The sequence below is a fragment of the Pseudooceanicola atlanticus genome, assembly GCF_000768315.1.
Classification (GTDB): domain Bacteria; phylum Pseudomonadota; class Alphaproteobacteria; order Rhodobacterales; family Rhodobacteraceae; genus Pseudooceanicola; species Pseudooceanicola atlanticus.
Genome location: NZ_AQQX01000010.1, coordinates 1 through 54,908 on the forward strand (window position 1 = coordinate 1; position 54,908 = coordinate 54,908).

58 protein-coding genes, 1 tRNA gene and 1 pseudogene (1 of these 60 running past the window's edge) are annotated in these 54,908 nt (G+C 63.5%); 20 read left to right on the forward strand and 40 right to left on the reverse strand.

The features are described from left to right. Positions 1-440 precede the first annotated feature (440 nt). Positions 441-1,073 carry a hypothetical protein gene (locus ATO9_RS17290; protein ID WP_043752283.1) on the reverse strand — a complete coding sequence of 211 codons (633 nt, stop codon included), beginning with the start codon at positions 1,071-1,073 and terminating at the stop codon, positions 441-443. Positions 1,074-1,584: 511 nt separating this feature from the next. On the opposite strand from ATO9_RS17290, the gene ATO9_RS17295 reads away from it, so the two are divergent. Beyond that, positions 1,585-5,541 (forward strand): PIN domain-containing protein, encoded by a 3,957-nt coding sequence (locus ATO9_RS17295; RefSeq protein WP_043752287.1) that lies wholly within the window; start codon positions 1,585-1,587, stop codon positions 5,539-5,541. 438 nt (positions 5,542-5,979) lie between these two features. Here ATO9_RS17295 and ATO9_RS17300 read toward each other — a convergent pair whose 3' ends face one another. The 8 genes and pseudogenes from ATO9_RS17300 to ATO9_RS17335 all read right to left on the reverse strand — a co-directional run bounded on the left by ATO9_RS17300 (position 5,980) and on the right by ATO9_RS17335 (position 12,770). Next, on the reverse strand, positions 5,980-6,627 hold the full coding sequence (locus ATO9_RS17300; RefSeq protein ID WP_043752290.1) for an imm11 family protein: 648 nt from the start codon (positions 6,625-6,627) through the stop codon (positions 5,980-5,982). Between the two features lie 431 nt (positions 6,628-7,058). Further along, positions 7,059-7,692: pseudogene (locus ATO9_RS17305) on the reverse strand (tyrosine-type recombinase/integrase). A gap of 477 nt (positions 7,693-8,169) precedes the next feature. Continuing rightward, positions 8,170-8,589: a hypothetical protein gene (locus tag ATO9_RS17310; RefSeq protein ID WP_052418434.1), complete on the reverse strand. Its 420-nt coding sequence runs from the start codon at positions 8,587-8,589 to the stop codon at positions 8,170-8,172. Between the two features lie 936 nt (positions 8,590-9,525). Further along, entirely contained in the window at positions 9,526-10,179 is a 654-nt protein-coding gene (locus tag ATO9_RS17315) for a hypothetical protein (RefSeq protein ID WP_043752293.1), read from the reverse strand. Beyond that, entirely contained in the window at positions 10,176-10,766 is a 591-nt protein-coding gene (locus ATO9_RS17320) for a hypothetical protein (protein ID WP_052418435.1), read from the reverse strand. Before ATO9_RS17320 ends, ATO9_RS17315 begins: the two co-directional genes overlap by 4 nt. Before the next feature lie 167 nt (positions 10,767-10,933). After that, entirely contained in the window at positions 10,934-11,566 is a 633-nt protein-coding gene (locus tag ATO9_RS17325; RefSeq protein WP_238318798.1) for a hypothetical protein, read from the reverse strand. 361 nt (positions 11,567-11,927) lie between these two features. Continuing rightward, positions 11,928-12,410 (reverse strand): hypothetical protein, encoded by a 483-nt coding sequence (locus tag ATO9_RS23625; protein ID WP_052418436.1) that lies wholly within the window; start codon positions 12,408-12,410, stop codon positions 11,928-11,930. Between the two features lie 108 nt (positions 12,411-12,518). Next, on the reverse strand, positions 12,519-12,770 hold the full coding sequence (locus ATO9_RS17335) for a hypothetical protein (RefSeq protein ID WP_156127901.1): 252 nt from the start codon (positions 12,768-12,770) through the stop codon (positions 12,519-12,521). A gap of 86 nt (positions 12,771-12,856) precedes the next feature. Here ATO9_RS17335 and ATO9_RS17340 point away from each other — a divergent pair, with 86 nt between their 5' ends. The 5 genes from ATO9_RS17340 to ATO9_RS17360 all read left to right on the forward strand — a co-directional run bounded on the left by ATO9_RS17340 (position 12,857) and on the right by ATO9_RS17360 (position 15,516). Then, positions 12,857-13,117 (forward strand): helix-turn-helix domain-containing protein, encoded by a 261-nt coding sequence (locus tag ATO9_RS17340; protein WP_052418437.1) that lies wholly within the window; start codon positions 12,857-12,859, stop codon positions 13,115-13,117. A gap of 256 nt (positions 13,118-13,373) precedes the next feature. Beyond that, positions 13,374-13,652, forward strand: coding sequence for a hypothetical protein (locus ATO9_RS17345; RefSeq protein ID WP_156127902.1), 279 nt, complete (start codon positions 13,374-13,376; stop codon positions 13,650-13,652). Continuing rightward, positions 13,649-13,885 carry a hypothetical protein gene (locus ATO9_RS17350; protein ID WP_043752305.1) on the forward strand — a complete coding sequence of 79 codons (237 nt, stop codon included), beginning with the start codon at positions 13,649-13,651 and terminating at the stop codon, positions 13,883-13,885. The genes ATO9_RS17345 and ATO9_RS17350 overlap by 4 nt, the downstream gene beginning before the upstream one ends. A gap of 33 nt (positions 13,886-13,918) precedes the next feature. Continuing rightward, entirely contained in the window at positions 13,919-14,257 is a 339-nt protein-coding gene (locus ATO9_RS17355) for a GapR family DNA-binding domain-containing protein (protein WP_081979643.1), read from the forward strand. Positions 14,258-14,448: 191 nt separating this feature from the next. Beyond that, complete coding sequence (locus ATO9_RS17360) at positions 14,449-15,516, forward strand: tyrosine-type recombinase/integrase (protein WP_162183082.1); 1,068 nt, start codon at positions 14,449-14,451, stop codon at positions 15,514-15,516. 22 nt (positions 15,517-15,538) lie between these two features. Here ATO9_RS17360 and ATO9_RS17365 read toward each other — a convergent pair. From ATO9_RS17365 to ATO9_RS17380, 4 genes are all read right to left on the reverse strand, one after another. Beyond that, positions 15,539-15,615 (reverse strand) — tRNA-Arg (locus ATO9_RS17365). Between the two features lie 184 nt (positions 15,616-15,799). After that, on the reverse strand, positions 15,800-17,209 hold the full coding sequence (locus ATO9_RS17370) for a sensor histidine kinase (RefSeq protein WP_043752310.1): 1,410 nt from the start codon (positions 17,207-17,209) through the stop codon (positions 15,800-15,802). Positions 17,210-17,230: 21 nt separating this feature from the next. Then, positions 17,231-18,742 carry a dihydrolipoyl dehydrogenase family protein gene (locus ATO9_RS17375; RefSeq protein WP_043752313.1) on the reverse strand — a complete coding sequence of 504 codons (1,512 nt, stop codon included), beginning with the start codon at positions 18,740-18,742 and terminating at the stop codon, positions 17,231-17,233. Beyond that, positions 18,739-19,467: a TVP38/TMEM64 family protein gene (locus tag ATO9_RS17380; RefSeq protein ID WP_081979644.1), complete on the reverse strand. Its 729-nt coding sequence runs from the start codon at positions 19,465-19,467 to the stop codon at positions 18,739-18,741. Before ATO9_RS17380 ends, ATO9_RS17375 begins: the two co-directional genes overlap by 4 nt. Before the next feature lie 424 nt (positions 19,468-19,891). Between ATO9_RS17380 and rpmH the strand changes: the two genes are divergently transcribed. From rpmH to yidD, 3 genes are all read left to right on the forward strand, one after another. After that, positions 19,892-20,026, forward strand: a complete 135-nt coding sequence (gene rpmH, locus ATO9_RS17385; RefSeq protein WP_043752316.1) for a 50S ribosomal protein L34 — start codon at positions 19,892-19,894, stop codon at positions 20,024-20,026. A gap of 115 nt (positions 20,027-20,141) precedes the next feature. Beyond that, positions 20,142-20,537 (forward strand): ribonuclease P protein component, encoded by a 396-nt coding sequence (gene rnpA, locus ATO9_RS17390; protein ID WP_081979645.1) that lies wholly within the window; start codon positions 20,142-20,144, stop codon positions 20,535-20,537. Continuing rightward, positions 20,534-20,755 carry a membrane protein insertion efficiency factor YidD gene (gene yidD, locus ATO9_RS17395; RefSeq protein ID WP_081979646.1) on the forward strand — a complete coding sequence of 74 codons (222 nt, stop codon included), beginning with the start codon at positions 20,534-20,536 and terminating at the stop codon, positions 20,753-20,755. Before rnpA ends, yidD begins: the two co-directional genes overlap by 4 nt. Before the next feature lie 6 nt (positions 20,756-20,761). On the opposite strand, the gene ATO9_RS17400 is transcribed toward yidD, so the two are convergent. Then, positions 20,762-22,018 carry an NAD(P)/FAD-dependent oxidoreductase gene (locus ATO9_RS17400; RefSeq protein ID WP_043752318.1) on the reverse strand — a complete coding sequence of 419 codons (1,257 nt, stop codon included), beginning with the start codon at positions 22,016-22,018 and terminating at the stop codon, positions 20,762-20,764. Positions 22,019-22,207: 189 nt separating this feature from the next. Between ATO9_RS17400 and ttcA the strand changes: the two genes are divergently transcribed. The 5 genes from ttcA (at position 22,208) to yihA (ending at position 28,098) form a co-directional block, all read left to right on the forward strand. After that, positions 22,208-23,113, forward strand: a complete 906-nt coding sequence (ttcA, locus tag ATO9_RS17405) for a tRNA 2-thiocytidine(32) synthetase TtcA (RefSeq protein WP_043752593.1) — start codon at positions 22,208-22,210, stop codon at positions 23,111-23,113. Between the two features lie 57 nt (positions 23,114-23,170). Beyond that, positions 23,171-24,718 carry a putative bifunctional diguanylate cyclase/phosphodiesterase gene (locus ATO9_RS17410; RefSeq protein WP_043752320.1) on the forward strand — a complete coding sequence of 516 codons (1,548 nt, stop codon included), beginning with the start codon at positions 23,171-23,173 and terminating at the stop codon, positions 24,716-24,718. Positions 24,719-24,845: 127 nt separating this feature from the next. Beyond that, positions 24,846-26,711, forward strand: a complete 1,866-nt coding sequence (gene yidC, locus ATO9_RS17415; protein ID WP_043752325.1) for a membrane protein insertase YidC — start codon at positions 24,846-24,848, stop codon at positions 26,709-26,711. Next, positions 26,708-27,448, forward strand: a complete 741-nt coding sequence (locus ATO9_RS17420; RefSeq protein WP_043752328.1) for an MOSC domain-containing protein — start codon at positions 26,708-26,710, stop codon at positions 27,446-27,448. Before yidC ends, ATO9_RS17420 begins: the two co-directional genes overlap by 4 nt. Further along, positions 27,445-28,098, forward strand: a complete 654-nt coding sequence (gene yihA / locus ATO9_RS17425; protein ID WP_043752332.1) for a ribosome biogenesis GTP-binding protein YihA/YsxC — start codon at positions 27,445-27,447, stop codon at positions 28,096-28,098. Before ATO9_RS17420 ends, yihA begins: the two co-directional genes overlap by 4 nt. Before the next feature lie 13 nt (positions 28,099-28,111). On the opposite strand, the gene ATO9_RS17430 is transcribed toward yihA, so the two are convergent. Then, the gene (locus tag ATO9_RS17430; RefSeq protein WP_043752335.1) at positions 28,112-28,690 is read right to left on the reverse strand and encodes an outer membrane beta-barrel protein; all 579 of its coding nucleotides are present in this window, start codon (positions 28,688-28,690) and stop codon (positions 28,112-28,114) included. Between the two features lie 175 nt (positions 28,691-28,865). On the opposite strand from ATO9_RS17430, the gene argB reads away from it, so the two are divergent. The 3 genes from argB to ATO9_RS17445 are packed head-to-tail and all read left to right on the forward strand — an operon-like array spanning position 28,866 to position 30,895. Continuing rightward, a complete protein-coding gene (gene argB, locus ATO9_RS17435; protein ID WP_043752338.1) occupies positions 28,866-29,732 on the forward strand; it encodes an acetylglutamate kinase in 867 nt (288 codons plus the stop codon). Positions 29,733-29,735: 3 nt separating this feature from the next. Beyond that, on the forward strand, positions 29,736-30,383 hold the full coding sequence (locus ATO9_RS17440; RefSeq protein ID WP_043752340.1) for a hypothetical protein: 648 nt from the start codon (positions 29,736-29,738) through the stop codon (positions 30,381-30,383). A gap of 17 nt (positions 30,384-30,400) precedes the next feature. Beyond that, a complete protein-coding gene (locus ATO9_RS17445) occupies positions 30,401-30,895 on the forward strand; it encodes a SixA phosphatase family protein (protein ID WP_043752342.1) in 495 nt (164 codons plus the stop codon). A 164-nt stretch (positions 30,896-31,059) separates the two neighbouring features. Here ATO9_RS17445 and ATO9_RS17450 read toward each other — a convergent pair whose 3' ends face one another. The 21 genes from ATO9_RS17450 to rplO form a co-directional block, all read right to left on the reverse strand. Further along, on the reverse strand, positions 31,060-31,854 hold the full coding sequence (locus tag ATO9_RS17450) for an amino acid ABC transporter ATP-binding protein (RefSeq protein ID WP_043752345.1): 795 nt from the start codon (positions 31,852-31,854) through the stop codon (positions 31,060-31,062). A gap of 14 nt (positions 31,855-31,868) precedes the next feature. Further along, positions 31,869-33,173, reverse strand: coding sequence for an amino acid ABC transporter permease (locus tag ATO9_RS17455; protein WP_043752347.1), 1,305 nt, complete (start codon positions 33,171-33,173; stop codon positions 31,869-31,871). 1 nt (position 33,174) lies between these two features. Continuing rightward, complete coding sequence (locus ATO9_RS17460; protein ID WP_043752350.1) at positions 33,175-34,389, reverse strand: amino acid ABC transporter permease; 1,215 nt, start codon at positions 34,387-34,389, stop codon at positions 33,175-33,177. Positions 34,390-34,519: 130 nt separating this feature from the next. Beyond that, the gene (locus ATO9_RS17465) at positions 34,520-35,539 is read right to left on the reverse strand and encodes an amino acid ABC transporter substrate-binding protein (protein ID WP_043752597.1); all 1,020 of its coding nucleotides are present in this window, start codon (positions 35,537-35,539) and stop codon (positions 34,520-34,522) included. 292 nt (positions 35,540-35,831) lie between these two features. Further along, positions 35,832-36,548, reverse strand: coding sequence for an ATP12 family chaperone protein (locus tag ATO9_RS17470; RefSeq protein WP_043752352.1), 717 nt, complete (start codon positions 36,546-36,548; stop codon positions 35,832-35,834). A gap of 12 nt (positions 36,549-36,560) precedes the next feature. Continuing rightward, complete coding sequence (locus ATO9_RS17475) at positions 36,561-37,229, reverse strand: HAD-IA family hydrolase (protein WP_043752355.1); 669 nt, start codon at positions 37,227-37,229, stop codon at positions 36,561-36,563. 1 nt (position 37,230) lies between these two features. Next, entirely contained in the window at positions 37,231-38,274 is a 1,044-nt protein-coding gene (locus tag ATO9_RS17480) for an RluA family pseudouridine synthase (protein WP_043752359.1), read from the reverse strand. Beyond that, positions 38,271-38,648, reverse strand: coding sequence for a fluoride efflux transporter CrcB (gene crcB / locus ATO9_RS17485; RefSeq protein WP_043752362.1), 378 nt, complete (start codon positions 38,646-38,648; stop codon positions 38,271-38,273). Before crcB ends, ATO9_RS17480 begins: the two co-directional genes overlap by 4 nt. 87 nt (positions 38,649-38,735) lie before the next feature. Further along, positions 38,736-40,043, reverse strand: coding sequence for a replication-associated recombination protein A (locus ATO9_RS17490; protein WP_043752365.1), 1,308 nt, complete (start codon positions 40,041-40,043; stop codon positions 38,736-38,738). A gap of 4 nt (positions 40,044-40,047) precedes the next feature. Beyond that, complete coding sequence (locus tag ATO9_RS17495; RefSeq protein ID WP_043752599.1) at positions 40,048-41,460, reverse strand: trypsin-like peptidase domain-containing protein; 1,413 nt, start codon at positions 41,458-41,460, stop codon at positions 40,048-40,050. A 147-nt stretch (positions 41,461-41,607) separates the two neighbouring features. Then, positions 41,608-42,030 (reverse strand): 50S ribosomal protein L17, encoded by a 423-nt coding sequence (rplQ, locus tag ATO9_RS17500; RefSeq protein ID WP_043752368.1) that lies wholly within the window; start codon positions 42,028-42,030, stop codon positions 41,608-41,610. Between the two features lie 217 nt (positions 42,031-42,247). Beyond that, entirely contained in the window at positions 42,248-43,264 is a 1,017-nt protein-coding gene (locus ATO9_RS17505) for a DNA-directed RNA polymerase subunit alpha (protein ID WP_043752371.1), read from the reverse strand. A gap of 112 nt (positions 43,265-43,376) precedes the next feature. Beyond that, the gene (rpsK, locus tag ATO9_RS17510) at positions 43,377-43,766 is read right to left on the reverse strand and encodes a 30S ribosomal protein S11 (RefSeq protein WP_043752374.1); all 390 of its coding nucleotides are present in this window, start codon (positions 43,764-43,766) and stop codon (positions 43,377-43,379) included. 15 nt (positions 43,767-43,781) lie between these two features. Continuing rightward, a complete protein-coding gene (gene rpsM, locus ATO9_RS17515) occupies positions 43,782-44,150 on the reverse strand; it encodes a 30S ribosomal protein S13 (protein ID WP_043752377.1) in 369 nt (122 codons plus the stop codon). Positions 44,151-44,543: 393 nt separating this feature from the next. Next, positions 44,544-44,951 (reverse strand): hypothetical protein, encoded by a 408-nt coding sequence (locus ATO9_RS17520; RefSeq protein ID WP_043752380.1) that lies wholly within the window; start codon positions 44,949-44,951, stop codon positions 44,544-44,546. 174 nt (positions 44,952-45,125) lie between these two features. Next, complete coding sequence (locus ATO9_RS17525) at positions 45,126-45,503, reverse strand: rhodanese-like domain-containing protein (RefSeq protein WP_043752381.1); 378 nt, start codon at positions 45,501-45,503, stop codon at positions 45,126-45,128. Between the two features lie 12 nt (positions 45,504-45,515). Further along, positions 45,516-46,412: an MBL fold metallo-hydrolase gene (locus ATO9_RS17530; protein WP_043752386.1), complete on the reverse strand. Its 897-nt coding sequence runs from the start codon at positions 46,410-46,412 to the stop codon at positions 45,516-45,518. 109 nt (positions 46,413-46,521) lie between these two features. Further along, a complete protein-coding gene (locus tag ATO9_RS17535) occupies positions 46,522-46,902 on the reverse strand; it encodes a hypothetical protein (RefSeq protein ID WP_043752389.1) in 381 nt (126 codons plus the stop codon). Positions 46,903-46,933: 31 nt separating this feature from the next. Then, on the reverse strand, positions 46,934-47,578 hold the full coding sequence (locus ATO9_RS17540; RefSeq protein WP_043752391.1) for an adenylate kinase: 645 nt from the start codon (positions 47,576-47,578) through the stop codon (positions 46,934-46,936). Beyond that, entirely contained in the window at positions 47,575-48,945 is a 1,371-nt protein-coding gene (gene secY / locus ATO9_RS17545) for a preprotein translocase subunit SecY (RefSeq protein ID WP_043752394.1), read from the reverse strand. Before secY ends, ATO9_RS17540 begins: the two co-directional genes overlap by 4 nt. Positions 48,946-49,065: 120 nt before the next feature. Next, positions 49,066-49,536, reverse strand: coding sequence for a 50S ribosomal protein L15 (rplO, locus tag ATO9_RS17550; protein ID WP_043752397.1), 471 nt, complete (start codon positions 49,534-49,536; stop codon positions 49,066-49,068). Positions 49,537-50,070: 534 nt separating this feature from the next. On the opposite strand from rplO, the gene ATO9_RS17555 reads away from it, so the two are divergent. After that, positions 50,071-51,423: a DEAD/DEAH box helicase gene (locus ATO9_RS17555; RefSeq protein WP_043752400.1), complete on the forward strand. Its 1,353-nt coding sequence runs from the start codon at positions 50,071-50,073 to the stop codon at positions 51,421-51,423. 70 nt (positions 51,424-51,493) lie between these two features. Further along, positions 51,494-52,231 carry a vWA domain-containing protein gene (locus tag ATO9_RS17560; protein ID WP_081979647.1) on the forward strand — a complete coding sequence of 246 codons (738 nt, stop codon included), beginning with the start codon at positions 51,494-51,496 and terminating at the stop codon, positions 52,229-52,231. A 3-nt stretch (positions 52,232-52,234) separates the two neighbouring features. Here ATO9_RS17560 and ATO9_RS17565 read toward each other — a convergent pair whose 3' ends face one another. Continuing rightward, positions 52,235-52,972, reverse strand: a complete 738-nt coding sequence (locus ATO9_RS17565; protein WP_052418438.1) for a gamma-glutamylcyclotransferase — start codon at positions 52,970-52,972, stop codon at positions 52,235-52,237. Between the two features lie 203 nt (positions 52,973-53,175). On the opposite strand from ATO9_RS17565, the gene ATO9_RS17570 reads away from it, so the two are divergent. Then, positions 53,176-53,856, forward strand: a complete 681-nt coding sequence (locus ATO9_RS17570) for an intradiol ring-cleavage dioxygenase (RefSeq protein WP_043752404.1) — start codon at positions 53,176-53,178, stop codon at positions 53,854-53,856. Positions 53,857-53,955: 99 nt separating this feature from the next. On the opposite strand, the gene rpmD is transcribed toward ATO9_RS17570, so the two are convergent. The 3 genes from rpmD to rplR all read right to left on the reverse strand — a co-directional run. Next, a complete protein-coding gene (rpmD, locus tag ATO9_RS17575; RefSeq protein WP_043752407.1) occupies positions 53,956-54,141 on the reverse strand; it encodes a 50S ribosomal protein L30 in 186 nt (61 codons plus the stop codon). Positions 54,142-54,144: 3 nt separating this feature from the next. Continuing rightward, on the reverse strand, positions 54,145-54,717 hold the full coding sequence (rpsE, locus tag ATO9_RS17580) for a 30S ribosomal protein S5 (protein ID WP_043752411.1): 573 nt from the start codon (positions 54,715-54,717) through the stop codon (positions 54,145-54,147). Between the two features lie 182 nt (positions 54,718-54,899). Then, on the reverse strand, positions 54,900-54,908 hold the 3' end of the coding sequence (gene rplR / locus ATO9_RS17585) for a 50S ribosomal protein L18 (protein WP_043752413.1). The gene runs 351 nt beyond the window's last position; the window shows 9 of its 360 coding nt (coding positions 352-360); its start codon lies beyond the right edge, outside the window; its stop codon occupies positions 54,900-54,902.

Sequence of the window (54,908 nt, forward strand, 5' to 3'; positions counted from 1 at the left end):
TTGGCGCAGACTCTACATTAAGGTGAGGGATTTCGCGGGGGGCAGGTCAGCCGAACTTGCCAAACTCTCGTGACACAGCTGACCGAATGTCCGAATGTTTTTCATTTTCCCACAAGTATCTAAGAGGAAGCTCCTGTGGAGACGACAGGCAGTCAAGCGGACATTCTTGGATCGCGCAGGGCCCGTCACTATGGGCTGTGTCGGGCCGTTCGCTGCGCCTAGTGTAGATGGCGGCTATGGGCCGTCCCAGCCAGCCAAACCACCCGCCTGAGCATGCAGCACACCGCGCCGTCGTATGACCGGTTTGAGCCCTTCAGTGATGGATGTTGCAGTATAGGCGAATGGCTACTGAGGTAATCAGATTGGCGGCCTAACCTGAGCAGTTTCCGCGGGCTCGAAACCAACTCGCGAGAGCAGGTAGGAATTCGGGACTTGTTTAATTAGTGTCTACGCTTGCGTTGGTCATTGATGAAGGCACGATACAACTCCCACGCGGCTTCACCCTCGCCGATCGCGACTTGCTCCAAAATCTGCAACAGGAGCGTGGTTCCTGGCGTGACATTTTGAGGCTCTACTTCTTCGTCGTCTGCCCAATTTTCGTCCACCGCCATCTCGACGTTGATGACCCACCAGCGATCGATCTTAGTTACCAAGTATACAATCTTGGGAAATAGCCTCTCGAATTCTGGCATCTCACCAGTCGAAATCACGCTTCTCAGTTCATGTGCGAAGAAGTTCCGTGCACAAGTTAGCTCTTCGATAATCTTGAGATCATCCGTGTCGATGACTTCCATTTTATCCAGCCAACTAATGGAGCCACGAAGAACATCTTCCTTACCTTTTGGATCCAAGGCCAAGACTTCGCGGCGATACTGATCGCTGAAATGCCAGTCCTTCTTTTCACTCCACTTTTCGGAGAAAAATTCTATGATGGGCTCCTTAATTGAGGCTACAAGCATTTCGTGCGCGACCAAATAGAGTCCGGCCGTCGCAAAGCGCCTGCGCACGACATCGGGATTGAGGAAGTCTTCCCACTGGCTGTTCATCCGGAATGAATAGCGCCGGGAGGCCATCGAAGTCTATATTGTATTGGCGATGGCCGGCCCCAAATGCTCAGCGAGAGGCCAGCTCTACACGGGAAGGCTGTGTATGAGCCCCTCCGGGGGCGTCCCTGTGCGAAGCAGACGGACCTTCCCCCTTTCGAGGATTGGCTCAGTCCGCACTGCCGACCTTCGCCTGCCAGATCGTGCTGCACAATGACGCCAATGGCCGGTCTTGGGAAGCTGCGCCGCAGCGAAGCTGAACCTGGCGAACGGCAGCTCTGGGCCGGGAGCAGACTTGGTCGCAAAGGGCGGAGAGCCGACATTCTTCGCACCTGCAGCATGGTGCAACGAAAGCTCAAAAGCGAACCTGCATACCGGATCGGTCCCGCGCACGGCCCTGGGAAGCTCGCAGGCTTGAGAGTGGATACTCGCAGTGCAACGCCACAACGTCGACAAGCTCATACATTGGAGAGATGTGGTTCCGATGTCGAAGGGCCTAAGCTAGGATTTGGATACAGAAAATCAAATAGCCGCGAGCACCATGGTCAACGTCACGAATGTAAATCTACTCGCGCCTGCCGACTGGCAGGCCTTCGAGCGGCTGGCTAGGGATCTGTTCGAAAGCGAATGGCAGACAGATGACGTTCGCATGAATGGTCGTTCGGGCCAGGAGCAACATGGCGTCGATGTTTACGGCACGGACCGGGTTCACAAGAAATGGGTCGGCGTCCAGTGCAAAGGCCGCTCCGGAGGCTATGGGAAGGCGCTTAAAGAAAAGGATCTTCGCGAGGAGGTCGAGAAGGCCAAGTTATTTCACCCTCCTCTCGACAGGTTCATCCTCGCCACCACAGCCCCCAATGACGCGCGAATACAGGAAGTCGCGCGAGAGCTGAATGAGAAGAACCGAAAGGAGCTTCTCTTCGAAGTCGATGTCATGAGCTGGGACGAGATCAAGGCTGTTCTCAATCGCCATCCTCGCGTTGCGGCCATTCATTGCTCAGGCGTATCGACGATCGCAGACCTCCAGATATCAGACGCGATGAATGCCCTGCGCAGTGACGTCTCTAGGGAACTGACGGGGATCTCTTCCGCCGTGCTCGATCTCCAGAGGTCAGCCTCGGCAGCGATAGAAAGAGAACCATCTGATGACGCACTCGGTCAGCGCATCACCGACGCCGCCGATCTTCTGAATGATAGCCCCGCCCAGTCGGCCATCTCTCGGCTCGAGAAGCTCTTGGAGACCGAAGGCCGCGAAGCGAGCGCCCGAAACCGCTTCCGCCTCAAGGCCAATCTTGGATCTGCCCATTTTGCAAAGGGTGACAAGGAAGCCACAGTAGATTGGTATCGTCAGGCTCACGACGAGTACCCCGATACATCCGAAGCGCTTTCCATACTGGCGGCTGCTGAGTCCATCGCAGGTAATCGTGAGAAGGCGGCTGAACTAGCCTCCCGCGCAATGGCAATGCAAGAGCCACAACAGCGGGCCGCTGGAGTATTCTTGGAGACGGCTTCGGCGGAAACACCATGGCAGGAGCTCCAGGCCCAGCTTCCGAAGCAGTTCCAGCGGGTCCCGGAGTTCCTACTGGCACTCGCGGAGCACGCCCAGAAAGCAGGCCAGCTCACGGATTGCCGGCGGCTGACCAAGGATGCGATCAATCGAGACCCCGACAATTGGCGCGTGCGCGCTTACGCAGGATACCTCAGGTTCCAGGAAGTCGCCGAACGGGAAGACATCCGCAGCCTCAGGCTCATGCGGAAAAGCGACATCGAGATCGTCGAAGATGCGAGAGTACACTTTCTCGTTGCCTGGGGGCTTCTGCAGGCAAGCGGATGGGCGCGAGAGGCTGAAACCTGCATCATGAACGCCCTCTCGGCCTCCCTGATGCTTGGGGATGAGGAGAAGGCTGAAGAGCTCATCGAAGAAGCTTTCCGGAGACTTGGAGATACGCCGCAACTGCTGCGTTTCCGCGCCGCCCATAAGATGCACAAGGGAGAGGATGCTGCGGTTGCCGATGCGCTTTCGAGGATTCCCGAAAGCGATCGGGATCCGAATGACGAGCTTATGCTACTCCAGGCGCGCATCAATGACGGGGATCCAGAGGCAGCTCTTGCACGTGCCGATTTCCTATATCGAACAGCGGAAGAGGCCAACTTGCGTGTCGCATTTGGCAACTGTCGTATCCTGGCTGCTGCGCAGATCAATCCTGATCTCTTCAAGGAAGTGGCCCATGACATCCTGAAAGAGCACCCGGACTCCACACTGCTATTGGCCTGCTTCGTGTTCAACCATCCTTCTGATATCGACGATCCCGCAGTCATCGATCGCCTTGCCGAGTTGTCAGAGCGAGAGGCCAACAGCTTCGCGCGTGACCGTGCGGCCCATGCCCTTGCTATGGTGGGCCGGAACTCCGAAGCCGCAGACATCTATCTCGATCTCTGCAGTCCTGACACGGATACGCCTCAACTCAGGATGGCACTCCAGACACTGGTGAACTGCCGCAGGATTCGAGAAGCCCGAGAACTGTATGTGAAGCTCGACGCCAGGATCAGAGATACTGCCAGCATGCGAAGGATCGGCGCTGTCATCTTTCAGAGCGCGGGCAACTTGAAGGGCGCCAGAAAGGAACTCGAGCACGTGTTCGGCACAGGGGATGAAACCCTGGAAGACCGCGCTCGCTGGATCGACATCTGCGAGCGTCTGCCGGACATCTCTTCGATCATCCGGTATCTCGACACCGTGCCGGTGGACATTTCCGGCGATCCCCGAATGCGTATGCACGTTGCGCATAAGCTCGATCACTACACGGACGACTTCCAGAGGGCGCTCGAGAACGGATACCGCGCATTGCGCGACGGATATGAAGACCCACAGATACATCTCGGCTTCATGGTCGGGTTGATCCTGACAGGCCGTTCAGGGCGACATGTCGATTTTGACCGCGAGGTCGTTGAGGAAGATACGGTCGTAGTGGTCTCGCGAGATCACGCTGATCCGCTCACGAAGATCATCGAGACGGCTCCCGCCCCGCGGGCTGACCGCGACGAAATTTCCACTGAAGACCCTTTGGCTCTTCGCCTGATGGGAAAGGCTGTGGGTGACAGTTTCCCAATGGATTCCGCTGTCGGGAAGCTGAACGCCACCGTCACAAAGGTCCTGTCCAAGTATGCCCATGCGTATCATCGGTCTCAGAAGGACTTCGAGCGCCTGTTTCCTGAGAGCAAGATATTCGGAGCGCTTCGGATCGATGAAAATGATCTGGAAGGCAGTTTTCGTCCCATCCTCGAAAGCGCCAGGGAGCGTGCGGGGCAGGTCAAGCGCATTGAGGAGGCCTACGAATCAGGTAAAGCCCCCATAGCTCTGTTGGCCGCCGCAGGTGGGGGCACGGTCTTCGATTTTTGGGATTTTCTGCGGCACCACGGCAGCATCAAAATCAAGATGGCCCTTGGTAATGCCGTAGAACGGAAGGCTGCAACGCAATCGGTTATGGCCGCGCCCGGAGTGATCGTCGATCCAATCACCCTATACGGCGCCCAGACCCTAGGCTTCGCCGACACCCTCCTTCAGGCCTGCCCGGACCTGCATATCACCCAGAGCAGCATCGATCTGCTTCACGAAGCCTACCAGGACCGGGTGTATGCCATCGGGGGAAAAGGACGCCGAGGTAGCCTCGTGGCGGACGAGCACGGCACGCGTACAGTCGAGATGTCCCGAGAGATGTCCGACCTTCTCATATCGAACCTCGGACGAACCCTTGAACTTGCACGAGGCCTGAAAATCGCCATGCCGGAAGAAGGCACCGCCCTTCAACCGGACTTCGAAACGGTGTTCGAAGATGTGGGCCCGTGCTTCATAGATACGCTGGTAGTCGCCAAGGAGAGAGGGTGGACCTTGCTTGCGGATGACACCGCACTCCGGTTGTTTGCGAGCCTAGACGGTATTTCATCGGCTTGGAGCCAGGTCGCTCTACAGATCGCTCGCAACAAGCGCAGGATTTCGCAGGAAGCATATTCTGATTCCCTCGGCGCAATGCTGGAGGGGAATTACCGATACGTCAGCATCGACGGAGATACGACGGAGTTCGAGTGGGAGCGCAAGGAAACGTCGCTGTGGTTGAAGCGATTTCTCGATCACATCGCCCTGCCGACGAACGACCCCTGGAGCATTGCTCAACTAATCGGGTCCAGCCTCCTGGAACTCTGGGACGATGCAGACGATGGAGCGCATTGCGTCGCCTATGCCGCCTTCATGCTCGAAGAGCTCTCATCTCGGTTGGGTGAAGATGGGGCGATCAGGATGTTGGGTGACGCATTAGCCGCCGCAGTTTCGAGGGCGCAGAGAAACGCCCGCATAATCAAACTCCCCCAGGTCCTGGCGATGACTACCAGCCTCGCTTCTCCGGCTTATCTGGCCATGGACATAAATCGCGACCATGAAGAAGCCGTCATGAACACAATAGGTGAATGCTTGAAATCAGCGCGGAAGCTATCCAAGCTGTAATAGCTTGATCTCGAGATTTATGGAGGCGACAAACGTTATCGCTTTCGTTGCCTTCAGACGACATAAACGTCTGCTTTCCGCTGCCGCGTTGCAGAAACCGTAGCGGCGCCGGATGTCTGCTTCGGGCCGTCAGTATCGGAAATGGCCTCACGCCGACCCTTCCGGGCGCCCCAGTACCGCAAGTCCGCTCCGAGCCCGTATTGACCGATGCTGCATCATGCGCGAGTGTCAGCGATGCGCTGATAGCAATCCTTTCAAAATCTCCGGTAGCGCCTTTTTCGCCGGGCAAACGTCGCTTTTGTGTCGTTGAACAGCCAAATTTTATGCTGCGATCGTAATTTGCAAAGCACATATTTCTTGGTGGCAGGTGCGTGGGGATTGGATGAACTCACTCATTGTTTTGGACTTCCACCTTCGGCGCCAAGCCAGAATTGGCTCTTACTCTTCGGCGGTTTCTAAAAACATGAAGTTTCCCGGGCTGGCCGCGTCCATTTCCGCCTTAAATTCTTCATCACAGAACCACTCTGACGTGTTCGCATCTCGCCAGACATGCAGATCCGTCTTGAACCCCCTGACGTTCTTAACCCATTTGTTGCTCTGAGAAGCCGACATGTATTTCTGCGCGCCTGCCAATTTCGGATTTTTCACTTCGATCACCTCCGACCGGGCGAGGTCTATGGTTTCGGCTGACGCAAATACATTCGCAAGATAGTACGGCTCTGCAATTTCGGCTTCGTCGGCAAGGGACCAAAAGTTCGGAATCGGGACCAACTCCAAGTCATCACCGACACGCATGCGATAGATATCTGCCAGCTTTTCTCCCACAGCTTGCAGACCGGTGAAATGATGCGGACCATTGGAATTGAAAAAGTCTGGCAACCAATCATTCCCGAGTCCCGTCAAAGCCCAATGCGTCGCCATCTTTGCCTTCAGGTCGTCTGGCAAAGGCCCAAGCGGGAAGCCATCGGAGTCAGTTGGATACCAGCGCACAGCCCCTTTCTTAGAACGGCGCTTCTTCTTGTTTTCCGACCAGTCGAACGCGCCTGCCACTGCATCGGGATGCACACTAAAGCGATAAACTTCCATCAGTCACCTGTTTAAAGTGTCTAGATGTAGAAGCATTTGCATGTCTTCGCCCAGCCCGACACCCCAAAACGTAGGGGAGCCCATTGAGTTGTGAAGAACGGCGGCATCTGGTGAGGCAATTGGAGCGAACCGGAAGACTGCCAGCAATTCTCTACACGATGGACGTTGGTAGTCAGTGCAACCAATTCCTGCTTCCAACCGCACCTTCGTGAATGCTGCGATGCCGCGATAGTAAAGATCATGTTCGTTTTGGGCTCGGAACAGTCGCTGCTTATTCGGGTCCAAACGTAAGCTTTTACCGCACAACAGACCTTGGCCTTTGACCCTACCTTGCGGCCGCAGCGAATGGCGGCTCTGGCGGGCCGCGCCGTAGCATTCCGCTTGTTAGGTGAATGGCAGGAATGGGCCGTCCGCAAAGACGGCCCAAATCTTCAGATTTCTACGGCCTCCGCGATCGCCAAGGCGTCTTCTATTTCGACCCCTAGGTATCTTACCGTACTGTCCATTTTGGTGTGTCCGAGCAGGAGTTGTACGGCCCGTAGGTCTCCCGTCTTACGATAAATCTGTGCGACCTTGGTGCGGCGCATCGAGTGGGTGCCATGAGAACTTGGTTCTAGGCCAATAGACGTGACCCCAATCGCGAACAAGGCGCGCGTATTGCCGTGTCGAAATGTGCAACCGCTCATGAAACCGCCCTGGCCAAAGGTATTCAGATCCGATCATCAAGGGCTCGCCCATCTATCGCAGGAGCGACTTCCGCGTGCCATCGGTAACCTCAAAGCGGACAGGTTTCTGTGTCTTACTCTGAGTGATCGAGGCCCGCTCTTTGATCTGTCCTGCAGCGAAAACATCAGCCACCTTCAGTTTGACCAGATCGCATCCCCGCAGTTTGCTGTCGATAGCGAGATTGAACAAAGCCGGGTCGCGGTGCTTCTCTGCGATTTCAAGACGGACGCGGATCGCCCAGAGGTGTTTTGGCAGCAGCGGGCGTTTCTGTCCGACAATGCGGCCCTTGTTCCAAGCAGGACGGCGTGCGCGAATGGCTGGTAAGTTTGGTGTTGGCATGGCATTTCCTCCGATCCGCCATACCTCACCCAAGCGCCAACACGACGTTGGCTTGACCACTATATCATACGATGACGCGCCGCTTCCGAAGTCAATTCCGAGCTCAAATTGACCGCGGCGACGGAGTTGTCTTTCGCAAGTGCTTCAATCTACTCTCAGTCGAGGTCGGTCCAAAATGGTCATGGGGCGTTTCGCCGGTTGCCATGATCTGCCTCGTATTGGACCATGGCGCTTCTTGCCCATAACCATTATTTGCGCCAAGTGCAGCGCACAACCAGTCCCAGCCCGTTGTCGACAGCTTGTCGAGTTAGGCATCTTCAAATACCTCAACGGCTGCTACTATCCGCGACGGCGGCACTCAGCCTTGGGCTGGAAAAGCCCGGTCGCCTTGAAAAGAAATGGGGCCTGAACGAGCACCTGTTGCGACAATTTCACTTGGACAGGTCCACGTCGTACCCGCCAGTGATGTCTTCGGCGTCAATGCGCCGCACGGACTAGCTCATGCCGCTGCTCGGCCGCTTTGTTGCGCTGATAATCCGCCTGGCTTTCCTTGATGATCTGCTCGGCCGTGAGGACCGGGCCCGTCGAGGCCTCGTCTTCATCGTCATTCCGAAACATCAGCGACATCTGCGCAGCGGCCCGATCCCCCGCCTCCCGACGATCGGCCAGTTCCGCGTCGCGGTGCATCTTCCAGGCGCAGCATTCCGAGGGCAGGAATTCGTAGGCCTGCCCGTTCGATCCCTTGGACAGAACCGGCATGCCCTGCTCCAGGTACTTCATGATGATATTCTCCGAAACGCCGTGCGCTTTCGCGATCGTGCCCCGGTTCATGACCACGTCTTCGACACCCTCCGGCAGAGGACAACGACGCAGCGCTTCCTCCGGATCGAAGCTCATGTATCTTTTCCTTCCATAACAATAACAACAACCCTTTCAGGTACCCCCAACCCATACCACCCAGCCGCACCCAACGGGGCGCGAATTACCCCCGTGCGGGGCGGAGGGGGGAAGGACCCAAACCCTATCGGGCGGTCTCGATCGCCAGGCGCAGCCGCCGGACGAAGTGATCGTGGAAAACGCCACGGGCCCGACGCATCGGCAGGTCGTGGAAGTGCCAGCACGCGGTGTAGCTCGCGCTCGGCTCGAACGAGATCAGCATCTTGAGGCCAGAGCCCTTCCGGCCCTTCCGCTCCTAGCCCCCCCCGGGGGGAGTGCGATGTTGCACGGCCGCGCTTCGAAGTGACGAAGATGTCCGGTTTGGCCTTCAGCCGGGCCAAGGCATCCTTGGGCAGGTTGCCGTAGGCGTTGCGTCTGGCCTTGACCGGCACGACCAGCGCGGCACCCATCGGACGGCGCACACCACCGCTCACCTGAAGGCGAAGATAGAGCGCGCGCTCGTGTACCGGGTCGGCCGATCAAAGGCGCGTCCAATGTCCAACTCCTCCAACCGCTTCACGGAGTCTGCAGTGTCGTCGATTGCCATGGTGGTCACAAAGGGAACCGGCTTGCGGCCCTCTCCGGACTAGCACCCCTCCAACTTGCCCGAGGACACCAGCTGACTGATCCGACTCTTCGTGACGCCAAGCCGTTCCGCCGATGCCGTCGCGGTCCGTCCCGCCATCTGTCGTTTAGCCTCTCGCCACTTGTTTAGCCGATTTAGTTTAGGCTTCGCGGATTGTTTAGCGCCGTGCAACACATGCGCTCAGCCGCACCGTATACGCTGAAGCGTCAGAAGGACCCGCGATCGCCAGGAAATGGAAACGCCCGGCAGCGGGTAAACCGCTCCGGGCGCAATGGGGTCGAGTGCACTAAGTCACCGCACCGAGCATCTCGTTAGACAATTTCTCTCCACGGCTGGAGAGGCGGCAGCTCGGCCGTCACCTCGTGCGAGGTCAGCCCGCCGTAAATCCGGAACGTATCGCGCAGGTCGCGCAGCGCCATGACCCAGAGCATGTAGCTCTTGCGCAATGTGGCGACCTGAGTGCTGTGGCCGTAGTAGACCACCGGACAGACCCGCAGCTCTACCCGACGGACGCGGCCGCGACTGAGGTATTTGACTTCGCCACAGGGTTCGGTTTCGGCGAACTCCCCATGCTTGCAGCGCCGCCAGGCCCGCGGCCGACAGGATAACCGCGTGTCATTGCCCCAGTCATGAGACTGGCCCAGCCGGGCAAGCTCGGCGATCCGCAGGGCCATGGCCCGGCCGCCGACACCCTCGGGCAGCACCGACAGCGCATCGGCCACCGCATCCGCATCGGGGTGCGGGTCAGACCGTCCGCCGCCATCGACCCGGCAGCCGAGCTCGGCACGTTTGAGAATGATGTATTCCATGCCGACATTCGGCGACGGGTCGCGAGCCGTGTTCACCTGGTCGAAGTCCACCGAGGCGAATTCCCGCTGGAAGGCCCAGCCGATCAGCGCCTCGATCGACACGGCCCGCTTGACCGGCGCCCCACGGCGCAGGCCCGTATCTGCAATCGCATTCATGCGGCATCCTCCTGCCCGGCGACGGTCACCAGGTCCAAGGCGGACTGTTCGTCCAGTTCGTAGGCCTCGAGCATGGCGCGCTCATCCGGCTGCAGCGGCACGTTGCGGTAGACACGCTCCCGGGCCAGCTCGACATCCGAGGCCAGCCGACGCGCATGGGACGTGATCATTGCTGTCTCATGCTCGTTCATCGGTGGACGGTGCTTCGCCTTCCAGAACCGATATTCGGCGACCAGGCGGTTCGCCTCCAGGGCCCGTTGCCCGGCAGCGCTGGCAAACCAGCTCGCAAGCCCAGGGAAGTCCTCGATCGGGCGCGGCTGCGCCGCCTGGGCCAGCGCGATGATCGTCGCCCGCGCCGGCCAGAAACACCGCGCACTCCCTTCGCCCTTGTCCCGAAGGGTCAGGTAGAGCCGATCGAGGTTGCGATCCTTCAGGTAGGACACATCGTCGATGATCCGCTCGATCCGCTTGCGCTCTTCCTCGATCGGCGTGCCCTTCTTGAACCGGAACCCCAGCCCCTGCATCGGCGCGATGAACAACCGGCGCACGCGCGCCCGGTTGCTTTCTTCAGTCTGATCTTCGGTCATGGCCTGCCCTTTCTCAGCATCTGCTCTGCACGCGGGCCCGGCCGATCCGTGCGGCCTGGCCCTTTCCCTGTCATTTCCCTGTCCCTGTCCCTGTCGTGCGGGACAGAAATTTTCTGTCCGGTTTTGTCCCGTTCTGTCCCAGGGACAAAACCGGACAGTTTATGAGATCAAGTTCGTGGTGGTTTGCCGTGCAGCCGGTGCCCCAGCGTGCGGGCGGTCCAGGCCTGGATCGCGCGCTCGACCCAGCTGGCCGTGCGGTTGCCGGTGCAACGCTCGACCAACCATTCGTCGATCCACTCGACCGCGGCGTCGTTCTGGCCCAGCTCTTTGTGATAGCCCATCATTACCGCCCGCAATCGCTGCAGCCGCTTCTTGCGATTGGCCGCCTCGTTGCGGGCACGGTTGTCTTCCTTCCGCGAGAGCGCCTCCAGCGCCATCTCCAGAACCACCGGATGATACAGGCGCACCTCATCGAGGCAGCGCACCGGTCTCCAGCCATGCAGCGGACCAAAATCAAGCGCGCAGAGGCGCTTGAAGTCGGTTTCCGTCAGGTTGAGCTGCTTGGCCAGGATCTCGGTATCGGTCGGCAGGGTGCCAAGCGGGGTTTCATCCTGCGACACGCAGATCAGGTCAAAATGCAGCGCCCTGCATTCCGGTAAGGCCTTCACACGCATCGGGCTGTGCAGCCAGCGCCGATGCGGCCAGGCGATCCAGGAATGGCTGTCCACCCGATCCTCCGGACCCAGAGGATACTCCTCCAGCTCGTCGATCGGCACCAGGCCAAGCGCGGTGACACTCATGGCCGCCACGCCTCAGCTGTTCGCCGAAAAGGGGGCGCGAGATCTCCCCGCGCCCCAAGTCCAACAGGGAGGTTGCCCGGATAATCCGCCGGGCGCGGATAAACGGCGGATCGCGAGGAGCTGAATGGGATGTCTCGCGATCCGCCTACGCCCCGGCGTTTAGCCGATTGGGAGGGCGATACTGCGATGCTTTCCGGGCGCTCTTTACAAAGCAACCCACAGTCGAAAAAACGGCGCGAGACCAGCAGCCCGAGGGACACTGGCGCCTGATCCCGCGCCGAAGTTTGGCCGCGCGATCTTCCCACACGCGGCCCGGCGGTGCGGAGCAGACCCGCATTCCGTGAGTGATGATTTGAATCGGTCATGCCCGGTCCACCCGTTTGAAGGGCGTCGCGCGCAGGGCGGATGGCGCATCCAGCGCGACCAACGCCGCCTGGGCCGCGGCGACGATATCCAGCAATTCAGCCCGCGCCTCGTGCCGGCATCCGCCCTCGGACACGGCCAGCAGGGCCGAGGTCCCCTCGCCCGCCTCTTTCACCAGCCGCCCGGCATGCGCCAGCAGCGAAACGGTTTCGCGCGGCGCCGCCTCAGCCACTTCCGGCGCAATCGCCTTGCTGATCCGGTCCGTGCCCGACAGAGCCTGCAGGGCGATCGCGTCATTCAGGGTCCACTGGCGGGTGCCGTTCATTTTGCGCGACAGATCGGCAGGGTCGAACTGATCCCCTGCCCCGCCGGGCCCGGCAAAGAAATCCGCGATCTCCTTGGCCGCGCTCTGTTGCGTCGGGAAATGCGAGGCCACCAGCCCGCGCATCATCGCATGAACCGTCCGGCGCGCGTCAGGCATCGGCAACCTCATTGTTTTGCGGCGACCGCGGTAAGCCGTTCAAGTCGAGCGATGAAACAAAGCGCGACGAGAGACGAGATGTACGGAGCTCTGCATGAAGTTCACCCATCATGCCGCGCTTCGATCTGCGTTTTGCTTACTGGCATCTGCCGCGCCTACGTTCTGGCGAAAAAGGTGTTCGGGAACTTCGATGCCGATCTCCGCGCACCAATCACGGCAGCTGAAGAACCAATGAGCGGGAAACTGGTTTTTTGCCAGCGCCCGGGACACGACCTGAGTCGAGTGCCCCAAATTGCGCTCGAAGTTCGAACGTCCGACGCGGTCAAGAAAGCTGGCTACGGTATCGCGGGTATCGGTCATGGCGCACATTTCTACGCATTTTGCTTATCATGTAAATACGCAAATTGCTCAGTGTGAGCAACCTATGCTGCGCGGATAATCTCAACATGTTGGAAGAGCTTGAAGATTCGAGAGAAGCAGTCGGTGCGCGCCTTAAAAAGGTGCGTGAAATCCTCGGCATGGCTAAGAAAGAATTCGCTGAAAAGGCTGGTATCAGCGAGCAGGTCTACGGTCCGTTCGAAAACGCGAAGCGCGATCTTTCTCTGCAAAGCGCGAAGAAGCTGCGCAAGGCTTACTCGCTACCCTTAGACTTCTTGTACTTCGGAAAGACCGACGACTTACCGACCAGGATCTCTAGAGAACTCTGATCAAGCCCCTCGGTAAATTCTTCCCAAAAATCCAACGACCACCCTGACTGTCTACGCGCCTGTTTTAACAAGCGCAGCCTCGTTTCGTCGTCCATTCGATTCGCCCCCCATTGCTTGAGGAGACTATTTTGTTCACCTTGCGTTCACAAAGAGACTTTTGAAGCCACTTGGCGTCACTAAGCATTTTGCTAATTTACAGACTTCCAATTAAGCAAAATGCGTACTACAAGCACCTCCACCAATGATGGAGGCCAACATGCACCACCCCTACCATCCCGACGCGATCCGGGCGGTCACGACACCCGCTCTTTTCGTTCCCTTCCCGGCCCTGCGCACCGATGCCTGGCTCCGCCTGAAGGAACAACAGGGCCACCCGATCAGCCGTGACAGGCTGGAACGACTGGATGCCCCGCGTCCAATCTCCGGCTACACGCCGCGGGCCGTGATCGACTTCGTCACCAGGCAGGCGCTGGAGCCAACGCGCGCAGCGATCCGGGCTCACGGCCTGACCCCGACCGGGGATGACGCCGCATGAGCGCTCCACTGGCCGACATCGCCCGCCAAGACCGCGAGGACCGGGCAAGGATCGATGCCCGCGAACGGTTGCGCGGTCGGATTGAGTGCTTCTGCCAGGGCCTCACCCTCCTCGGCTTTGCCCCATCCGTTGATCGCGACCCCGGCGGCCGGCTCCGCATCACCATCGATGCCGATGCCTGGGAGCCGCCGAACCTCGCACCCCTGGCGCCGCCCCAGTCACAGGACGCCTGACCGCCAGGCGCAACCATTCCGAAAGGATCACACATGCCCCAGGACCTCAGCCCGGCCGCGCAGGCCTTCGTCGAAACCGGCAACGGCGCCGGCGGTTACAAGGAAACACCAGCTGACATGGCCGTGCGCGACAAGGCCTACCGCGTGACCGCCGACGAGCTGCGCGGCTTTATCGAGCGCTTCGAACGCCTTGCGGTGGAGAAAGCCGAGATCGGCGACCAGCAGAAATCCGCCATGGCCGAAGCCAAGGCGCGCGGCTACGACATCAAGGCTCTGCGCCGCATCATCGCCATGCGCAAGAAACACCCCGAGGACATCGCCGAAGAGGAATCCGTGGTCGAACTTTACCGCGAAGTCCTCGGCATGAGCTGACCCATGGGTGCACCTGTTTTCACCGAAGCCGAACTGCGTCGCGCGATGAAAGTCGCGAACGAATTCGGTGTATCCGTGGAGATCTGCCCGAGGCAGGGTGTCATCAGGCTTGTGAGCGGCGATCGCGCCCCGGTAGCATCGCCGGAAACCGGGGGTGAATCATGCGACGACATATTCGGGGCGCAGTCAGGTTGAAGCACCTTAACGCATCCGGCCGATGGCCATCCGGGAATGTTCGGTACTACTACCGCCCGAAAGGGCAGAAGGGAGTACCGCTTCCCGATCTGCGGCCCGATGACCCGCAGTTTCTGGACGCCTATGTCAAAGTGTCGAAAGGCACTGCACCAGAGCCAGAACCGGCGGTCACTGGCACCATAGCCGCCGGGATCGCGGCCTACCTCGCCTCCGACGCCTATCTTGGCATGGCGGCCTCGACCCGGAGCGTCTGGCGACGGTTCCTGGACGATTTCCGCAAGAGGTACGGCAAGGGCACGATGGCCACACTGCAACCGAAGCATATCCGACAAGACCTCGCCAAGTACCGGGCCCACCCGGCAAACAATCGATTGAAGGTATGGCGCGGGCTCTGCAAATGGTGGCTGTCAGCCGGGCTGATCGACGATAACCCGGCCAAGCAGGTCGAGCGCCGCGCGACACCGAAAGCGCAGGGTGCGGTGCCCTGGTCACGTGAGGACATGCAGAGCTTTCGCAACCACTGGCCGGTTGGCTCCCCCGAACGCCTCGCCTTCGAATTGATGTACCAGACCTGCGCCTCTATCGGCGACATGACCCGGCTTGGACCGAACATGGTGAAAGGTGGATGGCTGACCTACACGCGCCAGAAATCGAAAAGCACCGCTGTCTGCCCCTGGACGGTACCAGCGCCACTCTGGTTCGAAGCCAGTGAATACCTGGCTGAGTGCCTGTCCGCCGCGCCGAAAGGTCTAACGTTCCTCCTGACAGCGCACAAGCGCCCCAGGAGCGCCAAGAGCGCGGCGCGGTGGTTCTCCGCGGCCTGCACAGATGCAGGCCTACCCGAACACTCCGCGCATGGAATCAGAAAGGGGCGAGCAGCGATCTTCCGGGAAAACGGCGCAACGACGGATCAGCGCATGGCAATTCTCGGCCACGAAACCGAGGAAGAAGCGCACCACTATAGCAAGAGCGCAGACCTAGTGAGGATCATATCAGGAACGCAAAAGTTCCAACTTTTGGAACAAGTTCCAACTTCGCAAAAAAATCTAAGCGAAATCAAATAACTGCAAGGCGCATTGGGGGAAGTGGCGGACCGAGGAGGATTCGAACCCCCGACCCCCTGATTCGTAGTCAGGTACTCTATCCAGCTGAGCTATCGGTCCGTGTGGGCTGCGTTTAACGACGGGCCGGGATGAGTTCAAGCGGAAAATTCAAACTTTCTGCAGGAGGTTCGGGTGACGCGGGGCAAGCGGTCATCCGATGGCGGCCCGGCCTTCGTAAACACGGAGCAGTCGTGCCTGCCACGTGACGAGACGCTCCTTACAACCCATTGCCACGCAATAATATTCACGCCGCTCGCGGTTCAGGCGCGCGCATTGCGTCGGGGCGGCGAGGCAGGTGGATGACGAAATGGGTGCCCTCCGGCCCGGTCTGTTCCAGGCTCAGCCAGCCGCCGTGACCCCGCACCAGTTCGGCCGAGATCACAAGGCCCAGACCGGCCCCTCCCTTGCGCGTGCCGCCCTGGAACGCGGTAAACAGATGCTCCTGCGCCTTCTTGGGCAGGCCAGGGCCGGTATCGGTGACGCGGATCATCCAGGCATCTTCGGTTTCCTCGCCCCGGACAGAGATCTCGCCCGGATCGCCGGTGGCAGAGATCGCCTGACGGGCGTTGCGGACGAGGTTCAGAAGCACACGGTGCATCTGTTCGGGGTCGGCCCGCACGGTCATAGTGGCCGGAAAATCCTCGGAAAAACTGATATCGGCATCCCCCACGGCGAGGCGTTCGCCCTCGATCACATCGCCGACCAGTTCCGCCAGCGGCACCATGGTCAGGCGGGGGGCGGGTTCCTCGGCGCGGCCGAAGGCCAGTGTGCTTTCACAAAGGTTCACGGCGCGGGTGATGGAGTTCACCAGCTTGGGTGCCAGGCGCAGCACGGTTGGGTCCTCGCTCTGCTCAAGGCGGTCGGTGAACAGCTGGGCCGAGGTCAGGATGTTGCGCAGGTCGTGGCTGATCTTGGCCACTGCACCGCCCAGCTGGGCCAGGCGTTCCTTCTGGCGGAGCGAGTTTGTCAGCTCGGTCTCGAGGGTCTTAAGCGCTTGTTCCGCCTCGCGTAATTCCGTGATTCCGGCGGTCGGCTCGATGATGCGGCGGGTGTCTTCTGGGGCGGCGGCGTAATTCTGCATCTGCCCGATCACCCGCTTGATCGGTCGCACCAGAAGCGCCCGAACGGCCAGAAACAGGAAGGCGGAGGTGATGACCGAGATGACCAGCGACAGCGCCAGGACGCGGCGGCCGTAATCGAGCATGGCGACCCGCAGCCCCTCGGTTGGCATCGTGACCTCGATCAGCAGGCCAGCCTCCCGCACCGGGTTTCCCAGCACCCGGATGACCCGCGGGGCGGGGTCGACCAGGCGGGTCAATGCGTCCCGCATCAGTGCCCAGGGGCCGTCCATCCGCATATCGTAGGTGGCGCTGACCTCGTCCGGGACGGGCGAGGAAAGGATCAGTTGGCGGGCCTCATCGCGGCGCAGGACGACGTTGTAAACCTCTGCATTCCTTAGCAATTCCTCTTCGACATCGGCGTCGATCATGTCGTTCGCCAGCAGGGCCAGCGACGCGATCTGCGCGCGTTCGAGACGCGACAGGAGGTAGTCCTGGCGGAAGCGGGCGACGGAGGGGACAAAGATCAGCACTTCGGCAAGCATCACGAAGAGCACCGTGAGGATCAGGAAGCGGCCGGAAAGCGATCTGAGCATGGTCGGGTCCGATACGGGCGGTCAGGGCAGCACGCGCTGGATCAGGCGCACGACCCTTTCAACCCATGGATTATCAAAGAGTTTCGGAGATAAATAGGCCCCCGCGGCGCGTTTACCAAGTTCCGGCAGTGTCGGATAGGGCAGGACGAGCCCGGAAATCACCGTCAGACGGGTGCCGGAGGCCATCGCCTGGACCCACGGGGCCAGCAGGTCGCCAGCCTGCGGCCCGACGATGGTCACGCCATGGGGTTTTCCCTTTCGGATCAGCAACTTGACGAAGCCTTCGGTGGCCTTTTCGGTGCGGGCGCGGTCGTTGTCGGTATAACGTAGGTATGACGTCGGTATTACGTCGGTGCGCGTGTCGGTGGTTGCGGCGGGATCGGCGCCGGCCGCGCCGCCCTCGGCCATGGCGACCGCGACGCTTTGTCCACCTTTTCGGCGGGCGGAACGCGCCTCGGCCTCGGTCGGGCCGAGTTGAGCCAGTTCGGGCGAAGTGTAGGTGACGCGGGGAATGCGGGAATGATCGGCGCGGGCGGGCAGGCCCAGCATGGCCTGCCGGATCACGATCCCCGCATGGTAGCCCGCCACATGGGTGAACGAGGGCGCATCCGCCACCACGTCGCCGATGGCGTAGACGTGCCGGTCGCTGGTGCGCAGGCGGGCATCGGTTTCGATGCCGCGCGCGTCGGCGCGGATGCCGGCGGCCTCCAGCCCCAGCCCATCGACGCCCGCCGTTCGGCCGGTGGCGACGAGCAGATGCGTCGCCTCGATCACCTCGCCTGTTTCGGGGTGCAGGCGGATGGGCCCTGCCCCACCCTCGACACTTGCGATGCGTGTGTCTTCGCGAATGGCCACGCCCTCGCGCTTCATCGCCTCACGGACGAGGGCGACGGCCTGCGGGTCCTCGCGCGACAGGATGGTGCCCGAGTCGATCAGCGTGACCTCGGCCCCGAGACGGCGGAAAGCCTGGGCCAGTTCCGCCCCGATGGGACCGCCGCCGAGGATCGCGAGGTGACCGGGCAGCGCATCCAGGCCGAAGATCGTCTCGTTCGTCAGGTATTCCACCGTATCGAGGCCGGGGATCGGCGGCACGAAGGGGCGCGAGCCTGTGGCGATGACGATGCGCCGCGCGGTCAGGCGTTCGCCCGCGACCTCGATCAGGCGGGGGCCGACGAAACGGGCATGGGCACGCAGGACGCGGACGCCCAGCCCCGCGAACCGCTCCTGGCTGTCATGCGGGGCGATGCCGGCGATGACCGACCGGACGTGATCCATGACGGCGGGGAAATCCACCTGCGGCTCCACCGGGGTGATGCCGAACCGTCCGGCATCGCGCATCTGGTGCGCCCGTGCCGCGGCGGCGATCAGCGCCTTGGAGGGCACGCAGCCATGGTTCAGGCAATCGCCACCCATCTCGCCCGCCTCGATCAGGGTGACGCTGGCGCCCATCTGCACCGCACCGGAGGCGACCGAGAGCCCCGCCGCGCCGGCGCCGATGACGATCAGGTCGCTTCTTGTGGGTTTGGGGGTCATTGCAGGCTCCGTCTGAGGCGCAGGATCACGGGGACCAGCGACAGCGCCGCGAGGCCGAGGATCGGCAACAGGAGGCGCGGTTCGAAGATCACGCCCAGGTCGGGGCGCTGCCCGGTTTCCAGGAGCGACCCCAGCCCCGCGCCGACCGAGGTGTAGATCGCGGCCCCCGGCAGGATGCCGATGGCGGTGGAAATGACGAACCGGTTGAGCGGCACGTTCAGCAGCCCCGGCAACAGGTTGGCGGCGAAGAAGGGGATGACCGGGGCCAGCCGGATGAAGAACAGCATCGACCATTGGTTTTCGTCCAGCCCCCGCTTGATCCGGGCGATCCGGCCCGGGGAGGCGTCGATCCGTTCGGCCAGGCTACGCCCCAGGCCGAAGCGGACGGCAAGGAACAGCAGCGTCGCCCCGATGGTCGCGCCCGCCACGTTGAAGGCGATGCCGGGCCAGAGCCCGAAGAGAAACCCGCCGGTCAGCGTGGCGATGGTCGCGCCCGGCACCGACAGTCCGACCATGGCCGCGTAGATCGTCACAAAGGCAAGGCTGGTGAGCACGGCATGGTCGTTGCGGAACGCCTCGAGCGCATCGTGGCTGTCGACCAGGGCCTGGTAGGTCAGCCGGTCACCGAAGGCATAGGTGATCGCCACCGCGCACAGCACCATCAGCCCCAGCGGCCAGAGGCGCGCGGGCGTGATGCGTCGGGGGGGCGGTGTCTTGTCGGTCATGGCCGGCCTTCCTGGGGTCGGTTCAGAATGCGCAGGCTTCTTGCGCCGTGAAAAGCCCCCTCACGCGGGGGTGATGGGCGGTTCGGCTGTCGGGGGAGGCGTTGGTTCCGTCGCGGCATTGCGGGCCTTCCCGCAGTGGCCGGATGGTGGCGTCGCCGCTTGGTGCGGGGCCCTGTGCGGATGGTCGTTCGGGCCTTGCGCTTTTCGCCGCTGCGGGGCATTGGAAAAACCTCGCTCCGGAGCGGTTTGCATATTTGACATATAGCGGACCCGCCCCTATAGAGCGGGCTTCGAACATACGCGGTCCGGCGGGCGATTCCCCGTTGTCTGGTCCGCATGACCAGACCGGCGCGACGCGCCAGCCAACCCCGGGCCTTCCGCAGGTCCAACCGCCGAACCGGCGCAAGCAGATGGAGACGGAGCGATGAAACGCACCTACCAACCCTCGAACCTCGTGCGCAAGCGGCGTCACGGTTTCCGTGCGCGCATGGCCTCCAAGGCCGGCCGCAAGATCCTGAACGCCCGCCGCGCCCGCGGCCGCAAGTCGCTGAGCGCGTAAGCGTTTGGCCCCGTGATGCGGGGCGTTGCGACGATGGAACGGACAGAACCGCCCCGGCCCCGCGCCCGGGCGGTTTTCGCTTGTGCGCCTGTGGCCCGGTGAAGGTGTGTTGCGGATGACGATGGTGGATGGAGCAAAGCTGAAGGGCGGCGCGCTGGCCGTGCTGCGCAAGCGGTCGGATTTCCTGGCCTGCGCGCGGGCGCGGCGGCAGGGCACGTCCGGCATGATGGTCCAGGCCCGGCAGCGCCGCGATGACGAACCGGCCGAGGCGCCGATCCGCGTGGGGTTCACCTGTTCCAAGAAGGTCGGCAATGCCGTCGCCCGCAACCGCGCCAAGCGCCGCCTGCGCGAGGTCGCCCGGCTGGTCCTGCCAGAGGCCGGAATGGCGGGCTACGATTACGTGCTGATCGGCCGCCACGGCGCCACGGCCGAGCGGGATTTCGAGGCGTTGAAAGGCGATCTGCGCTATGCCCTGGGCAAGCTGCACGCGCTGCAGGGGGGCCAGGAATGACCCCGCTGGCCCGACTGATGTCCCTGCCGGTTCTGGCCTATCGGGCGGTCTTTTCCCCCTGGGTCGGGCATAATTGCCGCTATGACCCCACCTGTTCCGCCTATGCACTTGAGGCCCTGCGCAAGCATGGCGGGATCAAGGGCGGCTGGCTTGCCCTGCGCCGGATCGGGCGGTGCCATCCCTGGGGCGGGATGGGCGTCGACGACGTTCCGGATTGATCGGCTCTAGCGCGCCCTGAGCGGCGCGTAGCGACGGGACGGGCTGAGTGGCTCGATCGACAGGTTGGATTGCCGTCCCTCCAGCAAATCCGTGACGATCCGCCCGGTGATGCCGCCAAGGGTCAGGCCCAGATGCTGGTGCCCGAAGGCGTGGATGATCCGGTCGGTCCCCGGCGCATAACCCAGCACGGGCAGGCTGTCGGGCATGGTCGGGCGGAACCCGATCCAGTCGCTGGTGGGCGCGGGCAGGTCCCCGAACATCTCGCGCCCCTTGCGGGCGAGGTAATCGAGGCGGTTCTGGTTCTTGGGCGCATCGATCGCCGCGATTTCGACGGTGCCGGCCAGGCGCAGGCCGCGGGCCATGGGCACTCCGTAGAAGCCGCCCTCCCCCCAGCCGACGGGGCGGGTGATGCGCCCGGCCTCTCCGGCATAGAGCAGGTGATAGCCGCGTTCCGTGCCCAGCGGCAGTTTTTCCGCGCCTCCGCCCCAGATGCGGGAGGAGAACGCCCCGGCCGCGACAACCGCGCGGGTCGCCGTCACTTCGGACGAGAAGGTGCGCAGGATGACGTGATCGTGCTGGGCATTCACCTCTGTCACCTTTTCGACCAGCGTGAACCCTGCCTCCTCCTCGAAAGCCGCGTGGAACCGGCGGACCAGCGCCTCGGGATCGTGGACATGCCGCGCCTCGGGAAAGAGCGCGGCGCGGTGGATCGGCAGGGTGATCCCCGGCTCTAGCGCCTGCGCCTCCTCCGGCGACAGCTCCTGGAGGGTGACGCCCAGGGCGCGGCGACGGTCGAGGCCGGATTGCGCGTCGCGCGCACCCTGCGCTGTCGACCACAGCGAAAGCTGACCACGGGCATGGATCAGGTCTTCGGCACCCGCGGCCTCGATCAATGGGTTCAGCCCGGCATCGGCCTGGGCCAACAACCCCGCCAGCACGCCCGCGATGTGATCGGAGCGCCCCGCGCGGCAATTGGCGAGAAACCCCAGCATCCAGCGCGGATTGCGCAGCGCATGACGGAAGGAAAAGGCCAGCGGGCTGTCCCGTGCGGTCAGAAGCTGCGGCAACCCGGTGATGACCGAGGGATCGTTGACCGGCAGGCAGCCATAGGTGGCGATGGTGCAGGCATTGCCCGAACTGGTGCCCGATCCGGGCGGCGCCGGGTCGATCAGCAGCACGCGGAACCCGCGCAGCTGCGCCCAGAGCGCGGTGGCCGTGCCCACGATGCCCGCGCCGATGATCGCCACGTCGTAATCCGCCACGCGCTGTCCCCCTGTTGCCCGGCCCGGCCGCTTGCCGACCGCTTGTCGACCGCTGAGAGCTTTGTCACGCGGCGCCCGCGCCGATGCAAGCCACGGCGCGCGGATTGTCCGGGCATCGCCCTGCGGAACCGTCGCGATGCCTGCGAAGCGCCCTTCCCTCGCCCCCCGGTTTCATGCCATATGCGCGCCATGCTGGACGAGGCCGACGATATCCACCCGCTCTTTCACGGTGCCCCCAAGAGCACCGAGTTCAAGAAGCTGCGCAAACGCATCGTGCAGAACGTGCGCGAGGCGGTGGATCAGTATGGCATGGTCGAACCGGGCGCCCGCTGGCTTGTCTGCCTGTCGGGTGGCAAGGACAGCTATACCCTGCTGGCGATCCTGTACGAGCTGAAATGGCGCGGGCTGCTGCCGGTCGACCTGCTGGCCTGCAACCTGGACCAGGGGCAGCCCGGCTTTCCCGCGACCGTCCTGCCCGAATTCCTGGAAAAGATGCAGGTGCCGCACCGGATCGAATACCAGGACACCTATTCCATCGTCGTCGACAAGGTGCCGCAGGGGCGGACCTATTGCGCGCTGTGTTCGCGGCTGCGGCGTGGCAACCTCTACCGGATCGCGCGGGAAGAGGGCTGTTCGGCCGTCGTGCTGGGCCATCACCGCGACGATATCCTCGAGACGTTCTTCATGAACCTGTTCCATGGCGGGCGCCTGGCGACAATGCCGCCCAAGCTGGTCAATGAAGAGGGTGATCTGTTCCTCTATCGTCCGCTGGCCCATGTGGCCGAGGCCGATTGCGAGAAATTCGCCCGCGCGATGAACTACCCGATCATTCCCTGCGATCTGTGCGGGTCGCAGGATGGTCTGCAGCGCCAGCAGGTGAAGCGGATCCTCGATCAGTGGGAAAAGAACAGCCCCGGCCGCCGCCAGGTGATGTTCCGGTCGCTGATGAATATCCGGCCGTCCCATATGCTTGACCCGAAATTGTTTGATTTCGCGGGGCTGATGCGGGATGCACCCGCAGAAACCGGGGCTGAAACCGGGTCTGAAACCAGCCCTGGCGACGAAAATAATCCGCAGATCCCGCAGTTGCGTTAAACCGCTGTTGAGCAAACGCCCCTAGGTTCGGCCCCGTGTCGCAACAAAGGGACGCGTATGCTGTCGCGGATCATGAACGGAACAGGGCTGTTGCAAACCCGGCTGAAGCGCCTGTTTTTCGGGCCACAGATGCTGGCTTTCCTGCCCGCGATGGCGCTTGGGGCCTTCTGGTTCGGCGGTGAGGGCTGGCTGATCGCCGTGACCCTCGGCCTGCCGGCTGTCTATGCGTTTCTGGGCGGGTTCGACCGCCCGCCCGCGCCGCCACCGCGCAGCTGTGACGGTGTCACGGGCCTGCCCCTCCGCGATGCCCTGCAGGCGACGCTGAACATGGCGCTGACCGGCACCCGCACGGGGCGCCGTGCGACCGCCTGTTACATGATTTCACTGGATGATTTCGACGTTGTGACGGACCGCTACGGGCGCATGGCCAGCGATCACATCCTGCAGAAAACGGCGGAACGGGTGCGATCGACCCTGCGCGACGACGACCTTGTCTGCCGGATCGGCTCTGACAGTTTCGGGATCGCCCTGGCACCGGTCGCGCATCTGGACATCGAAACCGCGATCCAGCTGGCCAGCCGCATGCAGATGGCCTGCGAGGAACCGGTGATCCTGGACAATACGGTGATCTATGTCTCGGCATCGGTCGGGTTCTGCCTGGGCTCTCGGACGCCGGAACAGACGGGACAGGCGCTGATGAACGCCGCCGCAACCGCCCTGGCCGAGGCGTCGCGCAACGCGCCCTCGGCGATCCGCTCCTATTCCGATGAAATGCGTCGCTCCGAACGCTCGCGCCATATCTTTGCCGACGAAGCTGCGGCGGCGCTGGAGAACGGGCAGATCCGGCCCTATTACCAGCCACAGATCTCGACCGATACGGGCCAGGTCACCGGGTTCGAGGCGCTGGCGCGCTGGATCCATCCGGATCGCGGGGAAATCTCGCCCGCCGATTTCCTGCCGATTCTCGAAAATGCCGGAAAACTCGCCCGCCTGGGAGAGATCATGCTGACCCGGTCGCTGTCGGCCTTGCGCAGCTGGGACGATGCGGGGCTGGATATTCCATGCGTCGGGGTGAATTTCTCGTCGGACGAGTTGCGCAATCCCAAGCTGATCGACAAGGTGAAATGGGAGCTCGACCGCTATGACCTGGCCCCGCACCGCCTGTCGGTGGAGGTGCTGGAAACCGTCGTTGCCGCCTCGCCCGAGGACGTGGTGTCGCGCAACGTGAACGGGCTGGCCAAGCTGGGATGCCGCATCGACCTGGATGATTTCGGCACCGGCCATGCCTCCATCTCCTCCATCCGGCGCTTCGCGGTGCAGCGGATCAAGATCGACCGGAGCTTTGTCATGAAGGTGGATCGCGACCCCGAGCAGCAGCGCATGGTCGCCGCGATCCTGACCATGGCGGAACGGCTGGGCCTGGAAACCCTGGCCGAGGGCGTGGAGACGCCGGGCGAACATGCGATGCTGGCGCAGCTGGGGTGCGGCCACGTGCAGGGCTTCGGACTGGGCCGCCCGATGGCCTTCGAGGCGACGGAGCCCTGGGTGCGCGACCATGTGTCGAAACTGCAGGCGCCGCCGCGGATCATCCGCCGCAGGCCTTGAAACCGGGGGTGGTGCGGGGCCGGGACGGTCGGGCCACGTCGCCGCGTTTTCCCGATCACCCCTTGACCTTTCCACCCTTCCTCTGTTGAACCGGCCTGACTTTCTACATGGCACGGGATCCCGTTTGATGGACGATCAGAACAAGAACCTCATCCTGGCAGTGGTGCTCAGCTTCGTCGTGATCTTCGGATGGTCGTTGCTCTTCCCCGCACCGGAGGTGGTCGAGGACCCGAACGCCCCGACAGAGACAAGCCAGACCGCCGAGGGCACCCCCGGCGTGCCGAGCGGTGACAGCGGCGCGCCCGGCGTGCCCGGCGAAGCGACCACCGGTACCACGGCCCCGTCGGCCGGCAACGCCCCCGCTGGCACCGCAACCGCCGATACCGCGGAACCCGCACCGCGCCTGACCATCGAAACCCCGCGCCTGGCCGGGTCGATCAACCTGCAGGGCGGCCGGATCGACGATCTGAAGCTGAAGGATTACCTGACCTCGCTGGATGCCGACGCCACCCGCGTGGCCGTGCTGAAACCCGAGGGGCAGGAGAACTCGTTCTACGCCACCTATGGCTGGGTGCCCGTCTCGGGCGTCGAGAGCGGCAACGTGCCCACCGATGCGACCGTCTGGTCCGCACCCGAAGGCGCAACGCTGACCTCGGAGACGCCGGTCACGCTGACCTGGGACAACGGCGCCGGTCTGATCTTCTCGCGCACGATCTCGGTCGACGAGGATTACATGTTCACCGTCGTGCAATCGGTCGAGAACACCACCGGCAGCGCGGTGGCTCTGCGCCCCTATGGCCTGCTGCGCCGCCATGGCGAACCGACCGACCTGAAGAACTTCTTCGTGCTGCATGAGGGCCTGATCCGCCTGTCGGACGGTGAGCTGCAGGAAGAAGATTACGGCAACATGGAAGATTTCGACGTCGACAGCCGCGAAGGCGTGCCCGCCGACCGGATCGAAGTCGCCGAAAGCGGCTGGATCGGCTATACCGACCATTACTGGATGTCGACGCTGATCCCCGACACCGGCACGCCGTTCCGGTCGACCGCGAAATACTACCCGCAGCGCAACATCTTCCAGGCCGATGCCGTTCTGCCGACCGTCGAGATCGCCGCCGGGTCCTCTGCCGCGTCGGAAACGCGCCTGTTTGCCGGCGCCAAGGAATGGGAAACCATCCGCAATTACGAGAATCAGCAGGACGTGACCCGTTTCCTGGACGCCATCGACTGGGGCTGGTTCTTCTTCCTGACCAAGCCGATCTTCGCCGTGCTGCACTGGCTGAACAGCCATATCGGCAACATGGGCTGGTCGATCATCGCCCTGACCGTGCTGCTGAAGATGCTGCTCTTCCCGCTGGCCTACAAATCCTACGCCTCCATGGCGAAGATGCGCGAGCTGCAGCCGGAGATGGAGAAGCTGAAGGAAAAGGCCGGCGACGACCGCCAGGCGATGCAGAAGGGCATGATGGAGCTCTACAAGAAGAACAAGGTCAACCCGGCCTCGGGCTGTCTGCCGATCCTGCTGCAGATCCCGATCTTCTTCTCGCTCTACAAGGTGATCTTCGTCACGCTGGAACTGCGCCACGCCCCCTGGGTCGGCTGGATCCGCGACCTGTCGGCACCTGACCCGTCCTCGATCCTGAACCTGTTCGGCCTGCTGTCCTTCGCACCGCCGTCGCCTGAAAGCTTCCTCGCGATCATCAGCCTCGGCGTGCTGCCGATCCTGCTGGGTGTCTCCATGTGGCTGCAGCAAAAGCTGAACCCGGCGCCCACGGACCCGACGCAGCAGATGATCTTTGCCTGGATGCCCTGGGTGTTCATGTTCATGCTGGGCACCTTCGCCAGCGGCCTGGTCATCTACTGGATCACCAACAACATGATCACCTTCGTCCAGCAATACGCGATCATGCGCAGCCATGGGTTCAAGCCGGATGTCTTCGGCAATATCCGCAAGAGCTTCAGCCGCAAGAAGACCGCGGAAGAGAAGAAGTGACGGCCCGCATCGCCGCGCTGTACCGCCACCCGATCAAGGCCATAGGCCGCGAAGAGGTGGATGAGGTCGACTTGATCGCCGGGCAGACCCTGCCCGGCGACCGTCGTTGGGCCGTGGCGCATGAGGCGGCGAAACTGCAGGACGGGGTCTGGAACCGCTGCGTGAACTTCATCCGCGGCGCGTCCTCTCCCAAGCTGATGGCGGTGACCCTGCGGACGGAGGGCGACCGGCTGCACCTGACCCATCCCGACCGCCCCGACCTGTTCATCGATACGGCCACCGACGAAGAGCGCCTGATCCGCTGGGTCGCGCCCCTGGTGGCAGAGGGGCGCGCCGCCCCGACCGCCCTGGTCCCGGCCCCGGCCGACCGCGGCCTGACCGATACGCCGGATGCGACGATCTCCCTGGCCAGCCTCGCCTCTCATCAGGCGGTGGCCGACAAGGCCGCGGCCCCGTTCGAGGTGCACCGCTGGCGCTGCAACATCTTCGTCGACGGCCTGACCGCCTGGGAGGAGTTCGACTGGGTCGACCGGACGATCCGCCTGGGCGAGGCCGAGGCACGTGTGGCCTTTCGCATCGATCGCTGCATGGCCACGACCGCAAACACCGATACCGGAGAGCGTGACGTCCCGACGCTGGAGATTCTCGACGGGTTCGGTCACCAGGATTTCTCGGTCGCGCTGGTCGTGACCAAGGGCGGCGCCCTGCGCGTCGGAGACGAGGTAGCCCCGCTATGACCCCCCTGCCCTTTCCCATTGTCGAAGAACCCGACCAGGCGGCCGCCGAGGCGGGACGCAAGCTGTTTGCCGGCGAGACCGAGTTCGTCAAGGGCGTGGTCGCCATGTCCGGCCTGCCGCCTGCCGACCGGATCGAGGTCTGCTTTGCGGGCCGGTCGAATGTGGGGAAGTCCAGCCTGATCAATGCGCTGACCGGTCACAAGAACCTGGCTCGCGCCTCGAACACGCCGGGCCGCACGCAAGAGATCAACTTCTTCACCATGGGCAATCACGGTTACCTGGTCGACCTGCCCGGCTATGGCTTTGCCAATGCGCCGCTGCCGGTGGTCGAGAAATGGCAACGCCTGCTCAAGCAATATCTGAGCGGCCGCCAGACCCTGCGCCGCGCCTTCGTGCTGATAGACGCGCGCCACGGGGTAAAGAGTGTCGACGAAGAGATCATGTCGCTTCTCGACAGCGCCGCGGTGACCTTTCAGGCGGTGCTGACGAAAACCGACAAGGTGCGGAAATCGGACCTGGAAAAGAGCCTCGACATCTCGCGCAAGGCGCTGTCGAAACATCCCGCCGCCTTCCCCGAACTGGTTCTCACCTCGTCCGAGAAGGGCGACGGGATCGCAACCCTGCGATCCATCATCGCAGGGTTGGAGTGACGCTTCAGACGTCTCAGAAGCGGTAGCTGACGCGCGCTTCGAACGTGTTGCCGGTCAGGTCGGAGCCGGACCCCGCGAAATTGTCGTAGTGGTTGTAGAGGTATTCTGCACCCACGGACACGTTGTTGGAAAGCTTGTAGTCCATGCCGACGCCCGCGACATAGCCGGTGTCGTCACCGATCGCGCTGTCTGCATAGCCCACACCGGCGGTCCCGTAGATCAGCGCCGGGCCGGCATCGTAGCCAACGCGCGCCTTCAGGCGGGCCATGTTGTCCAGGGACGTGCCACCGACGCTGATGTCGTTGCCGACATACTGCGCTTCGCCGCCCAGCGTGTAGGAACCGAAATCGTAGTCGTAACCGGCGAACAGGCCACCGGTCATGCCATCGCCGGATGCGGCGCCGGATTCGTAGTCACCATAGCCCAGCGAGCCACCGAAATAGCCACCGGTCCAATCGCCGATCGTCATGACGGGGGTGACGGGGGTGGCAATCACCGGGTCTTCCGGCGCGGCGACGGGGGTGCCTGCCATGGCGGCACCGGCGGTCACGGTGAGGGCGGTCCCGAGAAGTACGGTCTTGATACGGGTCATGTGCTTATCTCCTTGCTCGTTGTTTGACGCCCGAGGCGCCTGTGATTGCACAACGCGACACATGGGGCATGGGTCCGAGACAAGCAAAACCTGTGGCGGAAATGTGCCATTCCCGCTCTTGGCACGGGCGGGACTTGGCCGTATCACGGTGCCTGACCCTTGAGTTTCCGGAACCATGAAGAAACAAGACGCCATGAATCGCGACTGGATCGCCACCGCCCGCACGCTCAACCAGGCGCTGCCCTATCTGCAACGTTACGAAGGCGCCATCGTGGTGGTGAAATTCGGTGGCCACGCCATGGGCGACGACGAGGCGATGGAGACCTTCGCCCGCGATATCGTGCTGATGCGCCAGGTCGGGGTGAACCCTGTGATCGTTCATGGCGGCGGCCCGATGATCAACGAGATGCTGGAGCGTCTCCAGATCAAGTCGGATTTCGTGAACGGCAAGCGGGTGACCGACCAGGCCACCGTCGAAGTCGTCGAAATGGTCCTGTCGGGCCGCGTCAACAAGCGGATCGTCCAGGCCATCAACGATGCCGGCGGCAAGGGCGTCGGCCTGTCGGGCAAGGATGCCAAGCTGATGATCTGCGAAGCCGACAATCCCGAGCTTGGCCTCGTGGGCACACCGGTCGAGCTGGACACGACCATCCTGCACGCGATGTTCCAGGCCGATATCATCCCCGTCATCGCACCGCTCGGCATGGGCCGGGATGGCGAGACCTACAATATCAACGGCGACACGGCGGCGGGCGCCATTGCCGGCGCACTCAAGGCCGACCGGCTGCTGCTGCTGACCGACGTGGCCGGCGTCAAGAACGCCGAGGGCGACGTGGTCACCGAATTGCGCGCCGCCCAGATCCGCCAGATGACCGCCGATGGCGTCATCGCAGGCGGCATGATCCCCAAGACGGAAACCGCGCTGGACGCGATCGACCGGGGCGTGCGCGCGGTGGTCATCCTGGACGGGCGCGCGCCGAACGCGACCCTGCTCGAGCTGTTCACCGATCACGGCGCCGGGTCGCTGATCCGGGCGGACTGATCCATGCCGGGGCTGGCGGCGCTGCAGGATGCGGCCCGGGCCCGGCACCTGTCGATCACAGCCGTGCTGCAGGGGCCGCGCGACGACCTGCCCGATGGCTGCCAGACCCTTCTGATGCTGTCCCCGGACGAACCTGCCTTCTGGCCGGCCTTCACCGACAGCCCCGAATATTGCGACGGCGCCCCCGATCCGATGGATCGCTGGTCGCTGCGGGTCATCACGGCCTGGGCCGCCGAACTGGATGCCCGGCCGGTCTTTCCCTTCGGCGGGCCGCCCTTTCAGCCCTTCATCGCCTGGGCGCTCGCCTCTGGCTTTGCCGCCTCCTCCCCGGTCGGGATGATGGTGCATGCGCAGGCCGGGCTCTACCTGTCCTTCCGCGGCGCGCTGGCCATGTCCGTGCGGGTCGACGCGCCGGCGCCCCCGCTCTCCCCCTGTGACAGCTGCGCGGACAAGCCCTGCCTCACCGCCTGCCCGGTGACCGCCCTGGGCCCGGGCGGCTACGACGTTCCCGCCTGCAAGGGCTACCTGGTCACGGATGCGGGGCAGGATTGCATGTCGCGCGGCTGCGCTGCACGTCGGGCTTGCCCTGCGGGCCAGGATCATGGAAGACTTTCCTCGCATTCAGCATTTCATATGATCCATTTTCTCTAGTCGGACGTTTCACTTACATGACAAAGCGCCTTGTCCTGATGCGCCATGCCAAATCGAGCTGGGATGACCTCAACCTCGAAGATCACGCACGCCCGCTGAACGCGCGGGGCCGCAAGGCCGCCCGCGCCATCGGTGCGTGGCTGACGTCTCTCGATATCGCGCCAGACATGATCCTGTGCTCCGACGCCGTGCGTACGCAGGAAACCCATCAACGGCTGAAGATGGATGGCCCGGTCCACATGCGGCCCGATCTGTACCTGGCCAGCCTCGACCGTATCCTCACCGTCCTGCAAGGCGCCGAGGGCGACACGGTCATGCTCATCGGCCACAATCCCGGCATTGGCGAATTCGCCAATCGGCTGGTCATGTCGCCGCCGCCCCATGGCCGCTTCGTCGATTACCCGACCGGCGCCACCCTGGTGGCCGACCTGCCGATCGACGATTGGAGCGCCGCCCATTTCGGAACCGGCCGGGTGGTGAACTTCCTCACCCCGCGCGAACTGACCGGCTGATCCCCCGCGCCACGCCGGGTGGCCGGGCGCATCCCCGGCTTCATCTTGCCCAAAATACTCTCGCCGAAGGCACCGGGCGCAGCCCGGTCATGGCACGACACGAAAAAGGGCGCGCCACATCAGCGGCGCGCCCCACCCGGTCCGGAGACCGGCATGTGAAAGGATCAATGCCCGAGGATCTGCGACAGGAACAGCTTGGTCCGGTCGGATTGCGGGTTGTTGAAGAAGGCCTCGGGTTCGTTCTGTTCCACGATCTGGCCCTGGTCCATGAAGATCACGCGGTTGGCGACCTGGCGGGCAAAGCCCATCTCGTGCGTCACGCAGAGCATGGTCATGCCTTCCTGGGCGAGCTCGATCATGGTGTCGAGCACCTCCTTGATCATCTCGGGGTCGAGCGCGGAGGTCGGTTCGTCGAACAGCATGATCCGCGGCTTCATGCAGAGCGAGCGGGCGATCGCCACACGCTGCTGCTGACCGCCCGAAAGCTGGCCGGGATACTTGTTGGCCTGGTCGGGGATTTTCACCTTTTCCAGGAAATGCATCGCCGTTTCCTCGGCTTCCTTCTTGGGCGTCTTGCGGACCCAGATCGGCGCGAGGGTGCAGTTCTCGAGAATCGTCAGATGCGGGAAGAGGTTGAAGTGCTGAAAGCACATGCCGACCTCGGACCGGATTTTGTCGATGTTCTTGAGGTCCGAGGACAGCTTGGTCCCGTCGACCTCGATCGACCCCTTCTGATGCTCTTCCAGCGCGTTGATGCAGCGGATCAGGGTGGATTTGCCGGACCCCGAGGGGCCACAAATCACGATCCGTTCCCCGCGATAGACCGTCAGGTCGATATCACGCAGGACGTGGAAGGTTCCGTACCATTTGTTCATGTTCCGGATGTCGATGGCGACTTCGTCCGAGACCTTCATCTGCTCGGGGTTGACGGACGAAATATCGGTTGCGGTATCGGTCATGACCGTCCCTTTCCTTAGCGTGAATGTCCGGTGTTGAGCTGACGCTCAAGCCACTGGGAATATTGCGAGATGCCGTAGCAGACGACGAAGAACAGGAGTGCTGCGAACAGGAAGAGTTCCCAGTAGACGCCGTTCCAGTCGGTCGAGGCCAGGATCGGTCCGCGGATCATGCCGACCATGTCGAACATCGAGATGACCGAGACCAGCGTGGTGTCCTTGAACAGACCCACGGCCACGTTCACAATGCCCGGGATGGAGATCTTCAGTGCCTGCGGCAGGATGATCAGGCGCATCGCCTGGGCGTAATCCAGCCCCAGCGAATCCGCCGCCTCGTACTGGCCTTTCGGCAGTGCGGCGAGGCCACCCCGGATCACCTCTGCGATATAGGCAGAGGCGAACATGGTGATCATGATGATCACCCGCAGGATCAGGTCGAAGGTCGTGCCCGGCGGCAGGAAGTAGGCCAGGACCACGTTCGCCACGAAGAGCAGCGTGATCAGCGGCACGCCGCGGATGAACTCGATGAAGATCACGCAGATCCACTTGATCAGCGGCATCTGGCTGCGACGTCCAAGCGCCAGCAGGATACCGATGGGCAGCGACAGCGAGATACACACCGTGCCGAGGATCAGGTTCAGCATGAAGCCGCCCATGTCCCGCGACGGAACCGCCGGCAGGTCGATCGGAATGATCCGCGACAGGTCAGGCGTGATGAACCCCGACACCCACCAGAAGGCGAAGGCCGCGATCACACCCCCGAAGAACCCCATGGCAAAGCTTTGCTTTTCCAGTTTCTTGAAGGCGAAATAGCCCGCGACGAAGCCAAGCAGCGCGAAGACCGGCACCCAGATCGACCCGCCCCAGATCAGGAAGAAGGCGATGAAGGGATAGAGGCCGGTGAAGATCAGCATCTTGCGCGGCAGCTTCGAGAACAGGACCGGCGCCGCCGCGACCAGCAGCAGCAGGAAGGCCAGGAAGGGCCGCCAGTATTCTTCGCTCGGGTACTGGAAGCCGAAGATCAGCTGGTTCCAGCGTTCCGCGATCACCGCGAAACAGGCGCCGCTGGTGCCGTCGAGGATCTCGCGACACTGGCTGAGGTTCTCGGCGTCCCACACCCCGTTGAGGAGCCAGGGCAGCGAGAAGGAGGCGAACCAGTAGATCGCGAGGATCCCCAGGATCGTCATGATCGCGTTGGCGGTGGAGGAGAACAGGTTCTCCCGCATCCACTTGAAGGCCCCGGTTTCCGCCGCGGGCGGCGGCGAGGGCGGGATTTGCGTCTTCTGGACGAAGCCGACGGATTGCGCATGTGTATCGGACATCTCAGCGCTCCTTCAGCTGCATGCGGGAATTGTAGACGTTCATCACCGCCGAAATGGTCAGCGAGATCGCGAGGTAGAACAGCATCAGCAGCAGGATGCATTCGATGGCCCGGCCGGTCTGGTTCAGCGTGATGCCGCCCAGGGTGCCCGTCAGGTCCATGTAACCCACGGCAATCGCGAGAGAGCTGTTCTTGGTCAGGTTCAGATATTGCGAGATGACCGGCGGGATGACGATGCGCAGTGCCTGGGGCAGGACCACGAGGTTCATGATGCGGCCCGGACGCATGCCGAGAGAGGCCGCGGCCTCTGTCTGGCCATGGCTCACGGCCTGGATGCCCGCACGGACGTTTTCCGCGATGAAGGCGCCGGTATAGATCGCCAGGGCGAACCACAGTGCGATCAGCGAGCCGCGGATCTGCGTGCCGCCCTGGAAGTTGAACCCGCGCAGCGCCGGCAGATCGAGAGAGATCGGCTGGCCCATAATGAAGTAGACTAGGAGGGTCGGGATGAACAGGATCGCCAGGCTCGGCCAGCCGCGCGGCAGCAGTTTGCCGGTATCGTACAGCAGCTTGGTCGTGTAGCGCCGATAGGCGAAGACCGCGATCACCGAGGCGATGAACACGCCGACTACGATACCGGAGCCCGCTTCCCAGATCGGGCGGGGAATGTAGATGCCGCGATTGGTGAAGGCGAAGGCGCCAAACAGCATGGAACTGTCGGGATCATCGCCGCGGAACGCGCTTGGCGGCGGCAGGGCCGCGGTCATCACGAAGAAGATGATGAGGATCCAGATCAGCACGGGGACGTTCCGGAACGCCTCGACATAGACCATCATCAGTTTCCGGATGATCCAGTTCTTGGACAGGCGCAGAACGCCAGCCGTGACGCCAAGGATCGTGGCGGTGATGCAGCCCAGGAACGCAACGATCAGGGTGTTCAGCACCCCGATGATCGTGGCCCGCATATGCGTGGACTGGCTGGTATATTCGATGGGCTTCTGGTTGATGTCGTAACCCGACGGTTCCCCGAGGAATTCGTAGGAAATGTCCTGCCCCAGCAATGCGAGGTTACGCATCAGGTTCCAGCCGAGGAAGCCAATGGCGCCTGCCAGCAGGATCAGGGCGATGAATTGAAACGTCATGGACCGATAGCGGGTATCGTTCAACAGCATGGATAGCCGGAACGACTCCGATGGCGGGTCGGAAATGGTCGTCATTGTATGTTCCCCGTTATCCGGCCTGTTCTTGGATGCGTCTTCGCGCTTTGGCCGGTCATTCCTGCCCCGTTTCTACGGAGCCAAGATGTGAGAAGGGCGCGGTCATTGCCGCGCCCTTCCCCGTCGTCCCTTAGCGGAACGGCGGTGCGTAGAGCAGGCCGCCTTCGGTCCACTGAGCGTTCAGGCCACGGGCCAGACCGATCGGAGTGGATTCGCCGATATTGGCTTCGAAAACTTCGCCGTAGTTGCCGATGTTCTCGATGATCATCTTCGCCCAGCCGGCGTCCAGGCCGAGCATTTCGCCCAGGTTGCCTTCGGTGCCGAGCAGACGGTTGATTTCCGGGTTGTCGCCGGCTTCCATCGACATTTCGCCGACATTGGCCGAGGTCACGCCCAGTTCTTCTGCCGCGACCATCGCGTTCAGGGACCAGCGGACCACGTCACCCCATTCGCTGTCGCCGTGGCGAACGAGCGGGCCCAGCGGCTCCTTGGAGATGATTTCCGGCAGGATCACGTGATCGCCGGGTGCTTCGAAGGTCGCACGGGTTGCGGCCAGGCCGGAGGCGTCCGTCGTGTAGACGTCGCAGGCACCTGCCAGGTACTGCTGCTGTGCTTCGGCGTTGGTTTCGATCGGCACCGGCTCGTAGCTGATGTTGTTGACGCGGAAGTAGTCCGCCAGGTTCAGCTCGGTCGTGGTACCGGTCTGGATGCAGACGGTCGCGCCGTCCAGTTCCTTGGCCGAGGACACGCCCAGGGCTTTCGGGATCATGAAGCCCTGACCATCGTAGTAGTTCACGCCGACGAAGGTGAACTTGAGGTCCACATCGCGCGAGAAGGTCCAGGTGGTGTTACGGGCCAGCATGTCGATTTCGCCGGAGGCCAGCGCGGTGAAACGCGTCTTGCCGGTGGTCGGAACGAATTCGACAGCATTCGGATCGCCGAGAACGGCGGTGGCGACGGCACGGCAGACGGCAACGTCGAAGCCTTCCCATTCGCCATCGGCGTCGGGGGCGGCAAAACCGACGAGACCGGTGGACACGCCGCAGTTCAGCGTGCCGCGGGCCTTGACGTCATCCAGCGTGGCTGCGGCGGATGCGCCTGCGGCCAGACCGGCTACGGTCAGCGCGCCAAAGAAAACAGATTTGTTCATGTTTACCTCTTCCTGATTTTCCGCTTGTTGATAGCGGTTCATACGGCCCCCCCTAAGGGACCGGCGGAGATACCGGTGGGTTCTCCCCCCTCCAGCATGCGGGGAGTTTGGAGGGATTCATTCCAAACGGTCAAGGGTCACATCATCAAAAACGCACGATCCATGGCTAACTTAAGGGCATTTTGCTGCCCAGAAAGGCGGCACTGAACCATTTGGTCAAAAGCAACAAAAAAGCACAAAGACGGCCCCCGAGAGCCCTTGTTCCTTTTCGCTTTGTGACGTGCAGGCCGGATCAGTCGCCAATCGTGACAGAATCAAAGAATCGTTTCGCATTCAGAAACGATGCCTTTTTGAGCGCCGCATGCGCCTCGGCCTCTTCATCCTTGCCCCAGAGTTTGGCCTGCCAGATCTCGTCCAGCCGGGAATGATCCCAAAGCTGTTCGATGGGCTGCGCGTCGCGGGTCGCGGCAAAGCCGATGACAAGCGACCCGGACAGGCTGACCAGGTCGGAAAAGGCCGCCAGTTGAAAGGCATCGAGGGCATGGACCTCGCGCCGCAGGCGGGCCACGGCCTCGGGGTCCTGGGGCGCGTGGATGACGCCGGTGCGCGGTTCAAGCCGGGCGCCGTAGGTGTCGGCAGCCCAGTCCAGCAGCGGATCCCAGGCGGCGGCCTGTTGATCGACCAGCTCCACCGGGGCATCGGCGCGGTAGCACAGCAGGTCGCTGTCACCATATTCAGCCAACATGTCCGCGACCTCGGCATGCTGTGGCACGACCTTGTCGATGGCGGCATTGGCGCCACGGGTCGCGGGCATGGTGCCGGGATCGACCTGGTCTTCCTGCGCATCCCATTCGGCGGCCACCAACTCGGCCAGTTGCCGCGAGGGCATGATGAGCGCCGCCTTGGCGGGCGTGCGCACGGGGCGACCGTCCAGCTGAACGGTATAGCCCGTCTCAGCCTCGGTCACGGCAGTGGTTTTCCAGAACCGCTTGGGTTTCCAGTCGCTCATTGCGGCCTCCTGTCAGTTTCCGATCACCTGGTCGATCGCGGCGGGCAGGTCCGCGGCGTCGGTGACCATGGCGCGGGCGCCGGTCAGCGCCGCTGGGGCGTGATAGCCCCAGCTGACGCCGATAAAGGGAATACCCGCCGAGTGCGCCATCTGCATATCGTAGGTCGTGTCGCCGATCATCACGGCGCGCGCGGTCTCTACCCCGGTTTCGGCCAGCGCGGTCATCAGCATCGAGGGATGGGGTTTCGACGGGTGGTCATCGGCGACCTGCACCGTCTGGAACAGCCCCGTCCATCCGTGATTGTCCAGCAGCGCATCGAGCCCCCGGCGCGATTTGCCCGTGGCGATGCCCAGCAGCGTATGATCCTGGGTCGACAGGCTTTCGACCACCGCACCGATGCCGGGATATAGCGGGCTGGATTCGGCCCCGCCCGCCTTGCGCAGACGCTGGTATTCTTCCTTGTAGGCCGCCACGAGCCGGTCGCGGGTGGCAACCGGCGTTTCCGGGGCCAGCCGGTGCATGGCCTGATCCAGCGACAGACCGACGATGGCCAGCAGCTCCGCCCGCAATGGCAAGGTCAGTTCGACCGCATCGAAGGCGGCGGTCATGGAGGCCACGATATCGCCCTGGCTGTCGACCAGCGTGCCGTCGACATCGAAGATCACGAGACGCGGGGTCATGTCAGTGCAGCTCCGCGAAGGGATCGTCGGCGGCGATATCCTCGGCCCAGCCCAACGTTTCCCAGCTGTCGGCCATATGCGGCGGCAGGGGCGCGGTGATGGTGATGGGCTTGCGCGTGACGGGATGTTCGAAGGTCATGGACCGGGCATGCAGGTGCAGTTTCTTCGAGATGATACCGCCCAGCTGCGCGCCCCAGCCATCGCCAAGATTTTCCTGACCCGACCCGCCATACTTGCCGTCACCGATGATCGGATGCCCGATCTCGGCCATATGCGCCCGAAGCTGGTGAGTGCGGCCCGTCAGCGGCTCCATCGCGACCCAGGAGGCGCGGCTGGCCACCCGGTAGAGCGTGGCATAGAGCGTATGCGCGCGTTTCGCGCCGGGCGTCGCGTCGATCTCGCGCGGGTGGATGGCGATCATCTTTTCGCCCTCCCCGCCCTTGCCGTGGCCGCCCGCCTTGACCAGCCCGTAGCGGATTTCGCCCAGGTAGGGGGTCGGCACGCCGGCGACGAGCGCCCAGTAGATCTTGCGCGTTTCCTTGTGCCGCAGCGCCGCCGTCAGATGCTGGGCCGCGGCACGGTTGCGCGCCAGCAGAAGGACACCCGAAGTATCCTTGTCCAGCCGGTGCACCAGCTTGGGCTTTTCGTCGAGGTCGAATTTCAAAGCCTCGGCCAGGCCATCCACGTGCTTGGTCTGCTTGCTGCCGCCCTGGGTGGGCAGGCCCGGCGGCTTGTTCAACGCGATGACGTCGTCATCCTTGTAGATCACGCAATCGCGGATCATCCGGGCATCGGCCTCGGACACCTTGGGCTGCGCCTCGGGCGGCGGGGCGGCGGTGTCGGGGATCGGCGGCACGCGCACGACCTGCCCGGCCTCGAGCCGCACATTGGATTTGACCCGCCCCTTGTCGACCCGCAGATCGCCCTTGCGGCACATCTTCTCGATGCGGCCCTGGGTCAGCTGCGGAAAGGTCCGGCGCAGCCAGCGGTCCAGCCGCTGATCCGCATCCTCGGCCGGGACGGTGATATGTTGAACGCCGCTCATTGTGCGAAACTCCGTGCAAGGAGAAGCCCGGCCACCAGCGCCGCCAGGGACAGGCAGACAGAGGCCGCGACATAGGCGATGGCCGTGCCCGCCTGGCCGCGTTCCCAGATCGTCACCGCGTCCAGCGAAAAGGCCGAAAAGGTCGTGAAGCCGCCCAGAAGCCCGGTCAACAGGAACGGCGCAAACCGGTTCTGGCCCAGATGCGCCAGCCCCACCACGATCGCGCCCATGATGAAGGAACCGACCACGTTCACGGTCAGCGTGCCCCAGGGAAAACCCGGGCCGATCAGGCGGATGGCCGCAAGGCCGGTGAGATAGCGCGCCGAGGCACCGATGGCACCGCCAAGCGCGACCTGGAGGAGGGTCGGGATCATGATCGGGTCATGGCGTCAGAAGCGGGGGGAGTCAATCACGGTTGGGCAAAAGCGGGGTTCGCGACGGGACGGAACCGGGTGCGGCGTTCAATCCCCGGCCCGCTTGGCGCGCAACTTTGCAAAGTATTCGACCCGCTTTTTCAAATCGCGCTCAAAGCCCCGTTCCACCGGCTGGAAAAGGTCGGGGCGCGGGACATTGTCCGGAAAGTAGTTCTGGCCGGAAAACCCGTCCTCCGCGTCGTGGTCATAGGCATAGCCAGCCCCATAGCCCTGATCCTTCATCATGCCCGTGGGCGCGTTCAGGATATGTTTGGGCGGCATGGCACTGCCGGTCTGGCGCGCCAGGGCCATCGCGCCCTTGTAGGCCACGTAGGTCGCGTTGGATTTCGGGGCGAGCGCCAGGTAGACCACCGCCTGGGCCAAGGCGAGCTCCCCCTCGGGAGAGCCGAGGCGTTCGTAGATCTGCCAGGCTTCCAGGCAGATGCCCTGCGCCTGCGGGTCGGCCAGGCCGATATCCTCGACCGCCATGCGGGTGATGCGGCGGGCCAGGAAACGGGGATCCTCTCCGCCCTGTAGCATCCGGGCCAGCCAGTAGAGCGCGGCATCCGGGTCCGACCCGCGCACGGATTTATGCAGCGCGGAGATGAGGTTGTAATGCTCCTCGCCCGATTTGTCGTACTTGGCCGCGCGGCGCATCAGGCGGGTCGACAGCTGCTCGGGGCTCAGGTCACCCTCAGTCCGCCAGGCGGCAACCTGTTCCACGAGGTTCAGGAGCGCACGACCATCGCCATCGGCCATATCCTTGAGGGTGGTGCGCGCCGCGTCGGTCAGCGGAAGCTTGCGGTCCAGTTCGGTTTCGGCACGGCTGAGCAGCAGATCGAGGTCACCATCCCCCAGCCGTTCCAGCACCAGGACCTGGGCCCGGGACAGAAGCGCCGCGTTCAGCTCGAAGGACGGGTTTTCCGTGGTGGCCCCGACAAGGAGGATCGTTCCGTCCTCCATATGGGGCAGAAACCCGTCCTGCTGCGCCTTGTTGAAGCGGTGGATCTCGTCCACGAACAAGAGCGTGCCCATGCCGGCGCGGCGGCGTTGCTTGGCGGCCTCGAACACCTTTTTCAGGTCGGCGACGCCGGTGAAGATCGCGCTGATCTGCACGAAATCAAGGTCGGTTTCATCGGCCAGCAGGCGGGCGATCGTGGTCTTGCCCACGCCGGGCGGCCCCCACAGGATCAACGAGGACAGGCTGCCAGAGGCCAGCATGACCCCCAACGGCGCATCGGGGCCCAGCACCTGTTGCTGTCCGATCACCTCGGACAGGGCGCGGGGGCGCAGGCGGTCGGCCAGGGGCCGCGGGGCGGTGCTGTCGGCGCCGGATTGGTCGAACAGATCGCTCATCCCGTCACAGCCTCAGCCGCAGGGTCATGCGGCGGCCGGTGCGGATCAGGTTGATGTCGAGCCTGCGGGTCGCGGTGGCCAGCACCTCGGCCAGGGTGGCGCTGTCGGCGATGGCGATGCCGTTGACACCCTGGATGACGTCACCACGCAGAAGGCCGACGCGCTGACCGACGGGGCCGGGATCGGTAACGAGCACGCCGGTCGTGCCGGTATCGAGCCCGCGCTGCGCTGCGACGGCGGGGTTCACGGTTTCCAGCGACAGGCCCGGGATCGGCGAATTGCGGGTCGTCGTGATCGGGTTGCGGGGCGGTTCATCGGGGGCGGCGATGAGGTCGACCTCGGCCTGCGCCTCTTCGCCGTCGCGGTAGTAGGTCACCTGGGTCTGTGCGCCCAGACCGGCCACCGACATGCGGAAAATCATTTCGGGCGGGGTGTTTACGGCCAGATCGTCCACGGCGAGGATCACGTCACCCACCTCTATCCCCGCAGCACCGAAGGGGCTTTCGGGGTGCAGTTCGGCGACGATGACACCGCCGGGCACGGGCAGGCCGAGGTTTTCGGCCATGGTCGCGTCGACCTCCTGCCCCGACATGCCGGCCCAGGGGCGTTCGAAGCGGTCATTGCCCTGACGGGCCTGCGCCACGAACTGCGCGACAAGGGCCGAGGGGATGGCGAAACCGATACCGTTGGAGCCGCCCGACCGGGTCAGGATGGACGTGTTCACACCGATCAAATCTCCATTGATATCAATGAGTGCGCCCCCGGAATTGCCCGGGTTGATCGGCGCATCGGTCTGGATGAAATAGCCACGCCCATTGCCGGTCGCGGTGCCCGAACGGGCGAGGCCCGAGACGATGCCCGACGATACGGTCTGACCGACACCGAAGGGGTTGCCGATGGCCAGCGCCAGTTCCCCGACCTCGACATTGTCGCTATCGCGCAATTGCAGATGGGGCATGTCCTGCGGGGCGTCGTCGATCTGGAGGATGGCGAGGTCGGCCTCGCTGTCCGACAGCAGGACCCGGGCCGAGAATTCGCGGCGGTCATTCAACACGACACGGATGTCATCGGCCTGCCCGACCACGTGGTAATTGGACACCACGATGCCGTCATCCGACAGGATAACGCCCGAGCCGAGCGAGTTCTGCACCTGCGGCCGCGGCTGCCCGAATTCGCGGAAAAAGTCCCGAAAAAACGGGTCGTTGACGAAAGGAGAAACGCGGCGTTCGACGATGCGGCGGGCGTAGATATTGACCACGGCCGGCGCCGCCTGGCGCACCACCGGCGCGAAACCGAGGGAGATTTCCGCCTGCGAGGACGGCACCCGCGTCTGCGCCTGGGCAGGCAGCGGAGCAAGCGGCGGAAGGGCTGAGATGAGGGCGACGATGCCCAGGAAAGGCGGCAGGATACGGGTCATGGTTTCCTCGTCACGGGCCGGGTCCGGCAGATATGCGGGGCGGTGGCGCGGATTGCAAGCTTTGGCCCCGGACCGGGACGCCAGCGCCATGCAAAAAGGCCCCCGCCGGTTGGGCGAGGGCCTTTGCAACCATCTGAAATGGTTGAATTAGTCTTCGGCGGACGCCTCTTCGGCGGCGACGCGGGCCTTGTCGGCTGCGCCTTTCGCCGCGGGGTCACGATCGACGAATTCGATGATCGCCATCGGAGCCATGTCGCCATAACGGAAACCGGCTTTCATGATGCGAACGTAGCCGCCGGAGCGCTCTGCGTAGCGGGGGCCCAGGATGTCGAACAGCTTCTGAACGGCTTCGTCCTGCTTGATGCGCGAATGGGCGATACGGCGGGAATGCAGATCACCTTTTTTGGCAAGGGTAACAAGCTTTTCCACGATGGGACGCAGTTCCTTGGCCTTGGGCAGGGTGGTCTTGATTTGCTCGTGAACGATGAGCGAGGACGCCATGTTTGCGAACAGCGCCTTGCGGTGTTCGTGGGTCCGGTTCAGGCGGCGATAGCCTCGTGCGTGACGCATGTCATTTCTCCATTTTTGCCCTCTACGGGCGGTTTTGCTTTGTCCGGCGGCCCTGCGTGGGGGACGCTCTCCTTGGGGCGGAATGCCCATTTTCGGCACGTCGGTTCCGCGTCGGTATGACGTCGGTATTGCGTCGGTGCCTTTGTGCGGTCGGGCAAGGTGGTATTAACCGCCCTGCCCTTCCGAATTCTGTCCCTCGAAACCCGAGAGGCGGGTCTTAGAACTGGTCTTCGAACTTCTTGGCCAGGTCTTCGATATTGTCCGGCGGCCAGTCCTCGACATCCATGCCGAGGTGCAGGCCCATGCCCGACAGAACCTCTTTGATCTCGTTCAGCGACTTGCGGCCGAAGTTCGGGGTGCGCAGCATCTCGGCTTCGGTCTTCTGGATCAGGTCGCCGATATAAACGATGTTGTCGTTCTTCAGGCAGTTTGCCGAACGGACCGAGAGCTCCAGCTCGTCGACCTTCTTCAGCAGCAGCGGGTTGAACTCCAGACCGTCGTCGTCGTCCTGGCGGGACGCCGATTCCGGCTCGTCGAAGTTGACGAAGATCGACAGCTGGTCCTGCAGGATGCGCGCGGCGAAGGCCACGGCGTCGTCCGGCGTGATGGAGCCATCGGTTTCGATCTTCATGGTCAGCTTGTCGTAGTCCAGCACCTGGCCCTCACGGGTGGGCTGAACGTCGTAGGAGACCTTCTTGATCGGCGAGTAGATCGCATCGATCGGGATCAGGCCGATCGGCGCGTCTTCGGGCTTGTTGCGATCGGCGGGGACGTAGCCCTTGCCGGTATTCACGGTCAGTTCCATGAACAGCGACGCACCTTCGTCGAGGTGGCAGATCACGTGATCCTTGTTCAGCACCTCGATGCCGGCGGATTCAGAGATCTCGGCGGCGGTGACGACGCCCGGGCCCTTGGCATTGATCGACAGGCGCTTGGGCCCTTCGACTTCCATGCGCAGGGACACGCCCTTGAGGTTCAGAACCACGTCGGTGACGTCCTCGCGGACCCCGGCGATGGAGGAGAATTCATGCAGAACGTTGTCGATCTGAACGCTGGTGATGGCCGCGCCCTGAAGCGACGACATCAGCACGCGGCGCAGCGCGTTGCCGAGGGTCAGACCAAAGCCGCGTTCCAGCGGTTCGGCCACAACCGTCGCCTGGCGCGACGGGTCGAAGCCCGGCTTGACGTCCAGCGCTGTCGGCTTGATCAGTTCTGCCCAGTTTTTGTGGATCATGTGCGTCCCTCCATGCTCGTTTCGGCCCCATGTCCCTAAGGACGAAACACCCGAGGATTAAATGACGAAGGGAGGCCGCGCGAACGCGGCCTCCGGAAAGTGCGACCTGGGATCAGACCCGGCGACGCTTCGGCGGGCGGCAGCCATTGTGTGCGATCGGGGTGACATCACGGATCGAGGTGATGTTGAACCCGACAGCGGCCAGCGCGCGCAGAGCCGATTCACGGCCCGAACCGGGGCCTTGAACTTCGACTTCGAGCGTCTTGACGCCGTGTTCCTGGGCTTTCTTGCCAGCATCTTCGGCGGCCATCTGGGCAGCGTAGGGGGTCGACTTGCGCGAGCCCTTGAAGCCCATCGTGCCGGCCGAGGACCATGCGATGGCATTGCCCTGAACGTCGGAGATCAGGATCTTAGTGTTGTTGAACGAAGAGTTCACATGAGCAACGCCTGCGGCGATGTTCTTGGAAACCTTCTTTTTAACGCGGCGGGTATCACGTGCCATATCTGCTGTCTCCCCTTACTTCTTCTTGCCGGCAATGGCCTTTGCGGGGCCTTTGCGGGTGCGAGCGTTGGTGTGGGTACGCTGACCGCGCACGGGGAGGTTGCGACGATGACGCAGGCCGCGGTAGCAGCCGAGGTCCATCAGGCGCTTGATGTTCATCTGCACTTCACGGCGCAGGTCGCCTTCGACGGTGAAGTTCGCGTCGATATGCTCGCGGATGGCCAGCACTTCGGCGTCGGACAGTTCGTTGACGCGGCGGGTCTGGTCGATGCCGGTGGCGTCGCAGATGGATTTGGCAGAGGACGGGCCAATGCCGGTGATGTAGGTGAGGGCGATCGGAACCCGCTTTGCGGTCGGGATGTTAACGCCGGCGATACGTGCCAATGTTGGTCTTCCTTTTGTTGCGAGCCCGTAGCACCAGGCCCTTTTTTCACAACACGAGGCCCGAGGCATTGCCTGCGGGCCAAGGGTCATTCGACGGAACGCGGGGTGCAAAGAACGGTGAATCCGAGAATCGGCAACACCCGCGAGATAGCGCGTGGTATTTGCCATGGGCCCTGAGGTCAATACCCCATGCCGGGATTTTCCGTGCAGGGGGCAAATCCGTGCGGGTCTGCCCTGTCTTGCGTGGAGGATAGGGTGCCCGTTTCGACGGTCAATGTCCAGTCCGGGGCCGGGTCTGCGCATGGTTGGCTGTGGTCAGGGTTAGCGGTTTGTGTAAATCCGCTGCAGGCGGGGCGTCTGCGGCGGGATCTGGGGCCCTGCCCCGGTCCTCTGTCACATGCAGATGTGGAACACCGTGGGCACGTCGCTGTCGCTTTGCCAGACATGGACCTGGCCTTCGTCGGGGCGCGGGTCGACGACGAAGACCTTGGGGGTCAGGTAGGGGCCGGGTTCCTCGCAATAGCCGGGGAAGATCTGGCGCGTCGTCATCGGGGGATCGACCTGGATTTCGCCGTCGAAGACGCAATTGTACTCGATCGCCTCCATCCCATCGAGCAGCAGCACCATCGTGTCGGACTGGATCGCGTCGAAGAGCTTGTTCTCGGGGGCGGCGGCGGCAATCGTATCGCAGACCTTCACATCGGTGACACCGATGATCGTGGGCCCTTCCGGTTCGGTCTGGGTTTGCGCCTGGGCCGCGGCGGCAGCCAGGCAAACGGTGCCAGCAAGGAAGAGGCGCATGGTACTGTAGTCCTGAAAACAACGTCGTACCCGCAGGATAGCGGGTTTATGCCGCATCGCATCATGAAAATTTGCGAAAATTGTGTCAGGAACGGTGATCTGTTTGGCTGAAGTGTTGCCTGACGCCTATCCCGGCCCCGTGACGAGGGACCGGGATAGGGGATCGGTGTCGTATCAGGGCGTGACCTCTTTCGGGGCGCCGGTGGCCATGTCGGTGCCGGTATAGGGCAGCTTGGCGGCTTTCCAGCCGGCGAAGCCGTCCTTCATGTGGGCGACGGGGCCGAAGCCCTCGGCCAGCGCCTTTTCGGCCATCTTGCCGGACCGCATGGAGGAGCCGCAGTAGAAGACCACGCGCTTGCCCTCCTGGCTGGGCAGACGGTCAGTGCGGAAGAAGGCCATGGGCAGGAGCATCGCGCCGGCGACATGTTCGAACATGTATTCCTGCGGGGTGCGGACGTCGATCAGGGCGATCTCGCCCGCGTCGAGCGCCTTTGCAACCTTTTCGGGTGTCCAGACCTCGATCTGACCGTTTTCCGTGTTTTGCGTTTCCATTTTGCGATCTCCTCAGAAGCGGTTTGCAGGGATTTTGAAATAGCTGTTGCCGTCGGATTCCGCCTGCGGCAGGCGGCCGCCGCGCAGATTGACCTGAAGCGCATAGAGCATCCGGTCGGGCAGGTTCAGCGTCGCGTCACGCTCATCACGCAGCTTGCGATACTCGGCCTCCGGGACGCCACCGCCCAGGTGCTTGTTGTTGGCGCGGTGATCGGCCACCGTCGCCTCCCAGGCGGGGTCCTTGCGGTCGCCGACCGGCGGGTAATCGTGGCCGACGAACAGGCGCGTGTCGTCCGGCAGGGACAGGATGTCCATCAGCGAGGCATAGAGGTCGGCCGAAGAGCCGCCGGGGAAATCCGCGCGGGAGGTGCCGCTGTCGACGTGCATGAACGTGTCGTGCACGAAGGCCGCATCGCCGATCACGTAGGTGATGGAGCCCAGCGTATGGCCCGGATGCAGGCGCACATCGACGGTCAGGTCGCCCAGTTCGAAACTGTCACCATGATCGAAGAGCCGGTCGAAATCGCGGTCGGCATCGAAGACGCCTGGAAGGTTGTAGAGGTCGCTCCACAAATTCGCGATGTCGCGCACCTTGGACCCGATCGCCGTGGGCGCGCCGGTCTGCTCCTTCAGCCAGGCGGAGGCCATCATGTGGTCGGCATGCGGGTGGGTGTCGAGGATCCAGGCGACGGTCAGCCCTTCATCCCGCACGTAATCCAGCACTTCTTGGGCGCTGTCGGTGCGGGTACGGGCATGGGCCGGGTCGAAATCGAGCACGATGTCGATCAGCGCGGCCTGCTTGGTCGCCTCGTCGACGGCCACATACATGATGGAGCCGCTATCCTTGTCATAGAAGCCGGTCACGCGGGGCGAGCCCGGCCCGGTGGAGGGGCTGGTCCGTGTAAACATGTCATTCTCCTTCGTTCGTTGACGGAGAACATATGCTGTATTCGGAATATATCAATGGGTGGGGTAAAATTTCTCCCCTGCCCAGCTTCGATGGCCCTGCGCCGGTGGGCTAGACGCCTGGGCAGCTGTGATAAATCACCGGCGCGCGGTCGGCCCGGCGTGGCGCGTCAGTGAAGGTGACGGAGAAGGTGCCGTCCTTGCGGCCCGCGATCAGCACTTCGCCGTCCCAGAACCGAGTGGGGTCGGTGTGGTGAAAGCAGCTGGCCTTGCGCGTCACCCCGAGGCCGGGGCCGAGGATCGACAGGTCGAGCGGTCGGTCGAGGCCCTCCCAGTGACAGCCGAAGACGTGGTTGCCGGCGAAATGGGGCTGGAGGTAGCGGGTATCCTCAAGCTCGATCATCTCGAAGGGCTGGCCGCACATGGCCGGGTCCTCCAGAAGCTCGAAAGCCTGCGCCGCGGGGGCGGCACAGGCTATCAGGGTTCCGATCATACTTGCACTAATCAGGCGCATCCCGGCCGGATCAGTTGTCCATGATCGCTTTGATCGACGCTTCGACGACGGCCATTTCGGCAAGGCCGTCAACGCGCTTGAGCTTTTTCTTCGCGTGATAGTAGCCAAGCAGCGGCGAGGTCTGCTTGTAATATTCCATCAGGCGGGTCTTGAGGCTGTCTTCGTTGTCGTCGGCGCGGCGCTTGAATTCGGTGCCACCGCAAACGGTGCATTTGCCATCCGCCGGGATCGGCTTGGTCTCGTCGTGGTAGACCTCACCGCAATTGCCGCAGGTGGAGCGGCCGACGATCCGGGCGACCAGTGCCTCGTCCCGCACGCGCAGTTCGATCACCGCGTCCAGCGTTTCGCCGCAATCGGCCAGCAGATCCTCGAGCGCGTCGGCCTGGGCCAGCGTCCGGGGGAAGCCGTCGAAGATGAAACCACCCTTCTTGTCGCCTTCGAGCTTTTCGCGGATCAGGCCGATCACGATCTCGTCGGTAACGAGCTTGCCGCTGTCCATGACATCGGCCACGACCTTGCCCATTTCCGTGCCGGAGGTGCGCGCCTCGCGCAGCATGTCACCGGTCGAAAGCTGGATCATGTCGCGATCTTCGACAAGCTTGCGCGCCTGGGTGCCTTTGCCGGCGCCCGGCGGTCCAAGAAGAATGATGTTCATCGGCGTGCTGCCCCCCTCCGTTTGCTGCGGCCCTTGCCTTTGCCACGCAGCTGAGATTTTTCGATCAGGCCTTCATACTGGTGCGCCAGGAGGTGCGATTGCGCCTGCTGGATCGTGTCCATCGTCACCGAAACGACGATGAGGACGGAAGTGCCACCAAAGTAGAAGGGAATGGCCAGCTGGCTGCGCAGGATTTCCGGCAGCAGACAGACCGCGGCGAGATAGGCAGAGCCCAGCACCAGGATGCGGTTGGCCACGTATTCGAGATATTCCGCCGTCTTCTTGCCCGGACGGATGCCGGGAACGAAGCCGTTCTGGTTCTTCAGGTTGTCCGCCACCTCGTCCGGTTTGAAGGACACGTTGAAGGTGTAGAAATATGCGAAGAACACGATCATCGCCGTGAAGAACAGCAGGTAGAGCGGCTGACCCGGTCCGAAATAGGCAAGGATCGTCGACATGATCGGCGAGGTCTGGTTGCCCGAGAAGGTCGAGATCGTGACCGGCAGCAGCAGCAGCGACGAGGCGAAGATCGCCGGGATGACGCCCGCCGGGTTCACCTTGATCGGCAGGTGGCTGGAGCCGCCGTCATAGACCTTCATGCCGACCTGGCGGCGCGGATACTGGATATGGATCTTGCGCAGGGCGCGTTCCATGAACACCACGAAGGCAATGGTCGCGATCACCATGAGGATCACGCCGACGATCACCGCGGGGCTGATCGCACCGGAGCGGCCGGAGGCGAAGAACTGTGCCAGGGCGGCGGGCAGTTCGGCGATGATGCCGACGAAGATGATCAGCGAAATCCCGTTGCCGAGGCCGCGGGCCGTGATCTGTTCGCCCAGCCACATCAGGAACATGGTGCCGCCGATCAGGGTGATCATGCAGGTTGCGATGAAGAACCAGTAGGGCAGGTCCGCCTGAACCAGGTCGCCGTTCTGCAGCGACACGGCCAGGCCGTAGGACTGAAGCGTGGCCAGGAACACGGTGCCGTAGCGCGTGTACTGGTTCATCTTCTTGCGGCCCTGTTCGCCCTCTTTCTTCATCTGTTCCAGCGCCGGCACCATGGAGCCCAGCAGCTGAACGATGATCGAGGCCGAGATGTAGGGCATGATGCCCAGGGCGAAGATGCCCATGCGACCAAGCGCGCCGCCGGTGAACATCGACAGGATGCCGCCGATCCCCTGACCCGCACCTTCCATGAATTCCCGAAGCGCCGCACCGTCGATGCCCGGCACCGGGATCCAGGTGCCCAGGCGATACACGATCAGGAGCATGATGGTGAAAAGGATGCGGTTGCGCAGGTCGGTCGCCTTGCCGAGCGCGGCCCAGCTGGTGTTGGCCGCCATCTGTTCTGCTGCGGATACCATATGGCTCTCTCTTTCAAGCAAACGCCGCCGGGCCGTTTCCCGGCTCGGCGGCGCTATTGGAAAACTCAGAGGTATGTAAGCGGCGGCGTCGCCGCTCACAACCACTTAATCTGCGGCTGATTACTCAGCAGCCTGTGCAGACGTGACCTTGAGCGAGCCGCCGGCCTTCTCGACCGCCTCGATGGCGGACTTGGAGGCACCGGTGACTTCGATGGTCACGGCCGTGCCGATGTCGCCCTTCGCGAGGACGCGGACACCGTCCAGCTTGCGGCGGATCGCGCCGGATGCCAGCAGGGTGTCTTCGGTCACGTTGGATGCGTCGAGCTTGCCGGCTTCGATGAACTTGGCGATGATGCCCAGGTTGATCACGGCGAATTGCTTGCGGTTCGGCTTGTTGAAGCCACGCTTGGGCAGACGCTGGTAGAGCGGCATCTGGCCGCCCTCGTAACCGTTGATGGACACACCCGAACGGGATTTCTGGCCCTTGATACCACGGCCACCCATCTTGCCCTTGCCGGAGCCGGGGCCGCGGCCAACGCGCATCCGTTTCTTGGCGGCGCCGGGATTGTCGCGCAGTTCGTGCAGTTTCATATCGCTTCTCCTTGGCCGGAACACCCCCGTGAAGCGAGGTGGGGGGACACGGCGTTTCTTGGTTATGTAGAACGGCCCCAACGACTCGGGGTCGTGGGGCCACCCGGGGCGTATAGGCGATGATCCTCTGCGGTGCAAGCGGTGTGGTTTAGGCGGGGCCGTGGATCGGGTGACGTTGCGGGAGCGGGGTGCTTTGGCATCGGGTGGCGTCCTGTCCTTGCCCCGAAATGGCGTCCCGCCCCCCCTGTCGCCCACGGGCCACTCTCAAGGCCAGAGCCCGCAAGACCATTGACTTTAGCGCTCACAACCGCCATGTCCCCGCTTGTGCCGCACTGCCGCGTGAGCAGGCGGGCGCGCCCCATGGCAGCGCCGGGCACATTTTCCCTTGGTTCCCATTTCACGCGGGGGGTCAGACGCCCGAACGGTGGTCCCGGCAATGCGGCCGGCCTGTCGCAGGGCGCAACCCGTGCGTTCTCCGGTACAGATCCGGACGCCCGACAGATGGCCGGGGGCCTTGCCCGCCGGCGAAAGGATATGTCTTTGGACTTTGACATGCTGGGGCTGCCGCCCCGACTACTGACGAACCTGGCCGAGATGGGCCTGACCGATCCCACCCCAATCCAGGTCAAGGCCATCCCCCATGCGATGGACGGCCGCGACGTGATGGGCCTGGCCCAGACCGGCACCGGCAAGACCGCCGCCTTCGGCCTGCCGCTGCTGAGCACGATCATGCGGATGGAAGGCCGCCCAGAGGCCAAGACCTGCCGCGGCCTGATCCTGGCCCCGACGCGGGAACTGGCCAAGCAGATCCTCGACAACCTGCGCGCCTATTCCGACGGCAGCAGCGTACGCATCGGCCTCGTGGTCGGCGGCGTGTCGATCAATGCGCAGATCAACCGCCTGCAGCGTGGCACCGACCTTCTGGTCGCCACGCCGGGCCGCCTGATCGACCTGCTGGACCGCAACGCGATCCGGCTGGACCGGACCGAGTTCCTGGTGCTGGACGAGGCCGACCAGATGCTCGACCTGGGCTTCATCCACTCGCTGCGCCGTATCGCCACACTGCTGCCGAAAGCGCGTCAGACGATGCTGTTCTCGGCCACGATGCCGAAACAGATGGAAGAGATCTCGCGCGCCTACCTGACCGATCCGATCCGGATCGAGACCGCACCGCCGGGCAAACCGGCCGAGAAGATCGACCAATGCGTGCACTTCATCGCCCAGGCCGCCAAGACCGACCTGCTGATCGAACACCTGGATCAGCATCGCGACGAGGCGGCGCTGGTCTTCGGGCGCACGAAACACGGCTCTGAAAAGCTGATGAAGGCACTGGTGGCGGCGGGCTATGCCGCGGCCTCGATCCACGGCAACAAGAGCCAGGGTCAGCGCGACCGTGCCATCGCCGCCTTCAAGGCCGGCGAGATCAAGGTGCTGGTGGCGACCGACGTGGCCGCGCGGGGCATCGACATCCCCGAGGTGCGCTACGTCTACAACTACGACCTGCCCAACGTGCCGGACAATTACGTGCACCGGATCGGCCGGACCGCGCGTGCGGGCCGCGACGGCACCGCGATCGCCTATTGCGCCCCGGCAGAGTTGAGCGAGTTCCTGGACATCCAGAAGGTCATGGGCCGCAAGATCCCCGTGGCCAGCGGTACGATCTGGACCCGCGAAGAAGGTGCAGCCGCCGACAAGGCGGCCAAGCAGCGTCGCGGTGGCGGCGGTGGTGGCCCGAAAGGCGGCAATGGCGGGAAATCCCGTCGCGGCGGCGGCAAGCCCCGCGCCAATGCCGGTTCCAATTCGGGCGCGAATGCCAATGGCGGCCAGAAACAGGGCCAGAAGGCAGGCGGCGGACGCCGCCGGTCGCGCAAGTCGCGCGCGGCCTGATACGGGCCTCGCGGATGCCTGATGCATCCGCGACATTGCTTTTTCCCGCGGGGCGGTGTGACATGTAGACATGCACCGCCCCGTTTTCATGCGTGCCCTTGCGGGCCTGACGCTGGCGACCGGCCTGATGGCCCCCGCCCCGCAGGCCCATGCCGTCGCCGATTGCGCCACCGATGCGATGCTGGTGTTTGACGGGTCCGGCTCGATGAACGAGTTCGGCTATGACCCCAGCGAACGCACCCGCATTCAGGAGGCGCGCGAGGCCGTGTCCCGCGCCATGCCACAGATCGCGCCGGTGCGGCGGATCGGGCTTGTCATCTACGGCCCCGGAGAGGCGTCATGCGACGGGATCGACCTGCGGTTCGGCCCGCGTGTCGATGCGGCGGGGCCGGTGATCGACGCGGTGAACGCGCTGCGGCCCGGCGGGCTGACGCCGCTGGCCAATTCCGTGCAGGCGGCCGCCGAGGCGCTGGATTACCGCAACGAGGCCGGAATCGTCGTGCTGGTCACCGATGGCAACGAAACCTGCGGCGGACGGCCCTGTAGCCTGGGCGCGGCGCTGGCGGCCGAGGCGCGAGACCTGACGGTCCACGTGATCGGGTTCCGCACGGTGGTGGATTACTGGACCTGGGACAATCCCGAACAGGAGGTCTTTGCCGGCGACGACAGCGTGGCGCGGTGCCTCGCCGATCGCACGGGGGGCATGTATGTCTCGACGAGGACGGTCGACGAATTGTCGGCCGCATTGCAGGACACGCTGGGCTGTGCGCTGATCGGCGCGCGCGAGCAGGATCTGCGGGCGGGCTGAGCCCTAGCCGCCCTGCCCCACCGGCGCCACCGCCCGCACATCGCGCAGCAGCGCCTTGAGGTCTGGATCGTCGATGCCCATGGCGTCGAACTGCGCCAGGGTGTTTTCGAGATATTCCAGCGACGTGCCCAGAAACCCCTCGCCCTTGGCGATGTAATCGACCTGGAGTGCGCGAGGCAGGTCGATCTCGATCATGTCGGCCTCGGGGTCGGCGACGAAGGCCATGGCGGTGATCGGCCCCTGCGGCGTCGCGGCGGGGGCGAAGACCGGGTAATAGGCATGGGCGATCATCTCGCGCCGCCAGAGCCGTTCGGTTTCTTCCTCGACCTGGTCGGCGGGAATACGGAAGACGAGGCCATCGCAGCGCCCGCCCTCGGCCAGGCCCGCCATCAGGCCCGGCGCCTCGGCAGAGCCACGGGCGCCCCGGCGGTCGACCAGGCACATGGCGCGGGAATAGCCTTCGAAGACCGCATGGCGGACTTCGTCGAAGAGGATGCCCGGATCCCACATGAGAGAGCCGTAGGCGAAGACCCAGAGCGGCCCCTCGTGCCCAGCCAGGAATTTGTGGCGGGTGGCTTCCCTGTCTTCGTCGGTGCGCCGCCAGGGCATGGGCACCCCGCGTTCGATCATCCGGCGGTCCATCTCCTCGAGGTCGAGGTCGCGGAAGTAGCTGTCCTCGGGCGGGCGAATCTGGCCGGCAAGCGCGGGGTGATGGCGGAAGGCGGAGGCAGGTATGGGCATTCGGTATCCGGTTGGTGGCTGGGGCGGAGTGAACCTGCTTTGCGCGGGGAGGGAAACCCGAAAACGGCGCTGACGCGGCGACGGCCGGGGACACGCCTGCCGTTGCAGCGTTCACAAGATCGGGAACGGGGCATGGCGACGGAGCCGCGCGGACGCTGCGTACTACCTGTCCAAGCAGACGCAGATGCGCAGAAAGGACCCCCATGACCCAGGACAGCCCCAAGACCCTGACCCGCCGTGACAGCCTGATCACCCTTGCCGTGACCGCAACGGGGCTGATGATCCCGCGGGCGGCGCTGGCGCAGGACACCTCTCAGCTGCTGATGGGCAGCGATGTGTGCAGCCTGGTGCCGGAAACGACGGAAGGGCCCTATTACGTCGCCGACCGCATGATCCGCAGCGATATCCGCGAGGATCGCGACGGGCAGCCACTGCTGATGCGGATGCAGGTGGTGGACCCGCGCTGTGCCCCGATCGAGGGCGCGCGGGTGGATATCTGGCATTGCGACGCGCAGGGCACCTATTCCGCCTTTGGCGACGGCCGCGGCGAAACCTTCCTGCGGGGCACGCAGATGGCCGATGCGCGGGGCGTGGTGGAGTTCACGACGATCTATCCCGGCTGGTATCCGGGGCGGACGGTGCATATCCATTTCAAGGTCTACCTGGATGCGCAGACCCTGCTGACCGGGCAGATATTCTTCGACGACGGCAATTCCGAGGCGATCTATGCCTCTGACCCCGCCTATGCGCGCAGCGACCGGCGGCGCGTGGTGAACCGCAATGACGGGATCGCCCGGCGGGCCGGAGAGGCATCTGTCGCAAGATTGTCGCGCGGGCAGAACGCCTACCTGGCGCAGCTGATCGTGGGGGTGCGGGACGGCTGACTGGTTCCCTCAGACCGTGATGCAAAGAAAAACGCCCCGATCCTGAGGATAGGGGCGTTTCCGATTTCTGATATCCGGCGGACCGGATGATCGCCTTGATTAAGCTTTTTCTTCGACGATCTCGACCAGGTGCGGGATCTTGCGGATCATGCCGCGGACCGAGGGGGTGTCCTCAAGCTCGCTGGTCTTGTGCATCTTGTTCAGGCCCAGGCCGATCAGCGTCTGGCGCTGGATGGCGGGGCGGCGGATCGGCGAACCGATCTGTTTCACGACGATGGTAGCCATGGATTATGCCTCCTCGGCGATCTGCGACGATTCTGCCGGCGCTTCGTCACGCTTGGGCAGGATGTCGGCCACTTTCTTGCCGCGACGCTGAGCCACCATGCGGGGGCTGGACTCTTTGGTGAGGCCGTTCAGCGTGGCGCGGATCATGTTGTAGGGGTTCTGGGAGCCGATCGACTTGGCGACGACGTCCTGGATACCCAGCATTTCGAACACGGCACGCATCGGACCACCGGCGATGATACCGGTACCGGTCGGGGCGGTGCGCATGACGACGCGGCCAGCGCCGTGGCGGCCTTCCATGTCGTGGTGCAGGGTGCGGCCTTCGCGCAGCGGGACGCGGATCATCTGGCGCTTGGCTTGTTCGGTTGCCTTGCGGATGGCCTCGGGGACCTCCTTGGCCTTACCTTTGCCAAAGCCGACGCGGCCTTTCTGGTCGCCAACGACGACGAGGGCTGCGAAGCCGAAGCGCTTACCACCCTTGACGGTCTTGGACACACGGTTGATCGCAACCAGGCGATCTGCAAATTCCGGAGCTTCGTCGCGATCGCGACCCCGGCGGTTATCATCACGAGCCATGGGCTCTCCTTTCATCGTGGGTCCAGAGACTGGAGCCCGGTTTGTCCAATCCAGGTGAGGTCCTTGCGGAACGCTCCCGGATCATCGGGGCGACGTGGCGCCCTCTGGTGTGGAAGCAGGCGATACCGGAGTATCGCCTGCCCGTTCCGTGGCTGGATGCGCGCGGGGGCGCATCCGACCGATCAGAGTTT

What these genes read in the sequence shown, in the direction of transcription:
- ATO9_RS17290 (WP_043752283.1), bottom strand. Translation starts at nt 1,073, where the DNA reads ATGGCCTCCCGGCGCTATTCATTCCGGATGAACAGCCAGTGGGAAGAC.
- ATO9_RS17295 (WP_043752287.1), top strand. Translation starts at nt 1,585, where the DNA reads ATGGTCAACGTCACGAATGTAAATCTACTCGCGCCTGCCGACTGGCAG.
- ATO9_RS17300 (WP_043752290.1), bottom strand. Translation starts at nt 6,627, where the DNA reads ATGGAAGTTTATCGCTTTAGTGTGCATCCCGATGCAGTGGCAGGCGCG.
- ATO9_RS17310 (WP_052418434.1), bottom strand. Translation starts at nt 8,589, where the DNA reads ATGAGCTTCGATCCGGAGGAAGCGCTGCGTCGTTGTCCTCTGCCGGAG.
- ATO9_RS17315 (WP_043752293.1), bottom strand. Translation starts at nt 10,179, where the DNA reads ATGAATGCGATTGCAGATACGGGCCTGCGCCGTGGGGCGCCGGTCAAG.
- ATO9_RS17320 (WP_052418435.1), bottom strand. Translation starts at nt 10,766, where the DNA reads ATGACCGAAGATCAGACTGAAGAAAGCAACCGGGCGCGCGTGCGCCGG.
- ATO9_RS17325 (WP_238318798.1), bottom strand. Translation starts at nt 11,566, where the DNA reads ATGAGTGTCACCGCGCTTGGCCTGGTGCCGATCGACGAGCTGGAGGAG.
- ATO9_RS23625 (WP_052418436.1), bottom strand. Translation starts at nt 12,410, where the DNA reads ATGCCTGACGCGCGCCGGACGGTTCATGCGATGATGCGCGGGCTGGTG.
- ATO9_RS17335 (WP_156127901.1), bottom strand. Translation starts at nt 12,770, where the DNA reads ATGACCGATACCCGCGATACCGTAGCCAGCTTTCTTGACCGCGTCGGA.
- ATO9_RS17340 (WP_052418437.1), top strand. Translation starts at nt 12,857, where the DNA reads ATGTTGGAAGAGCTTGAAGATTCGAGAGAAGCAGTCGGTGCGCGCCTT.
- ATO9_RS17345 (WP_156127902.1), top strand. Translation starts at nt 13,374, where the DNA reads ATGCACCACCCCTACCATCCCGACGCGATCCGGGCGGTCACGACACCC.
- ATO9_RS17350 (WP_043752305.1), top strand. Translation starts at nt 13,649, where the DNA reads ATGAGCGCTCCACTGGCCGACATCGCCCGCCAAGACCGCGAGGACCGG.
- ATO9_RS17355 (WP_081979643.1), top strand. Translation starts at nt 13,919, where the DNA reads ATGCCCCAGGACCTCAGCCCGGCCGCGCAGGCCTTCGTCGAAACCGGC.
- ATO9_RS17370 (WP_043752310.1), bottom strand. Translation starts at nt 17,209, where the DNA reads ATGCTCAGATCGCTTTCCGGCCGCTTCCTGATCCTCACGGTGCTCTTC.
- ATO9_RS17375 (WP_043752313.1), bottom strand. Translation starts at nt 18,742, where the DNA reads ATGACCCCCAAACCCACAAGAAGCGACCTGATCGTCATCGGCGCCGGC.
- ATO9_RS17380 (WP_081979644.1), bottom strand. Translation starts at nt 19,467, where the DNA reads ATGACCGACAAGACACCGCCCCCCCGACGCATCACGCCCGCGCGCCTC.
- rpmH (WP_043752316.1), top strand. Translation starts at nt 19,892, where the DNA reads ATGAAACGCACCTACCAACCCTCGAACCTCGTGCGCAAGCGGCGTCAC.
- rnpA (WP_081979645.1), top strand. Translation starts at nt 20,142, where the DNA reads ATGACGATGGTGGATGGAGCAAAGCTGAAGGGCGGCGCGCTGGCCGTG.
- yidD (WP_081979646.1), top strand. Translation starts at nt 20,534, where the DNA reads ATGACCCCGCTGGCCCGACTGATGTCCCTGCCGGTTCTGGCCTATCGG.
- ttcA (WP_043752593.1), top strand. Translation starts at nt 22,208, where the DNA reads ATGCTGGACGAGGCCGACGATATCCACCCGCTCTTTCACGGTGCCCCC.
- ATO9_RS17410 (WP_043752320.1), top strand. Translation starts at nt 23,171, where the DNA reads ATGCTGTCGCGGATCATGAACGGAACAGGGCTGTTGCAAACCCGGCTG.
- yidC (WP_043752325.1), top strand. Translation starts at nt 24,846, where the DNA reads ATGGACGATCAGAACAAGAACCTCATCCTGGCAGTGGTGCTCAGCTTC.
- yihA (WP_043752332.1), top strand. Translation starts at nt 27,445, where the DNA reads ATGACCCCCCTGCCCTTTCCCATTGTCGAAGAACCCGACCAGGCGGCC.
- ATO9_RS17430 (WP_043752335.1), bottom strand. Translation starts at nt 28,690, where the DNA reads ATGACCCGTATCAAGACCGTACTTCTCGGGACCGCCCTCACCGTGACC.
- argB (WP_043752338.1), top strand. Translation starts at nt 28,866, where the DNA reads ATGAAGAAACAAGACGCCATGAATCGCGACTGGATCGCCACCGCCCGC.
- ATO9_RS17440 (WP_043752340.1), top strand. Translation starts at nt 29,736, where the DNA reads ATGCCGGGGCTGGCGGCGCTGCAGGATGCGGCCCGGGCCCGGCACCTG.
- ATO9_RS17445 (WP_043752342.1), top strand. Translation starts at nt 30,401, where the DNA reads ATGACAAAGCGCCTTGTCCTGATGCGCCATGCCAAATCGAGCTGGGAT.
- ATO9_RS17450 (WP_043752345.1), bottom strand. Translation starts at nt 31,854, where the DNA reads ATGACCGATACCGCAACCGATATTTCGTCCGTCAACCCCGAGCAGATG.
- ATO9_RS17455 (WP_043752347.1), bottom strand. Translation starts at nt 33,173, where the DNA reads ATGTCCGATACACATGCGCAATCCGTCGGCTTCGTCCAGAAGACGCAA.
- ATO9_RS17460 (WP_043752350.1), bottom strand. Translation starts at nt 34,389, where the DNA reads ATGACGACCATTTCCGACCCGCCATCGGAGTCGTTCCGGCTATCCATG.
- ATO9_RS17465 (WP_043752597.1), bottom strand. Translation starts at nt 35,539, where the DNA reads ATGAACAAATCTGTTTTCTTTGGCGCGCTGACCGTAGCCGGTCTGGCC.
- ATO9_RS17470 (WP_043752352.1), bottom strand. Translation starts at nt 36,548, where the DNA reads ATGAGCGACTGGAAACCCAAGCGGTTCTGGAAAACCACTGCCGTGACC.
- ATO9_RS17475 (WP_043752355.1), bottom strand. Translation starts at nt 37,229, where the DNA reads ATGACCCCGCGTCTCGTGATCTTCGATGTCGACGGCACGCTGGTCGAC.
- ATO9_RS17480 (WP_043752359.1), bottom strand. Translation starts at nt 38,274, where the DNA reads ATGAGCGGCGTTCAACATATCACCGTCCCGGCCGAGGATGCGGATCAG.
- crcB (WP_043752362.1), bottom strand. Translation starts at nt 38,648, where the DNA reads ATGATCCCGACCCTCCTCCAGGTCGCGCTTGGCGGTGCCATCGGTGCC.
- ATO9_RS17490 (WP_043752365.1), bottom strand. Translation starts at nt 40,043, where the DNA reads ATGAGCGATCTGTTCGACCAATCCGGCGCCGACAGCACCGCCCCGCGG.
- ATO9_RS17495 (WP_043752599.1), bottom strand. Translation starts at nt 41,460, where the DNA reads ATGACCCGTATCCTGCCGCCTTTCCTGGGCATCGTCGCCCTCATCTCA.
- rplQ (WP_043752368.1), bottom strand. Translation starts at nt 42,030, where the DNA reads ATGCGTCACGCACGAGGCTATCGCCGCCTGAACCGGACCCACGAACAC.
- ATO9_RS17505 (WP_043752371.1), bottom strand. Translation starts at nt 43,264, where the DNA reads ATGATCCACAAAAACTGGGCAGAACTGATCAAGCCGACAGCGCTGGAC.
- rpsK (WP_043752374.1), bottom strand. Translation starts at nt 43,766, where the DNA reads ATGGCACGTGATACCCGCCGCGTTAAAAAGAAGGTTTCCAAGAACATC.
- ATO9_RS17520 (WP_043752380.1), bottom strand. Translation starts at nt 44,951, where the DNA reads ATGCGCCTCTTCCTTGCTGGCACCGTTTGCCTGGCTGCCGCCGCGGCC.
- ATO9_RS17525 (WP_043752381.1), bottom strand. Translation starts at nt 45,503, where the DNA reads ATGGAAACGCAAAACACGGAAAACGGTCAGATCGAGGTCTGGACACCC.
- ATO9_RS17530 (WP_043752386.1), bottom strand. Translation starts at nt 46,412, where the DNA reads ATGTTTACACGGACCAGCCCCTCCACCGGGCCGGGCTCGCCCCGCGTG.
- ATO9_RS17535 (WP_043752389.1), bottom strand. Translation starts at nt 46,902, where the DNA reads ATGATCGGAACCCTGATAGCCTGTGCCGCCCCCGCGGCGCAGGCTTTC.
- ATO9_RS17540 (WP_043752391.1), bottom strand. Translation starts at nt 47,578, where the DNA reads ATGAACATCATTCTTCTTGGACCGCCGGGCGCCGGCAAAGGCACCCAG.
- secY (WP_043752394.1), bottom strand. Translation starts at nt 48,945, where the DNA reads ATGGTATCCGCAGCAGAACAGATGGCGGCCAACACCAGCTGGGCCGCG.
- rplO (WP_043752397.1), bottom strand. Translation starts at nt 49,536, where the DNA reads ATGAAACTGCACGAACTGCGCGACAATCCCGGCGCCGCCAAGAAACGG.
- ATO9_RS17555 (WP_043752400.1), top strand. Translation starts at nt 50,071, where the DNA reads ATGTCTTTGGACTTTGACATGCTGGGGCTGCCGCCCCGACTACTGACG.
- ATO9_RS17560 (WP_081979647.1), top strand. Translation starts at nt 51,494, where the DNA reads ATGCACCGCCCCGTTTTCATGCGTGCCCTTGCGGGCCTGACGCTGGCG.
- ATO9_RS17565 (WP_052418438.1), bottom strand. Translation starts at nt 52,972, where the DNA reads ATGCCCATACCTGCCTCCGCCTTCCGCCATCACCCCGCGCTTGCCGGC.
- ATO9_RS17570 (WP_043752404.1), top strand. Translation starts at nt 53,176, where the DNA reads ATGACCCAGGACAGCCCCAAGACCCTGACCCGCCGTGACAGCCTGATC.
- rpmD (WP_043752407.1), bottom strand. Translation starts at nt 54,141, where the DNA reads ATGGCTACCATCGTCGTGAAACAGATCGGTTCGCCGATCCGCCGCCCC.
- rpsE (WP_043752411.1), bottom strand. Translation starts at nt 54,717, where the DNA reads ATGGCTCGTGATGATAACCGCCGGGGTCGCGATCGCGACGAAGCTCCG.